This window comes from Lutimaribacter saemankumensis, from assembly GCF_900100005.1.
Taxonomy (GTDB): Bacteria; Pseudomonadota; Alphaproteobacteria; order Rhodobacterales; family Rhodobacteraceae; genus Lutimaribacter; species Lutimaribacter saemankumensis.
The window spans coordinates 268,688-325,578 of sequence record NZ_FNEB01000003.1 but is presented as its reverse complement, the minus strand read 5'-3'; the positions used below and the strand labels follow the sequence as shown (position 1 = coordinate 325,578).

Sequence of the window (56,891 nt, the reverse complement as noted above, 5' to 3'; positions counted from 1 at the left end):
GGGCGGTGTTCGGCCTCGAGCTGGTCGATCCACGCCCCGAGGTTTTCGGAGGCGATAGCCGCGTTCGACAGATATACGACCTGCGGATGCGGTTTGTCCCCGGCGATGCGGTGGGGGCGCGTGTCCTTGCGGGCGCGGACGATTTCGACGCCCAGCGCCCCCGGCCCGCGGTCGAGCTTTTCGATGCGGATGAACACGCGAACGGCCTGAGGCTCCAGAAGGATGCGCTCGGCCACTTTCTCGGCCAGCGTTTCCAGCAGGTTCAACCGCTCGGAGGCCAGTTCGTGCGCGATGGCTTCGGTCACCTTGTCGTAGGACAGGATGGTGTCCACGTCGTCATCGAGGATGTTCTCGGGCGGCGTGACTTCGACCACCACGTTGAAGCAGATGCGCTGGGTGGTGCCGCGCTCGGCCTGGAAGGCGCCGATTTCGACCTCGACGATGTGATCGCGCAGGGAAATCCGGTCGAGCGGACCGTCGCCCGCCGTTGCGGCAGCGCGTTCCGCGGGGTGGGCGAAGGCCCATTTGATTTCGTTCGTCATGGCGCGCAAAGCCCCCGGCCCTGTTGCAATCGCGGGCACCCTATCGCCGAAGCCACAAGCTGGCCAGCCACCGGCGGCACCCGGCGGCCTGTTTGCGTCATGAGTTCAATTCTGCACGACTTCACGCGGATGGCGATAGAACAGATGCACGCCGATCTTGGCGGTGCGCGCGAATTTGCGCGCCCAGCGCGGGCTGACGGCCGTCGTGTGGTAATGGGTTGCCCCTTGCGTCAATTCGCGGGGCGCCCCGCTGACCATCAGCTTGGCGACCTTGCCAACCTGTTCAAAGGCGCGCGGTTCGCTGATCACTTCCTTGTGGCCATCGCAGGTATAGGTGAACTGGCAGGCATATTTGCGGCCCGTACCCTGATGGACCACCCCGCAGATCGTGTCGGGATAGTTCGGGCTGTCCACCCGGTTCAGGATGACCTCGGCCACGGCGAACTGGCCCTTCACGCTTTCGCCGCGCGCCTCGAAATACAGTGCCTCGGCAAGGCAACGCCATTCGGACCCGCCCTTTGCCTTGGGCAGGCTCTCCAGCCAGTCGCGGCTGTAGCTGATGCCACCGGATGCCTGCGGACGGCTGAGCAGCGCGTCGATACGGTCAGAAGGCAGCCGCGCCAGCGCCTGCTTTTCCATACGAATAACCTGATCGAGCGACGGCTCTGCCCCGGCGGCACCCGCGCTCAGGATGATCAATGCGCTCAGAATGACCCGCAACATGACTTCCCCCTCTCGCACAACATGGCGAAAACCCGGCTTTTATGACAATTTTTTGCCACAGGTCCAGCCCGCAAGGGCCAAACCCGCCTTGCGCCAGACGCATGGCTGCGGCGAAAAACACATATCTAGCGGAAATTGGCCTTTCGGCTACCCGATCTTGTCGCGAACGGCAAGCTGGGCCGCGGCAAGCCGCGCTACCGGAACGCGAAACGGCGAGCAGGATACGTAGTCGAAGCCCGCCGCACGGCAGAAAGCGATTGATTCGGGGCTGCCGCCATGCTCGCCGCAGATCGACAGAACAAGGTCGGGACGCGCGCCGCGACCGCGTTCTGCCGCGATTTTGAGCAACTCGCCGACACCGTCCTGATCGAGGGTATGAAACGGGTCTTCGGGAAAGACATTCTGCTTGACATAGGCAGACATGAACCGCCCCGCATCGTCGCGGCTCAGCCCGTAAGTCATCTGCGTCAGGTCGTTCGTGCCAAAGGAAAGAAACGCGCTGTGCGGAGCGATCTCGGCTGCGCGCAGCGCCGCACGCGGCGTTTCGACCATCACGCCCAGACGGTAGGCAAAGTTCTTGCCGGTTTCGGTGCGCACGGCGGCGGCCACCGCATCGACACGCGTCTTGACCAGCTCGACCTCGCGCTTGGCAGAAACCAGCGGGATCATGATTTCGGGAACGACCGGCGCGCCTTCGCGGCTGGCCTCGATCGTCGCTTCAAAGATGGCGCGGGCCTGCATGTCGTAGATTTCAGGCACGGTGATGCCCAGCCGGACCCCCCGCATCCCCAGCATGGGGTTGTATTCTGCCAGGGCCTCGACCCGCCGGGTCACGTCGGACAGCGGCAGGTCCAGCGCCTCGGCCAGTTCGCGGTGGCCCGCGCGGTCGGAGGGCAGGAATTCATGCAGAGGCGGGTCGAACAGGCGGATGCAGACCGGTTGGCCCTGCATGATGCGGAACAGTTCGATGAAATCGGCGCGCTGCATCGGCAAGAGCCGGTCAAGCGCGGCGGCGCGGTCGGGCGAGGTGTCGGCAAAGATCATCTCGCGCATGACGGTCAGGCGGTCGGCCTCGAAGAACATGTGTTCGGTCCGGCACAAACCGATGCCCTGCGCCTTGAAGTTCCGTGCGGTCTGCGCATCGGTCGGCGTGTCGGCATTGGCGCGCACGCCGATGTCGCGCACATCGTCGGCCCAGCCCATGAGCGTGATCAGCGCGTCGTCTTCGGCGGCTTCGATCATCGCGGGTTCGCCGGCCAGAACCTGGCCGTTGGTGCCATCCACGGTGATGATGTCGCCCTGGTGCAATTCGCGGCCATCCGGGGCCACGAGTTTGCGGCTGCGGGTGTGAAACACGAGTTCGCTGGCCCCGACCACGCAAGGCAGCCCCATGCCCCGGCCGATCACCGCGGCATGGCTGGTCATTCCGCCCCGTTCGGTCAGGACCGCCACGGCGGCGTGCATCCCGCGAATATCCTCGGGGCTGGTTTCGCGCCGCACCAATACGCAAGGCTCGCCCCGCGCGGCGCTGGCCTGGGCCTCGGCCGCGGAAAACACGATCCGCCCCGCCGCCGCGCCGGGGCTGGCCGCGATACCGCGCGCCAGCACATCGCGTTTTGCACCGGGGTCGACCTGACGGTGCAGCAATTCGTTCAGCGCGCGCGGTTCGACCCGCAAGATCGCCTCTTCGCGGGGAATGATGCCGTCTTCGGCCAATTGCACGGCGATGCGCACACCCGCGCGAGCGCTGCGTGCGACGCGCACACCATCAAGGATATGCACGACACCGTTTTCGATGGTGAATTCGGCCTGCATCTCTTCGCGCAGGCGCGACCGCATCAGCGCGGTCATGCGCTTGAGTTCGGCAAAGGCGTCGGGCGCCAGGTCTTGGAGGCTGGGCCCGCGCGGATCGCTGGCCAGGAACGCCGCCTCGTTGCGGCGGTCCAGTGCGTCGCGGCCCTGGCTCTGACGCAGGTAGCGGCCGATGATCTGCGGTTCGCCCGTCTGGCTGTTGACCAGCTGGATCACGCCCGAGCCGCTTTCGCCCTCGCCCTGCCCCAGCCCCAGCGCCATCTCCTGCACCACAAGGCCCAGCCCGGCATCCGCCGGGGCCCCTTTGGCCTGACGCAAAAGCCGAGCGGTCGTCCCCTCCCAGGCCCGCGCCATCGAGCGCAGCACCTCGGCCAGTTGCACCGCGGGATCCTGCGGAAACGCCTCTTCGGTTTCTTCCTCATAGGCGCGCAGCACTTCGGACAGGCCATCCTGGCCTTCCAGGTCCACATGTTCGAACGCATCCGGGTCCAGCCGCGCGACGTGGATCGCATAGGCCTGCACGAACCGCATATAAAGCGCGGCGGCCGCATCCTTGCCGATCCGGTCCGACATCTCGACGAATTGCGCGTCGTTCATGCCGATATTCAGGATCGCCCCCGGCCCGCCCCAATCGGGATCTTCCGACGAGGGGCGCACGCACAGCAGCGGCGCCGGACCGAACGGCTCAAGCAGCGCGGCCATATCCGGCAACTCGCCCTGCGCGATGCGATGCACGGCATCAAAGGACAGCGCAACCGTGACCGGCACCGGCATGTCCAGACGGACAAGACGCTGCAGGCATTTCGCCCGCCCCCCATGGGTCGCGGCACTCATCGGTGCGCTGGGGGTGATCAGGGTGATGTGAGGGTCGCTATGCTGCACTGCGGCGTCCTTTTGAGATGCGCGCAGAATACGCCCAGATCGCGTTAACGCAAGGGCGCTGTTTTGCCCCGGACGTCCCGTTTTTTCCTCGGGCCGGGAATAACCATGGCGGAGTCTTGGGCCAAAAGGACGGGGCAGCGCCTGTCGCGCGGGGATGCGCCCGCGCCCGTCCCCGCCTTGTCAGCCCTCGATCCGGGTCAGGTCGGCCACCTGCAGGCAGATACCGCGGATTCGCGCCAGCAGGTTCAACCGGTTGCGGCGCACCACCGCATTATCCGCATTGACCTGCACGGCATCGAAGAACGCGTCGATCGGCGCGCGCATGTCCGCCATTGCGCCCATCGCTTCGGCGTAGTTCTCGCCCTGCATCGCAGGTCCGATACGCGCCTCGGCCGCATCCAGCGCGGCGAACAGCGCCTTTTCCTCGTCGGTTTCGGCGTATTTCACGTCCGCACCGAAGGAATATTCGACCCCGTCCTTTTCCTCGGCCTGGGTCAGGATGTTGTTGGCGCGCTTGAAGCCCTGCAGCAGGTTTTCGCCATCATCGGTCTGCAGGAAGGCGCCCAGCGCCTCGGCGCGGGCGACGACAAGCGTCAGGTCGTCCCCGCCATCCATCGCAAGGCAGGCGTCAATGACGTCATGGCGCAGCCCCTGGTCGCGCAGATGCACCTTCAGGCGGTCATGGAAGAACGCCAAGAGATCGGTCGACAGGTCGGGCACCAGGTGGCCGACCGTGCGGAGCAGCGATCCATCCCCGATGTCGGGTGCGTCCTTGGCCTCGTTCAGCTTGTCCATCACTGCGCGGAAGGCCGCACCGAACACGCCATGATCGGCGATCTCGTCCAGCACTTCCTCTAGCGTGTCGATCTCGTCCGGGCTGGCCTTGGCGCGGTTCAGCGCGATCTTGTGGCGCACAAGCTGGCCATCGACGAAACGGTCGAGATGCAGCCGCAGCCCGTTGTTCAGAACGATGCGGATGATCCCCAGTGCAGCACGGCGCAGCGCGTAAGGGTCTTTCGAACCGGTGGGCTTTTCGTCGATCGCCCAGAAGCCGGTCAGGGTGTCCAGCTTGTCTGCCAGCGCCACGGCGACCGAAACCGGCGCGGCGGGCACCTCGTCGGACGGGCCCAGCGGCGAGTAATGGTCTTCGCAGGCGGCGGCCACTTCGGTGGGCAGGCCCGCGGCTTCGGCATAGTAGCGGCCCATCAGGCCCTGAAGCTCGGGGAATTCATAGACCATCTCTGAGCTGAGATCGGCCTTCGCCACCCGTGCGGCCTGCGCGGCCATGTCGGCATCCGCCCCGACCATGGGCGCGATTTCGCGCGCCAGCGCCGCGATCCGGTTGATCCGGTCGCGCTGCGAGCCGAGCTGATGCTGGAAGGTGACGTTGGACAAACGGTCGGTCCAGGCTTCGAGCCCCTGTTCCTTCGCGATGCGCAGGTCGTTTTCCCAAAAGAACTTGGCATCCGACAGCCGCGCCGCCAGCACCTTCTGGTTGCCGGCAAGGATCGTGGCGCCATGATCGGCGGTTTCGCGGTTGGCGACGGTGATGAATTTCTCGATCCGGCCGGTCTTGGGGTTCTTTACCGAAAAGAACTTTTGATGTTCCTTCATCGAGGTCTGCAAAACCTCGGGCGGCAGGCCCAGGAACGCATCGCCGATCTCGCCCATAAGAACCACCGGCCACTCCACAAGCCCCGCCACCTCGGCAAGCAAGCCGCGATCCTCGACCACCTGAAGGCCCTGGGCGAAGGCCAGGTTGGTGGCCTCCTGCCAGATGTGATCGGCGCGTTCGGCGGCGTCCAGGATCACGCGGTCGCGTTTCAGCCTGGTCTGGTAGTCGTCGAAACCGGTCACCGCAAAGCGGCCCGAGCCCATGAAACGGTGCCCTTCGGTCGTGTTGCCGGCGGCGATGCCGTCCACATCCATCGGCACGACATGCGCCTCGCCCGCGTCATCGGTCAGGATGCACAGGATGGAATGGAGCGGACGCACCCAGCGCAGGCTGCCGCTGCCCCAGCGCATCGACTTGGGCCAGGGAAAATCGCGGATCACCGCCTCGAGCACCTCGGCCACGATCGCAGCCGCCGGGCGGCCGGGCCGCGTGATCGTCGCGAAATAGACCTGCCCCTTTTTCTCATCCCGGATTTCCAGCTGGTCACGGGCCACGCCGGCGCCGCGCAGAAAGCCCTCGATGGCCTTTTCTGGCGCATCGACGCGCGGACCCTTGCGTTCCTCGCGGGTGGTCGGGCTTTCGGCCAGCAGGCCATCGACGGCCAGCGCCAGGCGGCGCGGCGTCGAAAAGGCCGCGGCCCCGGCATAGGTCAGACCGGCCTCGACAAGGCCGTCGGTCATGCGCTTTTTCAGATCCTCGGCCGCGCGCGCCTGCATGCGGGCGGGGATTTCCTCGGAGAAGAGTTCGATCAGAAGGTTGGGCATCTCAATTGCTCTCCGGCGGTTCGGGGCAGTCTTCGGGGGCGGGCTGTCCGTCAAAGACGACCTCGCCGCAATGATTGATCTGGTGCCAGACATAGCCGCGGCCGTCTGGCATGACGGCGACGATCCGGTCGACACCGTAAGTTACGTTCTCGGTGCCCATGAAGGCCAGCGCGCTGCCGTCCGACAACGCCGCGCCGATTTCGTCGGCATCGAAGCAGTCGAACCAGCCCGGCGCCTCAAGCGGAACGGGATTTTCATAGGGCTGATAGGTTTCGGTCAGCATCGCCTGGCTCATTGTCGTGGTAAAGCAGGCACGATAGCGGATCGGGCTGCTGTCGGCGTCGATGGCTTCGAAATCCTCGTACAGGATCGGTTCGGGCTGGCCAGTAGCCATCAGCGTCATCTGCACGTCATCGGTGCCCGTCGCGGTGACGGGTTCGTAAAAGGCGTAGATCTGCAGGTAATAGATGCCGATGCCGGCCGCCAGAGAGCAGATCACGATCAGCGCCGCCAGAAACTTGCCCATCAGCCCGCGTATCCCCCCGCTTCGGTGCGCACGAAGGCGTCGGCGCACATCTTGGCCAGCGTGCGCACGCGGCCGATATAGCTTTGCCTTTCGGTGACCGAGATCACCCCGCGCGCATCGAGCAGGTTGAAGATGTGGCTGGCCTTGATGCACTGGTCATAGGCCGGGTGCGCCATCACGATGCGCTGGCCGGTCTTGGGATCGGTATCGTCGCGCGACAGGATCGCCTGGCATTCGGCCTCGGCCTCTTCGAAATGGCGCAGCAGCACCTCGGTATTGGCGACGTCGAAATTCCAGCGGCTGTATTCCTGCTCGGTCTGGCGGAACACGTCCCCGTATTTCAGCGCAATCGGCGCGTCGGGATCGTTGAAGGGCATGTCCATAACGTGGTCGATGCCCAGCACGTACATCGCAAGACGCTCCAAGCCATAGGTCAGTTCGCCCGACACGGGGTGGCAATCATGGCCGCCGACCTGCTGGAAATAGGTGAACTGGCTGACTTCCATGCCGTCGCACCACACCTCCCAGCCTAGGCCCCAGGCGCCCAGGGTGGGCGATTCCCAGTCGTCTTCGACGAAACGAATGTCGTGCAGGTCCATGTCGATGCCGATCGCCTCGAGGCTGCCGAGATACAGCTCCTGCAGGTCGGGCGGGCTGGGTTTGATCAGCACCTGGTACTGGTAATAGTGCTGCAGGCGGTTGGGGTTTTCGCCATAGCGGCCATCGGTCGGGCGGCGCGAGGGCTGGACATAGGCCGCGGCCCACGCCTTGGTGCCCAGTGCCCGCAGGGTCGTGGCGGGGTGAAAGGTGCCCGCGCCCACCTCCATGTCATAGGGTTGCAGCACCGCGCAGCCCTTTGCGGCCCAGTAGTTTTGCAGCCGCAGGATGATTTCCTGGAAACTGCGGGGTTTCGACTGTTGCTGTGCCATTCTCGCCATCGCCTGATTGCCGGGTGAAATCGCGCGCTCTGCTTACGTGGCGGGCGCGGCGGGGTCAATTGCGTGCCCGTGCATTATTTGGGGGTGCGTCGCGCGCCTGATTTGATAGAAGATTCCGGATACAGGCGGAACTTGAGTTATTGGGTTGGACAGACGGCAGATGATGCAAAGAATTCTCGCAACGGTTTTATTCGTGTTGATCGCCCTGCGCGCGGCAGTGGCTCAGGAAGATGTGGTATGGGTGCAAATCGAAGCGCAGCCCACTTTGGCCGAGGCCGAGGCGCGCGCCCGCGCCTATGCAGCCGACCTGCCCGACGTGAACGGGTTTTCGCTGGGCGGGGGCTGGTACGCGATCGCGCTTGGCCCCTATGCGCGCAACGATGCGGAACAGGTCTTGCAGGTCTATCGCGCCGAAGGGTCGATTCCGCGTGACAGCTTCATCGCCTTTAGCCGGAACTTCGGCCAGCAATTCTGGCCCGTCGGCGCCAATGCGATGAACCAGCCCGCGACCAACGCACCGCAAAGTGACACGGCGACCGCCGCGTCTGAGCCCGAGCCAACGCCCTTGCCCGAAGTTCAGCCGGCGGACGAAACCCCGCGCGAGGCCCGCGCCAGCGAGGCACAGCTGAGCCGTGAAGACCGCGAAGCATTGCAGATCGCATTGAAATGGGCGGGCTTTTACGATGCGGCGATCGACGGCGCGTTCGGCCGTGGCACGCGCAATTCCATGGCCGCCTGGCAGGCCGCCAACGGGTTCGAGACAACCGGCGTTCTCACCACGCTGCAGCGGGCCGAGCTTTTGCGCCAGTATAACGCCGTTCTGGACGGTCTTGGCCTGCGGGTCGTGCGCGACGACGTTGCCGGGATCGAGATCGCGATGCCGACCGAGATCGTAGAGTTCGAGAAATACGAATACCCCTTCGCGCATTACACCGCGTCCGGCGATCTGCCTGCCACCGTGCTGCTGATCAGCCAGAAAGGCGGGCAGGACACGCTGTTCGGTCTCTATGACATCATGCAGACGCTCGAGATCGTGCCGCCCGAAGGCCCGCGCAACCGCGAAAACGACAGCTTTTTCCTGATCGGACAGGGGCCCGATTTCGTCAGCCACACCGAGGCCCGCCTGGAAGACGGCGACATCAAGGGCTTTACCCTGATATGGCCCGCGGGCGACGAGGAACGCCGGACCCGCCTGCTGGGCGAGATGCAGAAAAGCTTTGCCCGGATCGACGGCACCCTGAACCCCGCCCAGATCAGCGAGGAGCAGAGCATCGACCTTGTGTCGGGGCTGGAAATACGCAAGCCGAAGCTGTCGCGCTCGGGCTTTTACATCGACCGGCAGGGCACGGTCGTTACGACATCCGAGGCGGTGCAGGGCTGCGCGCGTATCACGCTCGAAGACGGAACCGAGGCCGATATCCTTCTGGACGATCCCGCCCTGGGTATTGCGGTGCTGCTGCCGCGCAGCGGACTGGCGCCACTGGGCATCGCGACCTTCCAGCGGTCAACGCCGCGCCTGCAATCGGACGTGGCCGTTGCCGGGTATTCCTATGGCGGGATGCTGGGTGCGCCCACGGTGACGTTCGGCACGCTGGCCGATCTGAACGGGCTGCAGGGCGAGGAGACGCTCAAACGTCTGGCCTTGTCCACCCTGCCCGGAGATGCCGGCGGCCCGGTCGTCGACGCGGGCGGTGCCGTTCTGGGCATGCTGCTGCCGCGCAGCGACGATACCGCGGGGCGCAACCTGCCGGAGGACGTGAACTTCGCCCGGCACGGCAGCGCGATCCTGGCCGAACTGGAAAAACTGGGCATCCAGGCACAAACCACCGACGCGGTGAACCAGGTCGACCCCGAAACGCTGACCACCGAGGCAGGCAATTTCACCACGCTGGTGAATTGCTGGGACTGACCCGCCCGAACGTCACTTGAAACGACAGCGGCCGCCCGGATCGGGCGGCCGTTTCGGTTTTGGGGGGAACGCTCAGATCCAGTCGAGATTGATCTTGGTGACCGGGTATTTCGCACCCACATCCTCGCGCAGCCTGGCAAAACGCGGGCGCAGATCCTTGAACTTCTTTTCGTGGGTTTCGACCACGGTCAGCTTGATGTTCTCGAACATATCGGCGGCGAACATCTTTTCCATCAACTCAAGTTCCGCACCCTCGATATCCATCTTGAGAAACGCGATCTTGCCGTGTTTCTTCAGCAGCGCCTTCACGAATTTCGGAAAATCGATCAGTTCGACATCCACGGTATCGCCCTCGGCGGTCGAACGCCCGCCTTCGAGGATCGTGGACTTTACCGAGTTTCTTGCCGGGTCGTCGTCGAACCCTTCGGCGCGCTGCAGCTTGACGGTGCCCTTTTTCGTGCCGACCGCGACATTGTGCAGGGTGACGTTGTCATACTTTCCCACACGCTCAGACAATTGCCCGAACGCGTAAGGATCGGGTTCGAAGGCGTGCACGATTGCGCCTGTTCTGGCCAGCGGTTCGCAGACGGCACCCACATTCGCCCCGCAATCCAGCACGACGTCGCCGGGTTCGAGCATGGATACGATGCCCAGCATCATCCCTTCCGAGCGCGCGTTCTTCAGCTTGCGCTGCTCTTTCCAGCGCGCGCGGCGGCGCTGTTTCTTGTCCTGCTCTTCGGCCATGTCTGCCCTTTCCCGAAACCGCTTTTGCTTTTTTCGCGCACGCTAGCGCGCAGCCCCGGTCACGTCCAGATGGCAGGGGCGGCCGGGCACACAACTGATGCGCTGCGGACTCAGAAAGGGGAAAACGGCCTGGTACGGGCGGCCGGACTCGAACCGGCATGGGCTTTCGCCCCAGGGATTTTAAGTCCCATGTGTCTACCATTCCACCACGCCCGCTCGGGCCAGGCCGGACCTGACTGTTAGCGCGGGCGCGCGCGCTCAACAAGAGGATGCAAGGACGTCAGAGCTTTTCGCCCGGACGCGGGATCAGCAGGCCACGTTCCGGCAGCCAAGGGTTCAGCTGCAGCGCACGGCGCAGCACCTCCTGCCCTTCGTCCATGCGGTCGAGCCCCATCAGCGTCAGTGCCTTGCCCGCAAGCGCGGGGATATGCGCAGGGTTCAGCTCGAGCACGATATCGAGCTGTTCCAGCGCGGCCTCGTAATCCTGACGGATGAAATGGATGAATGCGCGCTGGTTGTAGCCTTCGGCATAGTCGGGGCAGTATTCCACCAGCCTGTCGAAATCCCTGAGCGCTCCGAGAAAATCATAGGACGCGCGCTTGCGCAGGCCGGCATCCAGCACCTCTTGGGCGGCTTCGTCGGGGGCATCCGCCCAAAGTTCCCACATCCGGTCGGTGATCGGGCGCGCAGCTTGTGCCGTCGGAGCGGCGCGCACTTCGTCCACGAGCCGCGCCAGCGCGGCGGAATGATCCGGCGGCGGCGGGCAGGTTTCGGCCCATGCGGGGGACGCGAGCATCAGAAGGCAGGCAAGTTGTCTCATATCATAAATTGTGGTCCGGCGACGCAGCCGGTCAAGCCCGCGCTTGACCTGCGCGCCAAAACCTCCAATCGTTCGGCCCATGTTTCCCATCCGCGATCACAACCCGTCGAACCGAACGCCCTTCGTCACCTATGCGTTGATGGCGATCAACATCGCGATATTCCTGAGCTATTTCCCGGTGATGACGGACGGTCGGCAACTGGCGGCGTTTTTCGGCACATGGGCGATGATCCCCGCCGAGGTCACGAACGGGCAAGGCTGGCACACGGTCGTGACCTCGATGTTCCTGCATGGCGGATGGATGCACTTGATCGGCAACATGCTATTTCTGTGGATATTCGGCGACAACATGGAAGACGAGATGGGCCACCTGGGCTTTCTTGCCTTCTATCTTGCCAGCGGCATCGGCGCGGCGCTGGCGCATGTGGCGGCCTCGCCCTATTCACCGGTGCCCACCGTGGGCGCGTCGGGTGCGATCGCGGGCGTCATGGGGGGCTACCTGTTGCTGTTTCCAAGGGCGCGGGTCGACGTTCTGGTGATCATCGTCTTTTTCATCCGCATCTTCCCGATTCCGGCCTGGGTCATGCTGGGTCTGTGGTTCGGGCTGCAGCTTTTCAACGGCGTGGGCGCCGACCTGAATGGCGGCGGCGTGGCCTATTGGGCGCATGCGGGCGGGTTCGTGATCGGGCTGGTGCTGACCCTGCCATTGTTTCTGCGCCTTGGCGGCACCGCCTTCTGGCGGCGGAACGACGGGCTTCCGCCCCACCCCGAGGCGAAATACAAGCTCCGGCAAAGCAACGTTCCAACAGTCAGGCGGCGGAGATGAAACTTACCTGCCATTGCGGCGCGGTCGAACTGCGCTTTGAACCCGGCCACCCGCTGAACGAGGCAAGCCGCTGCGATTGCAGCTTTTGCCGGCGGCGCGGTGCGGCGGCTGTGATGGTGCCTCTGGCCCAGCTCGAGATCGTGCGGGGCGAGGACATGCTGACGCTGTATGAATGGGGCACCTGGACGGCCAAGCATTACTTCTGCTCGGTCTGCGGCATCTACACCCATCACCGTCGCAGGTCCGATCCGACGCAATACGCGGTGAACCTGGGCGCGATCGAAGGCGTCAATCCACGCGACTACGAGCCGATCCGCTGGACCGACGGCGTGAACCACATCAGCGACCGCTGATGGTCACGCGTCGCGGATCACCTTGGCGAAACTGGTGAAAATGGCGCCATTGGCTGCGATCAGGTTGCCGTCCAGCGGGTTCTGCCCTTCGCGGACACCTTCGACAAGGCCACCTGCCTCGGTCACCAGAAGCGACCCGGCGGCAACGTCCCAGATGTTCAGTTCGCGCTCCCAGTAGCCGTCATAACGGCCCGCCGCCACATAGGCGAGGTCCAGCGCGGCCGAACCAAAGCGCCGCACGCCCGCGCATTCCGGCATCAGGCGTGCAAGATCCTGCAGCGTGGCCGGCAGCGTGCGCTTCGCGGCAAAGGGCACCCCGGTGGCGAATACGCTTTCGACCATCCGGTGACGGCCCGACACGCGCAGGCGCTTCATGTCGTTCAGCCATGCGCCCTGCCCTTTTTCGGCAAAGAACATCTCGTCCTTGGCGGCGTCATAGATGACTCCCGCCACGATCTGGCCCTTGTGTTCCAGCGCGATCGAGATCGCCCAATGCGGCAGACCGTGCAGGAAATTGGTGGTCCCGTCCAGCGGATCGACGATCCAGCGGCGGGTGGGATCGGTGCCTTCGACTTCGCCGCCCTCTTCGGCCAACCAGCCATAGTTGGGGCGTGCGGCCAGCAGTTCCTCTTTCAGGATGGCTTCGGCGGCGATGTCGGCCTTGGTGACGAAATCGCCCGCGCCCTTCATCGAAACCTGCAGGTTCTCGACCTCGCGGAAATCCTTGACCAGCGACCGGCCCGCCTTGCGTGCGGCCTTGATCATGACGTTGAGATTTGCGCTGCCCTGCATGGTTCGGCTCCTGTCTTTCAGACCGCGCCTATACGCGTCACGCGCGCGGATGCCAAGACGCGATTTGGCAACCGGGTTTGGCGATCCGGCAAGGCTGTGCTGTCATACGCGCATTGGTTGAGTTATTTTTTCTGGAGAATGTCTTGCGGTCACATTCCGTTGGCCGGATGCGCCGGTCCGTTATCAATGTGCTGGAATACACCTACGGTCCCGTGATCGTCAGCGCGCTGTTTTGTTATTTCCTCGCCGCCAGCGACCCCGCTCAGGAAGTGATCCTGGGCCATCTTGCGGATTTTCAGATCTACCAGGCACCCGAAGCGGCAAACCAGGCGGGCCTTTTCACCCAGGACGAACATCGCAGCGGCCGGCTCCAGATGGCGGTTGTCCTGCTGATCGCGCTGCCGTTCTTCACCGTGTGGTCGGCGCGGCAGGCCTTGCGGCTGTGCGACATGGACAATGAACCGGCCGCGCCCTTCATCATCGCGCTGATCCCCCTGATGTTCATCATCGCCTATCCGACGGCCCTGATCGGTGCGCTGCGCAGCCCCGAGGCGCCCGCGCTTGACCAGAACACGCTGGCCTGGCTCTTTGCGGCGCTGGTTTTCGTTCTGATGCAGTTTCTTGCCGCTGTCGCGCGCATGGGCAATGCACAGCTCTACACCCAGGCGCTGGATTGGCTGGACACGATCATTTCCAAAGACACGATGCCCGCACTGTGGATGGTGCTGCGGGGCTATGTGATCCATGGGCTGGCGGCCCTGTTCATGGTGATCGTGATCTGGAAAGGGTTCTTTTCGCCGGGCACCACCGGGCAGATCGGCGCCCTGGGCATGGCCGCCGGTTTTGCCGCGGCTGCGGCGCTGCTGTTGGCCGCGCTGACCGTGCTGTCGCACCGCGTCGCGGGGAACTTTCCCCTGGTTCTTGTTCTGCTGGGGCTGTCCGGTGCGCTTGTCAGCCCGGTCGTGGCCGTAGCGGTTGTCGTCGGACTGATACTGCTTATCCTTCTGACGCGCGCAAGTGCGCGGTCGCGCACGCCGCTTTTCCTTTTGACTGGCATCGCGCTGGTCTATTCGGGCAGCCACCTTGTGGACGGGGCCTGCCAGACATGGTCCGGGTGCAACCATGTGCAGGGCGTGCCCCCAGCCGAGAAACCGATCTATTCCGCCCAGCGCGCGTTCCAGGACTGGCCGCGGGCAGCCAGTGCTCCCGTGCGGATCGCCGCGGCCCAGGGTGGCGGGCTTTATGCCGCCTATCACACCGCTTACTATCTCGCGGCGCGTACAGATACCGACCCGGATTTCACCCGGACACTGTTCGCGATTTCCGGTGTTTCAGGCGGATCGGTGGGCGGTGGCGTGTATTGGGCGATCCGGCAAAGCGGCGTTTGCGACCGGGCGGATGCCGCCCCGGACTGCCACCGGGCGGCGGTGGATGCGATCCTGCGCCGCGATTTCCTGACCCCGGCGCTGGCGGGGCTGCTGTTCCGCGACAATCTCGACAACGTGGTCCCTTATTCGGCCGCGTTCGAGGAACCGATCGACCGCGGCGCCGTTCTGGAGGCTGCGCTTGCCGATGCTCTCGGAGACTGGACCGAGGCGCAGGGCCTGGGCCGGCCGGCCTATTTCGACCGCGCCCTGACAGCCAGCTGGTCGCCCGACAAAGGCGCGCCGCTTCTCGTGTTCAACGCAACGCGCGTCGACAACGGGCACCACTACATCCTGTCCCCGCTGCGCCAGATCCGGGGCGGCGTTCCGGGGCTGCTCGAACTTTGGGGCGGCCGCGACCTGACCGTAGGCAACGCGATGGTGATCTCGGCGCGGTTTCCGGTGGTGACGCCGCCCGCACGGGTGCGGGTGCGCACACCGGGGCAACCGGACCGGCCGCAGGTGATCCAACTGGCCGATGGCGGGTATTTCGACAATTCCGGGCTCGAATCGGTGACCGAGCTGCTCCATGCGCTGAAGAACGACATGAATGGCACCCGGGTCGAGGTCATCCAGTTCACCGCGGATGAAACCGCCGCCCCGCCTCAGGTCAAAGGCACGTTCGGCGCGCCGCTATCGGCCTTTACGGCTGCCTGGCGCGCGCGGCGCGACCTGACGGCCACGCGCGTGATGCAGTTCTTTCCCGCGCAGGACGCGCCGCCTTCGCCGGACGCTCCGATCCCGATGAACGTGGTCATGTGCGTGGCCCGCACCATCCCCCACGAGGTCAATTTCACCGTAAGCTGGTATCTCGCCCAAAAGACGTTCGACGCGATCAAGCTGCAGATCGAAGAGGGCCACGGCGCGATCCCCATGGACCGGAAGAACGTGAGCTTCGATACGGTCCTGCAACGCACCGGCGGCGTGCCGGACTGTTCCACCAAGAATGGCCTGACCCCGCCCGGCGTGCAGGTCGCGGCTCAGTGACGATCATGCCGCCTGCATGCGGTGCGCCTCTTCGCCGGCCAGCCTGATCAGGTCGCGCACATAGGGCTTTTCAAGGTCGACGCTGCGTGTCGCGGCATAGAGGCGGCGGGTGATGCCCTGTTCGGTCAGCGGCCGGGTGACGTAGTCGCTGGAATACTTCACCTCGCGCACCACCCAGTCGGGCAATACGCTGACGCCCCGGTTCGATGCGACCAGCAACAGGATCACGGCCGTCAGTTCCGCCTGCCGGATCGCGGCCGGTTCGACCTTGGCCGGCGTCAGAAGCTGGCTGAACACATCCAGCCGCGAGCGCTCCACCGGATAGGTGATGAGCGTTTCGCCGCGAAAATCCTCGGCGTCGATCCATTTCTTTTGCGCCAGCGGGTGATGGGACGAGGCGACAAAGACGGGCTGGTAGTCGAACAGCGGGGTAAAGGTGATGCCCGGCAGATCCTCGGGGTCCGAGGACACGACGAGATCGACCTCTTCCTTCATCAGCGCGGGCAGCGCGTCGAAGGCAAGGCCAGGGCGGATATCAACATCCACATCGCCCCAGGACTTGCGGAACTGTTCCAGCACCGGGAACAGCCATTCGAAACAGGCGTGGCATTCGATGGCGATATGCATGCGCCCGGCATGGCCTTCGCGCAGGCCGGAAAACTCGGCCTGCAGCGCCTCGATCTCGGGCAGGATCCTTTCGGCCGCACGCAGCAGGCGCAGGCCCGCCGCAGACAGCTTGAGCGGTTTTGACCGGCGCACGAACAGTTCGACCCCGGCCTGGTCCTCGATCCCCTTGATCTGGTGGGACAGCGCCGATTGCGTGATGTTCAACTGTTCGGCGGCGCGGGCCAGCCCGCCTGCCTCGTGGATCGCCTTGATTGTGCGAAGATGACGGAATTCGATATGCACCTATCATCAGCCTCATGTTGATGTTCGATATTATGAAGTTGTCTCACAATGCTGCACCTGCGACAAGGATCGAAACGAAAAGGATGCCACTGATGCGCACGCCCGACATTTCCTTCGAATTCTTCCCGCCCCAGACGCTCGAGGCGTCGTTCCGCCTGTGGGACACGGTCAACGTGCTGGCGCCGCTCGCGCCGCGTTTCGTGTCGGTGACCTACGGCGCCGGCGGCACGACCCGCGACCTGACCCGCGACGCCGTTGCGACGCTGCACAAGACCAGCGGGCTGAACGTGGCCGCCCACCTGACCTGCGTAAACGCGTCGAAGGCCGAAACGCTGGAAATCGCCAACGGCTTTGCCGAGGCCGGCGTGCGCGAAATCGTGGCGCTGCGTGGCGATCCGCCCAAGGGTTCGGACGGGTTCCGCCCCCACGCCGAAGGTTTTGCCAACTCGGTCGAGCTGATCCAGGCGCTGGCCGACACCGGAAAATTCAACATCCGCGTGGGCGCCTATCCCGAGAAACACCCGGAATCGCCCGACGCGCAGGCGGATGTGGAGTGGCTCAAGCGCAAGCTGGACGCCGGAGCGGACGAGGCGCTGACCCAGTTCTTTTTTGAATCGGAAACCTTTTTCCGCTTCCGCGACGCCTGCCAGAAGGCCGGGATCGACGGCGACCGGATCACACCGGGCATCCTGCCGATCGAGAACTGGAAGGGCGCGCGCAAATTCGCCCTCAGCTGCGGCACTTCGGTCCCCGCCTGGCTGGACGATGCGTTCGACAAGGCGATCCGCGACGACCGGTCCGATCTGCTTGCCACCGCGCTTTGCACCGAAATGTGCAGCGAGCTGATCGAAGGCGGCGTCAAACGGCTGCATTTCTACACGCTGAACCGCCCCGAACTGACACGCGATGTCTGTCATGCGCTGGGGGTCACGCCGCGCGTGCAGCTGGAAAACGTGGCGTAACGCTTGCCCCCGTTTCGCGCCGGGATAGGCTCGGCGCGAATAACGGGGACACGCCATGACAGACCGCCGCTACGCGAAAACGCCCGCCGACCTTCCCACGATGGAAGAAACCGCCAGCCGTTCCGGGCTGGAGACCATGCAGATGGTGCTGGACGGCCGCCTGCCCGGCCCGCCGATCGGACAGGCGCTGAACTACTGGATCACCGAGGTCGAGGAAGGCCGCGTCGTCTTCGAAGGCGTGCCGGAGTTTCAATTCACCAACCCGATGGGCACGGTGCATGGCGGCTGGTACGGCACGCTGCTGGATAGCTGCATGGCCTGCGCGGTGATGACGCGCGTGCCGCGCGGATCGGTCTATACCACGCTGGAATACAAGGTGAATATCCTGCGCCCGATCCGCCTTGGAACCGCCGTGCGCGCGACGGGCTGGTGTCAGCATGCGGGCCGGTCCACGGGCATCGCCAATGGCGAAATCCGCGGGGTCGAGGACGACAAGCTTTATGCCACCGGATCGACCACCTGCATCATCATGAAGATGGGCTGACCGCGCCGCAGCGTCAGGTGCCCACCGGATCGACAAGCGGGGTCTGAACGATGCACCCGGGCTGCCCGACCGTTTCGTGGAACCGCTCGGACGTGTCCACGCAGGGCACCCGGCGGCGGCGCAGCAGGAACAGCTTGCCCACGCCCCGCCATGTGCCTTGCGAGGGCGCCCCGACGTCGCAGGGAAATTCGTCGCGCCAGTCGATCGGCAGCGGCATGCCGCAGGCCTCGGCCCGTTCCAGCATCCAGACCAGCGGGATATTCGCCAGTGGCCGCGCCTCTTCGAAGCCGGTCAGCTGCCCGCCCACATCGCCATGGGTGCCGCGGAACCAGACCTGTTCGACGCGCCCGTCCCTTTCGCCCGTGCAATCCCACATGACCGGGGCGAATACCTGCCGGGTTTCATCCAGCGCCAGCGCGTGAAACCCGTTTTTCACGGACGGCACGAGGTGGTGATTGTGAAAGGCGTGGTTCTGTTCGGACCATTGCCAAACCAACGGCAGGCGAAGCCCAAGCGCCTTGACCGTGTCCCAGACGCCCAGCATCTCGATCTCGACCTTCGGGTGGCAATAGGCGCGGGTGAAATCGCGGGCGACGTCGCTGCCGGGCATCGACTGGTAATGGCGATAGGCGGTCTGCACGTTGCGCTCGGTCGCGCATTCCGGCCGCAAAAGGCCCACACCGTCGATCACGCCCGCCAGGCTGCGCACGGCATAGGCCCCGCGCGAATATCCCAGCAGGAAAATCCGGTCGCCCGGCCGGTAGCGGCTGGCGAGATAGCCATAGGCCCGGCGGATCTGGCGGTTGATGCCGCGCCCCATCATCACGTCCGGCGTGCTGCGCCAGTCGAGCCATTGAACACCGGGTTCATAATAGACGCTGACGGGGGCGCCGATGCGGCTCAACACACGGCAGGCCAGCCCGGCATTGCTTTCATAGCCGGGCTCCAGCGAACTCATCGTGCCATCGAGGATAATGACATGGATCAGCCCGCCCTCGCGCTTTATCGGCGCCGAGCGCCGGGCCTCCTGGCCCGGCCAGATCCAGGAAAGGATCCGTTTATGCAGCTGTCTCCATGGCATCGTTCAGCATTTTCCAGACCCGGTGCGGGGTGAAAGGCATGTCCGCGCGGCGCACACCGCGCGTCCAGAGCGCATCGAAAACCGCGTTCGCGGTGGCCGCCATCGCGCCAACGGTGCCAGCCTCACCGCAGCCCTTCATCCCCATGATGTTGGCAGTGGACGGAACCGGCTCGGTCTCGAACGCGATCATGGGCAGATCATCCGCCCGCGGCATCGCATAGTCCATGAACGTTGCCGTGAGCAGTTGCCCGTCGGCATCGTAGACCACGCTTTCGGTCAATGCCTGGCCCACGCCCTGCGCGACACCGCCATGGACCTGACCTTCGGCCAGCATCGGGTTGATCAGGTTCCCGAAATCGTCGACCACCGAATAGCGGTCCAGCGTCACCACGCCGGTATCGGGGTCGATCTCGACCTCGGCGACATGGGCACCATTGGGAAAGCTGCGCGCCTCCAGCGTGGCGCGCGCCTGGTGCACCAGCAGGTCGTCGCGCCCGTCGGCACGGGCCATTTCCGCGGCCTCCAGCATGGTCGGTGTCAGGTTCGACCCCGGCGCACGGAAGGTTTCGTCGTCAAAGCTCACATCCGCCTCCTTCACGCCCATCTTGTCAGCCAGATAAGGCGTGAATGCGGCAATCATCTTGTCGACGGTCGCAAGCGTGGCGTTGTTCTGCACCGTGACGGACCGCGATCCACCGGTGCCGCCGCCCTTTTCGATGCGGTCGCTGTCGCCCTGGATCACGGTGATCTTTTCAAAGGGGATGCCGGTCTGGTCGCTCAGGAACTTGGCATAGACGGTTTCATGCCCCTGCCCGTTCGATTGCGTGCCGACATAGATGAACACGGTGCCGTCCTCGTTGAATTCCACCTTCGCGCCTTCGGAAGGATCGCCGAGAATACTTTCGATATAGTAACACAGCCCCATACCACGCAGCTTGCCCCGCGCCTCGGACGCCTTGCAGCGCGCGGCGAACCCACCCAGGTCCGCGGTGCGGGCGGCGTGATCCAGCACCCGGTGGAAATCGCCCACGTCATAGGTTTCGCCCACCGTGGTCGCATAAGGGAACTGATCGGCCTTGATAAAGCTGCGACGCCGCAGATCCCAGCCATCGATGCCCAGCTCGCGCGCGGCCATGTCCATCGCACGTTCCAGCAGGTAAATCGCTTCGGGGCGGCCCGCGCCGCGATAGGCATCGACCTGCGTGGTGTTGGTGTAATACCCCTCGACATGCAGATACGCGTCCTGCACGTCATAGACACCGGTCAGCACGCGGCTGAAAAGCTGGGTCTGGATCGGCTGGCCGAACTGGCTGTTATAGGCGCCCAGATTGCATTTCGTATCAACGCGATAGGCGACGAGTTTCAGGTTTTCGTCGAACCCCAGCGCGACCTCGTGCACAAGATCGCGGCCGGCATTGTCGCTCAGCATGGCCTCGGTGCGCTCGGACATCCAGCGCACCGGACGGCCCAGTTTCATCGCCGCATGCGCGCACAGGAAATATTCGGGATAGGTCATCGCCTTCATGCCGAACCCGCCCCCCACATCGGGGTTGGTGACACGGACATTGGCCTCGTCCAGCTTCAGGATCTTGGCCAGCTGGCCCTTGGGCCCCCAGACGCCCTGCCCGTTGACCGACAGGTGTAGACGGGTGCCGTCCCATTCGGCAAAGCAGCCGCGCGGCTCCATCGAGTTGACGATCACGCGGTTGTCCTTGACTTCCATGCGCACGACATGCGCCGCGCCCTCCAGCGCCGACTGGCAGGCGCCCTCGTCGCCAAGGCCCCAGTCGAAGGCGCGGTTGTCGGGCGCCGCGTCATGCAGCGCCGTGCCGCCCGCCGTCAGGTCCAGCTTGGCCGGCAGGTCGTCGATATCCAGAACGATCATCTCGGCCGCGTCGCGCGCCTCGGCCAGGCTGTCGGCAAAGATCATCGCCACCGGCTCGCCCACGAAACGCACCTTGCCTTCGGCCAGCAGGGGCCGGCGCGGGGCCGCGCCCTTGGTGCCGTCGCGATTGTCGACCACCGTGGCGACCATGCCCTCGGTCACGCCGGCCTCGGCCAGATCGGCCGCCGTCAGCACCAGATGAACGCCCGGCGCCTCGCGCGCGTCGGACACGTCCAGTTCGGTGATCGTGCCATGGGCAACCGACGACCGCAGGACAAAGCCGTAAAGCGCCCCCTCGGGTGCGATGTCGTCCACATACTGCCCGTGCCCGGTCAGAAAACGCACATCCTCGACCCGCTTGACCGGCTGGCTTTTCCCGAATTTCTCCATCGTTTCGTCCCCTTGCGCTTCCCGTTTGATGCGACACTAGCCTATGGCGCCACGCTGTCCAGTGGCGCTTGATGCAAATCAAGGCGCAGCCCTGCACAAGGATGCTTTAATGAACACGGTCAATCAAATTCAGGTCCATCGAAAGGACGCGAGGATGTTCAAGAAAACCGAACTGCATGCCGATCTGGTCAACGCCATGGCCGACAAGGCGGGCGTGGATATCGGCCAGGAAATCCTGTCGGGGCATCTGGGCGCCTCGGCGCTGCGCGGCGCGGTGATGCTGTGCACCCATTGCAGCCATGTGGGCGAATGCCAGGGCCACCTGCGCGATGGCCCGCAGGGCGTGGTGCCCGATTACTGCCTGAACAAGCAGATGTTCGAAACGCTCAAGGGCTGACCGGCTCAGGCCAGCGTCACGACCTGTGACGGCCCGTATCCGTTGAACCGCGTGGCCAGCGCCAGCGAGTACGCGCCCATGCCCGAAAACAGCACGAAATCGCCCTCGGCCATGTCGGCGGGTAAGGACAGGGGATCGGGCAAACGGTCGATGCTGTCGCAGGTTGGGCCATAGATCACCTGTGGACATGACGCGCCCCGGCGCGGGGTGCCGTCCGGTGCAAAGACCTGCACCCTGTCCCCCGGCGCGATATCGCGCCATTCGGCCAACGCCCCGTAAATGCCGTCGTTCAGAAACACCGCCTGCGCGCCCCGCCGCGCCTTGACGCGGGCCGCCAGCATGTAGGCTTCGGCCACCATGGCTCGGCCCGGCTCGCATACCAGCGCGGGCGCGTCCCCGCCAAAGACAAGCGTGGTTTCGGTGCGGATGCGCGCGAATATCGCCTCGAGGTCGGGCGCCGGACCGCCACGATGCGCGGCGAACCCGCCGCCGACATTCAACCTTTCCAGCCGCGCACCGGCGCGCGCGGCGATATCGGCACAGGCGCGGATATAGGCCGCCCACGCCCCCGGATTGGCGCATTGCGTGCCGGGATGAAAGGTCATCGCCGGGCGCGCACCCATTTCAGACACCCTGCGCAGCAACGCGACCGCAAGATCGGGCGCGGCGCCGAATTTCTCGCCGAAATCATAGGCGGCACCGGCCACCGGCAGCGCCAGCCGCACACTGATTTCCACATCTCCCAGGCCGCGCAGCTTTTCCAGCTCGTCCAGACTGTCCACCGACCACGAGGCAACGCCATGCTCGCGCGCCGCCTGCACCTCGGCCCCGCTGCGCACTGGATTGTTGTAATGCAGAACCGCCTTCGGACAGACCGCGCGCACCGCCGCCATTTCAACGGGCGAGGCCACATCGAACGCCCTGACCCCTGCCCCCACAAGGTTCTGCAGCACCTCTTCGCGCGGATTGGCCTTGACCGCATAGGTCACGAGCCCCGGAAAGCCGTTGAAAAATCGCGCCGCCGTATCGCGCAGCCGTTGCGGGGCAAAGAACATCACCGGTTCATCCGGCATCTGCCGCGCCAGCCACGTTACAGGGTCGGCAAAGGGAAAGGTTGACTGCATCATGGGCCTCACTGCTGGTTTTCTTTTCAGCTTGCCGGGCTGCGCTGTCAGAATCGTCCGTCTTTTTGATGGAAGTGACTCATCTTTTCGTCATAATGCCAGTCAATGACACAAATCGACGAAACCGACCGCGCGATCCTGACCCTGCTGGCCGAAAACGCCCGCATGCCGGTGACTGCGCTTGCCAAGCGGCTGGGGCTTGCGCGCACCACGGTGCAGGCACGGCTTGACCGGATGGAAGGCGCTGGCGTCATCCGAGGCTACCGCGTGCAACTGGGCCAGGCCGCACCGACGCGCCTGCGCGCCACGGCGCTCTTGCAGATCGAGCCGCGTTCCGGCCCTGCGGTGCTGGCGCGGCTGAAATCGCTGCCCCAGGTCGAATGCGTCCACACCACAAGCGGCCGGTTCGACCTGATCGTGCAGATCAGCGCGGAAAGCACGGAAATCCTTGATGAAACGCTGGATCGCATCGGCGAGGCCAAGGGCGTGCGCTCGTCGGAATCGCTGATCCATCTCAGCACGAAACTGGACCGTGCGCTTTAGGGCAGATTATCCGGCCAGCAGGGCGCGGGCGGCGGCGCGGGCCTCGTCGGTGATGGTGTCGCCCGAAACCATGCGCGCGATTTCATCCACGCGGTCGGCCTCGGCCAGGGGCACGACGGTCGACAGGGTCTGTTCGCCGCTGACGCGTTTTTCCACGCGCCAGTGATGGGCGGCCAGCGCCGCCACCTGCGGCGAATGCGTCACCACCAGAACCTGACCGCCTTGCGCAAGCGACGCCAGTCTGCGCCCCACCGCATCGGCGGTGGCGCCGCCGACACCCCGGTCGATTTCGTCGAAGATCATAGTCATGCCGCGATCCTCGCCCGTCAGGCAGACCTTGAGCGCCAGCATGAAGCGGCTCAGCTCGCCGCCCGACGCGATCTTGCCCAGCGGCCCGGCAGGGGCGCCGGGATTGGTGGCCACGGTAAAGGCCACCATGTCGCGGCCTTCGGGGCCGGGATCGGCGGGCGTGACCTGGGTCGAGAAAACCGCCCGCTCCATCTTGAGCGGGGCAAGCTCGGTCGTGACGGCACGGTCCAGCCGAATTGCGGCCTCGCTCCGTGCATCGCTCAGCGCGGTCGCGGCGGCGTCATAGGTCTTTTCGGCACCCGCCACCTGCCGCGCCAGCTGCGCAAGATCGGCATCGCCCTGATCGAGTGCCGTCAGCCGCGTGCGCAGGCCATCGGCGAATTCCGCCAGGTCATCGGGCAGAACGCCATGCTTGCGCGCCAGCCCGCGGATCGCGAACAGGCGTTCTTCGACCTCTTCCAACTCGTGCGGATTGAAATCCAGCTGCTCCAGCGCGGTCTCCAGCCCGGCGACGGCATCTGACACCTCACCCAGCGCACGGCCCACCGCATCCAGGGGTGCATCCAGCGTTCCCTCGGCCTGCCCCGCCACGCCTTCCATCCAGCGCAGCGCGTCGCCCATCGCGCCCTCGGCCCCGTCCAGCCCCAGCGCGGCATGGGCGCGGGCGATATCCTCGCGGATCTTCGCGGCGGCCTGCATCAGGCGGCGGCGGCGGTCCAGTTCCTCTTCTTCGCCGGGTTCCGGGGCCAGCTTGTCCAACTCGCCCACGGCGTGGCGCAGGAACTCTTCTTCGGCGCGCACCTCGTCCAGCGCGGCCCGCGCGGCGGTTTCGGCCTTGCGCGCCTCGCGCAGGTCGCGCCATGTGCGCCGCGTTTCGGCGACCAGCCCACCCAGACCGCCATATTCGTCCAGCAACGCCCGGTGCCCCTTGGGATCGAGCAGCCCGCGGTCGTCATGCTGCCCGTGCAGCTCTACCAGCGTTTCCGACAGGCGCCGCAGCACCTCGCCCGAACAGCGCCGGTCATTGACCCAGGCGGTCTTGCGCCCGTCGGCGGTGTTCACCCGGCGCAGGATCAGGCTGTCGTCCTCGGGGATACCCGCATCCTGCAGTATGGCGCGCGCGGGATGGCCCTCGGCCAGGTCGAACTCTGCCACCACCTCGCCCTGCTCGGCGCCCTGGCGCACCAGTTCGGCCCGGCCCCGCCAGCCCAGAACGAAGCCAAGCGAATCCAGCAGGATCGACTTGCCCGCCCCGGTTTCACCCGTCAGCACGTTCAGGCCAGGGCGAAAGGCCAGCTCAAGCCTGTCGATGATCAGAATGTCGCGAATTTCAAGCGCGCGCAGCATGGTTCAGATGTTGCCCGGGCACCGGCCCGGCACCCCCTAAAGCCACTTGCCCTGGATCGTCTGGCGGTAGATCTGCGCCAGCCAGCTATCCCCTGCCGCCTTCAATTCCAGCCCGCGGCCCGTCAGCAGCTTGTAGCTGTCTTCGTACCATTCGGTTGAGCGGAAGTTGTGGCCAAGGATCGCACCGGCGGTCTGCGCCTCGTTGGTCAGGCCCAGCGACAGATAGGCCTCGACCAGGCGGTGCAGCGCCTCGGGTGTGTGGCTTGTGGTCTGAAAATCCTCGACGACGACACGGAACCGGTTGATCGCCGCGGTATAGTGATCGCGGCGCAGGTAATAGCGGCCGATCTCCATCTCCTTGGCAGCCAGATGATCGAAGGCCAATTCGAACTTCAGCACAGAGGACCGCGCGTATTCGCTTTCGGGATAGCGTTCGATCACCGTGCGCAGCGATTGCAGCGCCTGGAAGGTCAGCCCCTGGTCCCGCCCGACCTCGTCGATCTGGTCATAATAGCTCAGCGCCAGAAGGTATTGCGCATAGGCCGCGTCTTCGTCGGTCGGATAGAAATCGATATAGCGCTGCGCCGCCGAACGGCTGTTCTCGTAATCCTGGTCGCGGTGATAGGCATAGGCCTGCATGATCAGCGACCGCTTGGCCCAGTCGGAATAAGGGTAGAGCCGTTCGACTTCCGAGAAATAGAATGCGCCACGATCCGGGCGACCACGTTCGACTTCGAACTCGCCGCGCTCGAATATCTGTTGCGCGGTATAGGTCTCCATCGGAACCTGGCCCGTCGCCACGCGGTTGGCACCACTGCATCCCGCCAGCACGGCCAAGGCCAGAACACCCCCCAGAAGCCGTCGCGCCGATTTGCCGCCTGTCATGCTCGATCTCTTCCTTCAACGGACCTTGCGGGCCGGTCACATCCCGCCCTTGCGATTGGTCCTAGCACAGAAAATTTCGGTGCAAAACGCCTTTGGCACAAATTCTGGAAACACGTGACCGACGGGTCAGGCAACGTGGCGCAGCTCGCCCAGGTGCACACCCGCACCTGGCAGGCGTGCGGCCATGGCCGCGTCACAGGTGACCATACGCCAGGCATCGGGGCGCGCGAACAGCGCGCGCAGCAGATCGTTGGTCAATGCGTGGCCGGCGCGATGCCCGGTATAGGCCGCGAAAATAGGCGCACCCGCCAGTGCCAGATCGCCCAGCGCATCCAGCATCTTGTGGCGCACGGCCTCGTCCTCGTGGCGCAGGCCACCGGGGCTCAGAACTTCGTCGCCGTCCACGACCACGGCGTTTTCCAGCGTGCCGCCAAGGGCCAGGCCATTCGCGCGCATCGCATCGACATCGGCCTTGCGGCAGAATGTCCGGCTGTCGCAAAGCTCGCGCACGAAGCTGCCATTGGCCATGTTCAGTGTCTTGTGCTGAACGCCGATGGCCTGATCTTCGAAATCGATATGGAAATCTATCGTCAGCGCGGCCGCAGGCTCCAGCCGGGCCCAGGCATCGCCACGGCGCACCTCGATCGGGGCCAGAACCTCGATCGCCTGCACGGGCTTGCCCTGCTTGCGCAGACCATTGTTCAGGATGCTGAGAACGAATTGCGACGCGCTGCCGTCGAGGATGGGAACCTCGGGGCCGTCGATGTCGATCAGCGCGTTGTGCACGCCGCAGCCCATCAGCGCCGCCATGATATGTTCGACCGTCGATACCGAAACGCCATCGGTGTTTTCCAGGCGCGTGCACAGCGGGGACTGGTTCACGCCGTCCCAACGGGCGGGGATCAACGCGTCGTCCGCGTCGATGTCGGTGCGGCGAAACACGATGCCATGATCCACCGGTGCCGGACGCACGATCATGCGCGCGGGCTGGCCCGTATGAAGGCCGACGCCGTTAAAGGCCACAGGATTGATCAGTGTTGTCTGCACGTAGTCCTCAATTCCGCAAAGGTATCCCCTGCCTTCACTGCGCGTTTACTATTCCGAAGGCAGTGCCAGGCTCAACTCACTCTTTGTAACGTTCTGAAACATGGGCGCCGAGGATCGGCAGCCTTTCGCCGCAGATGCGAAGCCGACCCTATAAACCACTGTCAGGAAAAGAAAAAGACCGCCACAAGGGCGGTCTTTTCCGACGAAATCGTGACGCTACGTCAGTTTGCCTGACGGCGCAGGAAGGCCGGAATTTCGATCCGTTCCTGGTCGGGATCGGCGTCCTCCTGCACTTGCTGAGCGCGCACCGGCGGCTGCTGGCGCGGCTGAGCGGCGGCCTGCTGGGCGCCCTCGCCATGCCCGGTCATCCGGTTGATGAGAGAGTTGATGCCGAAACGCGGGCGCTCGGACTCGGTCGCGTGACGCGGTTCGGCAGCCGGGGCTGCGGCCCGGGCCTCGCCGCCTTCCGGGCGGCGGCCGACAGCGGCACGCAGACGGGCCATCGCCTCGGGCGACGGGGTGCCGGGGGCCGGCGCGCGGGGCGCGACATAGGCCTCGACCTCATCCTCGTACTCGTCTTCGATACGCGGCTGGAACTCGGCAGCCTGCGGGCGGTATGCCGGGGGCGGCAGATCGTCGGCAGCGGCCGGACCTTCGTCGAAGATGTCTTCCATCTGCTCTTCGGCGGCAGCGCGCTGCGCATCGAGGTTTTCGAACAGGCCGGGCTCTTCAGCGGCTTCGGTGCGGGCTGCCATCACGGGCTCCGGCGCAGCCGGGGCCGCCGCTTCGGGGGCCTTTTCCTCGGTGCTGACGGTCGCGGTCAGCGGGGCTGCCATCGACCGGCGCGGAACCGGGATGTCGTGATGCACGTCGGTGGCGTCGATGCCGGTCGCCACGACCGACACGCGCATCGTGCCTTCCATGTCCGTATCCAGCGTCGAGCCGACGATGATATTGGCGTCCGGGTCCACCTCTTCGCGGATGCGGTTGGCGGCTTCGTCCAGTTCGAACAAGGTCAGATCGTGCCCGCCGGTGATGTTGATCAGAACGCCCTTGGCGCCTTTCAGGCTGATCTCGTCCAGCAGCGGGTTGGCGATCGCCTTTTCGGCGGCCTGCACGGCGCGATCTTCGCCCTCGGCCTCGCCGGTGCCCATCATCGCCTTGCCCATCTCGTCCATCACGGCGCGGACATCCGCGAAGTCGAGGTTGATAAGGCCCGGACGCACCATCAGGTCGGTCACGCCCTTCACACCCTGGTACAGCACGTCGTCGGCCATCGAGAACGCCTCGGTAAAGGTCGTCTTTTCGTTGGCCAGGCGGAACAGGTTCTGGTTCGGAATGATGATCAGCGTATCGACGACCTTCTGCAGGGCCTCGACGCCCTCTTCGGCCTGACGCATGCGCTTGCCGCCCTCGAACTGGAACGGCTTGGTGACCACGCCCACGGTCAGCACGCCCAGTTCACGCGCGGCCTGCGCGATGATCGGGGCCGCCCCGGTGCCGGTGCCGCCGCCCATCCCGGCGGTGATGAAGCACATGTGCGAGCCGGCAAGGTGGTCGACGATCTGCTCGATGCTTTCCTCTGCCGCGGCAGCGCCGATCGTGGCCTTGGCACCCGCGCCCAGGCCCTCGGTGACCTTCACGCCCATCTGGATGCGATTGTCGGCGTGCGATTGCTGCAGCGCCTGCGCATCGGTGTTCGCCACCACGAAATCACAGCCGGTCAGCTGCTTTTCGATCATGTTGTTGACTGCGTTGCCACCGGCCCCGCCCACACCGAAAACGGTGATGCGGGGCTTCAGATCGTCATGTCCGGGCACCGAAAGGTTCAATGTCATGGTCTGTCCGCCTGTGCTTATCGCCCGCCTGACCGGGCATTTTCTCAAATTTTCTGGGTCAGTCTTAACGTTTGGTCATGGCATCGTCACCAAAAAAACGCAGAAAACCCACAAAATATGGCCGGTTTTGGGGGCTCACGCGCGGGATTTTGCCGATTTGCCCAGATATTGCGGTATCGATCGGGCGCAACCCTATTGTGTCCGGCCCGGCAGCCGCGACACTTGGAGGAGATTCGCCCGCAAGGGGCCGGACCCGGCGGGGGCGGTGCGCCCCTACCAGTTATCCTTGAACCACTTGACCGCGCGGCGCAGGCTGCGGGCCGGGTAGCGGTCGACCGGCAGGTCGAAATCCCACCACTCGTCCTGCGGATGCGCCGCGAACAGGCACAGGCCCACCGCGCTGGCGAATGCCGGCCCGGTCGCGGCCTGAGGCAGGCCATGGACGCGCAGCGGGCGGCCAAGGCGGACCTGCTGGCCCAATATGCGGCTGGCCAACCCGTCCAGGCCGGGGATCTGGCTTGCGCCCCCCGTCAGCACGATCTGCTGGCTCGGCAGGTGCTCGAACCCCGCGGCATCGAGCCGCGCGCGCACCTCTTCCAGGATTTCCTCGACGCGCGGGCGCATTATGCCGATCAGTTCGGCCCGGCTGACCGACCGCCGGTCATGTTCCCAATCGCCGGTTTCGCCGCCGGTTTCGATCATCTCGCTGTCGTCGCGGCCCGTGGCGACCACGCCGCCATAGAATGTCTTGATACGCTCGGCGACGTTCGCAGGCACCGACAGCCCCATCGAGATGTCGCCCGTCACATGATCGCCGCCCATGCGCACGGTGTCGGCATAGATCATGTGTTTCTTCATGAAGATCGACACGCCCGTCGTGCCGCCGCCCAGATCGATACAGGCGGCGCCCAACTCCTGCTCGTCCTCGACCAGCGCCGATATGCCCGACACGTAGGCCGAGCTGGCGATGCCCGCCAGCTCCAGATCGCAGCGCTTGACGCAATGTGCGAGGTTCTGGATCGCGGCGTCCTCGACCGTCAGCATGTGCATGTCGCAGGCCAGCCGCTGGCCCATCTGCCCGCGCGGATCGCCCAGGCCCGAGCGGTGATCCAGCGCGAAATTCACCGGCTGGGCATGCAGCACCTCGCGGCCCGGCCCGAAATCGGGCACGTCGCAGGATGACAGCACACGGCTCACGTCCTGTTCGGTCACCACATGTCCCTGAAGGTCCATCTCGCCCGCCACGCCATAACTGCGCGGCTCGGCCCCCGAAAAACACGCGATCACGTGATCGACGCGGATATTGGCCATCTTCTGCGCCGCCTGAAGCGCGGTGCGGATCGCGCGTTCGGTTTCCTGCATCGCGTGGATTTCGCCGAACCGCACGCCGCGCGACCGTGTGGTCGCCGCCCCGATCACCCGGAACCCGGCCTGCCCCGCCATCGGGCCGATGCCCTCGGCGTCCAGCCGGTCTGCGCCGTCGAACCTCAGCACGAGACAGGCGATCTTGGAGCTGCCCACATCCAGGATCGCAACGACCCTGCGCTGCATCGCCGCCTTGCGCATGTTGCGCATCGCTCTTTGCGTTTCGTAGAGTTCGATCATTTCTTGTTATTCTCCCAAACTCGTCTTCTGCACCCGCCACCACTGCTCTACGGCGCTGGCATTCATTCTCAGTGTCGGACGCCCGGCCAGCCGCATGTCGACGGCAGCCAGGTCGCGTTCCAGCATCTCCTGCGCGTCATCCAGCGCGATCACCCGCTCCAGCGCCTGAACCGGCTGGCTTTCGGGCAGCAGGATGCGCTGCCCGCGATCCAGCACCATGTCCCAGCGCCGTTCGCCCATCCGCACAAGGCCACGCACACGCGGGGCCATAGGCCCGGCCGCGCGGATTATCCGCAATGCCTCGGCGACGTGGTCGGGCGCGCCATCACCCGCGATCACCGGAAGATCGGGATGATCGGCGCGCGACAGCGCCGGACGCACGGCCATGCCGGTCTCGTCCACCAACTCCAGCCCGTCGGCAGTGCGCCACAGCACCACGGGCACGCGTTCGGTCACGTCGATCTGCAACACGCCGCCGGTGCGGATGCGTACGCTGGCATCCTTGACGGCGGGCAGTTCGCGCACGGTGTCATGCAGCGCCACCAGGTCGAGGTCGAACGAGCTGACCGGAAAATCCAGCGGCAGGATTTCGCGGATGTCCTCGTCCACGCTGGCGCTGGCGCCGTCGATCGCCATCACGTTGACCATGAATTCGGGACGCGTCTCGATCTGGTTGCGGATATCGGCGATCGCCAGGTTCAGCGCATCGCGCCGCCCCTCGTCGGCCATGTAGGCCGTGCCGACCGCGAAACTCAGCGCCATCGGCACACCTGCGCGCAGAAACAGCCGGAACCCCGGCGTCAGCATCAGCCGCTGCATCCGGTAGGACCACCGCGACGGCGCGGGATCGGGGGGCGCTTCCCTCGGTTTACGGCGGATCAGCGATCGCATGAGGCATCCTCCACCATCCAGGCACAGAACTGGCCAAAGCTCATCCCCGCCACCTGCGCCTGCTCGGGGCTGAGCGACGTGGCGGTCATTCCCGGCTGGGTGTTGGTTTCCAGCAGGATCAAACCGTCCAGCCCGCGCGCCTCGTCCCAGCGGAAATCGGTGCGGCTGACGCCCCGGCAGCCCAGCGCGCGATGCGCCCGCAGCGCGTAATCCATGCAGGCGTCGAAAATCTCGGACGGGATGTCGGCGGGCACCTCGTGGCGCGATCCGCCCTCGGCATACTTGGCGTGATAATCGTACCAGCCCTCGGTGATGATATCCGTCACGGTCAGTGCGCGATCGCCCATCACGGTCGTCGTCAGCTCGCGGCCCGGCGCGTAGGTTTCCACCATCACAACATCGGGCATCGTGTCATCCAGCTGCGGCGGGGTATTGGCCTGCGCATCGACGATATAGATGCCCACGGACGACCCTTCGTTATTGGGCTTCACCACGTAAGGCGGCGCCATCACGTGACGGGCGCGCACCTCGTCACGGGCGGCCAGCACGCTTTCGACGACAGGCAGCCCGGCCGCGCGGAACGCGGCCTTGGTCTTTTGCTTGTCCATCGCCAGCGCCGAGGCCAGCACACCGGAATGCGTGTAGGGAATGCGCATCCATTCCAGGATGCCCTGCACGCAGCCATCCTCGCCCCAGCGGCCATGCAGCGCGTTGAATGCGACATCGGGGGAAAGCTCGGACAGACGCGCCGGCAGGTCGCGGCCTGCATCGACCTCGACCACCTCGTATCCCTCGCCCCTCAACGCGGCGGCGCATGCGCGCCCGGAAGACAGCGACACCTCGCGCTCGGCCGAGGGGCCACCCATCAACACCGCCACTTTGGGGCTTGTCCTGCTCGACTTCGCCACCGTCCGTGCCTCTGATACATGGGCCGTTTTGTCGGCCCTTTTTGACTTGTCGTTATTCTTAGCCTGCCGGGGTCGTTTCGCCGACCCGCATGATTTCCCACTCTAGCGTGATCCCACTGGAATCGTAAACCCTTTTCCGCACATCCTCGCCCAGACCTTCGAGGTCTGCAGCGGTCGCGTCACCGGTGTTGATCAGGAAGTTGGAATGCTTCTCGCTCATCTGCGCACCGCCCCGCCGCGCGCCCCGCATCCCGGCATCGTCGATCACCTTCCACGCCTTCAGCTCGTGGGTGTCGTCGGCACGACCGGTGCTGGAAAACCCGGCAGGATTGCGAAAGGTGCTGCCGGCGCTGCGGTCCTTCGTGGGCTGGGTCGCGTCGCGTTTGGCCAGTTGATCGGCCATGCGGGCCTCAAGCATCGCGGGATCGCCCGAAGCCCCCTCGAACGTGGCGTCGACCAGCACCCAGCCTTCGGGCAGGTCGGTCTGGCGATAGCGGAAATTCAGGTCATCGGAGGTCAGCGTCACCAACTCGCCCGCCCGCGTGACCGCGCGCGCGCTGATGAACACGTCCGCCGTGTAGCTGCCATAGCAGCCCGCGTTCATGCGCACCGCCCCGCCGATGCTGCCGGGGATCGTGCGCAGAAATGTCAGGTCCACCCCTGCCGCCGCCGCGCGCTTGGCCACATGCGCATCCAGCGCGGCCACACCCGCCGTCACGCGGTTGCCGTCGATCGCAATCCCGTTGAATCCGCGCCCCAGCCGGATCACCACCGCGCGGATGCCTCCGTCGCGCACGATCAGGTTGCTGCCAACGCCCATCGGAAAGACCGGCACCGCGGGGTCGAGCGCCGCCAGGAAATCCTGAAGGTCGGCCAGGTCGGCAGGCTGGAACAGCCAGTCGGCCGGGCCGCCGACGCGCAGCCAGGTCAGGTCGTTCAGCGGCCTATGGGGCGTCAGCCGCCCGCGGGGTGTGGGCATTTCGGTCATGTCAGCGGGTTAAGCCGCGACCGCGCAAAGCGCAAGGGGGGCACGGTCGGCCACGCCGCCGTTATCCCGCCGCCCCGAACTTTCGCCGAACCCAGCGCGCAAGGTAGATCACCGGCCAGCGCAGCACGCTCATGCCGGCGGCGAGGAACAGCAAGGCGATCCAGGGCCCCTGCGCCCAGGCCAGCCATCCCAGCAGCGGCACACCCAACGCGATCAGCACATAGGCCCGCGTCCAGTGGTGGTCGCGCGAAGGGATCATCGCCAGCACGTTGGCCGTGACCAGCCACAGGCAGGCCAGGATCAGCGGCGCGCTCATTTCGGCAACTCCGGCCGCTCGCCGCGCGCCCGGCGGTAGAGATAGCGCAGCGGGTTGCGCATCATCGACACGAAGGCGGCAAGCCCCAGCACCGCCAGCCACCAGCCATGCAGCGCGCCCATCCAGACGATCAGCACGGGCGCCGCCAGCAGCAGGATCACGCCGGGCACATATTGATGCCGCATCGGCAGCATCGCGGTGACGGTCGCTGCGAACACCCACAGGATCGACAGTATGACAGGTATGCTCATGTTTCGGGCCCCTCTTTCATGTCAGACAAACCACCCCACAAGCGAGGCCGCGAAAAGCGCCACGCACAGGATCAGCCCCGCCCATGGCACGTAGGACGGCACGTCGAACGGCGTTGCCGGCGCCTTGCGCTTGAGCGCGATCAGCGACGCATTGACGATTGCGAAAACGACCAGCAGCGCCTGGGTGGTGATCTCGGCCAATGTCGCCACCGGCAGGGTCAGCGCGGCGGCGATCGTCACGCCCCCCACCGCCACCGTGCCAAGAACGGGCGTGCCGAAACGCGGATGCGAATGGCGGAAGATCGCGAACCCGGGCGAGCGCTTGCCCAACCCGTAAAGCACCCGGCTCGCCATCACGATCTGCGCCAGGATGCCGTTCAGCGCGGCGGCCACGGCGATAACGCTCAGGAAAACCGCGCTCTGGCCCGTGCCGGCCTCCCAGACCAGGGCCAGCGGACGTTCCGACATGCCCAGAACCTCACGCGGGACGGCGCGGACCGCCGCCAGCGACACCAGCGCATAAAGCAGCGCCGTGATCGCCAGCGCCAGCAGGATGCCGCGCGGCATCGTGCGCTCGGGCCGGCGGGTCTCTTCGGCCATGTTCACCATGTCGTCGAAACCGATGAAGGCGAAGAAGGCGAATATCGTGGCGCCCGCGATCCCCGCCCATTCCGGCGGCGGCAGCGGGATCGACCATTCCGCCACCGGCGGCGCGGAAAAGCCCGCCCAGATCACCAGCAGCAGGCCGATCACCTCGACGATGGTCAGGATCGCGGCGAAGGCCAGGCTTTCCAGCACGCCCACCAGCGCGATCAGCGTCAGGATCACGCCAAGCCCCACAACCGCCACGACAAAGGGGATATCCACGAACGAGGTCAGGTAACCGACGCCCCCGCGCAACACCGCCGAGCCCGCAACCGTGCCCGCAATGACGTTGATCCATCCCACGAAGACCGCCAGACCGTGCCGGTTCAACCCCATCTCGATGTAAGAGCTGTCGCCCGCCGCCTCGGGGATGCGCGCCGACAGCTCGGAAAAGCTCAGCGCCGTAGGCACCGACACCAGCGCCGCCAGCAGAAAGGCCAGCGGCGCCCACATGCCGGCCACGCCTGCGGCGGCCCCGGTCAGCACGTAAATGCCCGCGCCCACCATGATGCCCACGCCGTAAGCTGTCAGCAGCCCCAGGCCGATCCTGCGTTTGAGGGTGTCTGCCATCGCGCCGCCCCGATGCCCTTCGCTATAGGAATGTCCGCAGGATAAGCCCGCGCAACGGCCCCGCCAAGGCCAGCCCGCCGCCCAGCGCCGCAAGCGCGGTGCCCGCACTGGCCGGGTCATGCTGGTAATGGATCAGCAGCAGCGCCGCCGCCGCACCCGCAAAGGCCAGGACCAGCCGCCGGATCACGCGGGTGACGGCGACCAGCGCCATCAGCACCACGATTGCGACCACCGCCCAGCCCAGCGTCATGGCGTTACCCCGCCTTGTCCATCAGCCGCGCGGGCAGTCCGTTGGCCCAGGCGCTGATCGTGCCCGCGCCCAGGCAGACGACCATGTCGCCGGGCCGCGACTGTTCCCGCACGAGGCGCTCCAGGTCGTCCTCGTCGCGGATCGCGCGGGCGTGGCGGTGGCCATGCCGGATCAGCCCGGCCACCAGGTCGTCGCGCGTGGCGCCCTCGATCGGGTCTTCGCCGGCGGCAAAGACCTCGGCGATGGCCACCACGTCGGCATCGTTGAAACACGCGCAGAAATCGTCGAACAGGTTCGACAGCCGGCTGTAGCGGTGCGGCTGGTGCACCGCAATCACGCGGCCCTCGCAGGCCTGGCGCGCGGCTTTCAGAACGGCTGCGATCTCGACCGGGTGATGACCGTAATCGTCGATGATGGTCACGCCGTTCACCTCGCCCACGCGTGTGAAACGGCGGTTCACGCCGCCGAACTGCGCCAGCGCGTCGCGGATTTCGCCCAGCTTCATGCCCAGGTGCCGCGCAACGGCCACGGCAGCCAGCGCGTTGCTGACGTTATGGTCGCCCGGCATCGGCAGGGTGCAGCCCTCGATCGCCGCGCCCTCGGCCTGAAGCAGGATGTCGAAATGCGCCACACCCGCCTTGTAGGTCAGGTTCGCGGCCCGGATATCGGCCTGCGCGTTGAAACCATAGGTCACGACCCGGCGGTCGGTCACCCGGCCCACCAGCGCCTGCACTTCGGGATGGTCGGTGCAGCACACCGCCAGCCCGTAAAAGGGGATGTTCGACACGAACTGGTAGAACCCGTCGCGCAGCGTGTCGAAATCGCCCCAATGCTCCATGTGCTCGGGGTCGATATTGGTCACGATGGCAATGGTGGCGGGCAGGCGGTTGAAGGTGCCGTCGGATTCGTCGGCCTCGACCACCATCCACTCGCCCTGCCCCATCCGCGCGTTCGAGCCATAGGCATGGATGATGCCCCCGTTGATCACCGTGGGGTCGATGCCCCCCTTGACCAGCAATTCCGCGACCAGCGTGGTGGTGGTCGTCTTGCCGTGGGTGCCGGCGACCGCGATGTTCGATTTCAGGCGCATCAGCTCGGCCAGCATCTCGGCGCGGCGCACAACCGGCAGGCCACGGGCCCGCGCGCCGTCCAGTTCCGGGTTGCCCGGCTTGATCGCGGACGAGATCACGACGACCTCGGCGCCCTCCAGGTTCCCGGCCTTCTGCCCGATGAAGACGCGCGCGCCCAATCCTTCAAGCCGCTCGGTGATCTTCGACGCCTTCAGGTCGCTGCCCTGCACGTCATAGCCATGGTTCAGCAACACCTCGGCGATGCCCGACATGCCGATACCGCCGATGCCGACGAAATGGATCGGGCCCACATCGGTGGGAAGTTTCGTGGCTGCTGCGTTCATCGTCCGTTGGTCCTCGTTTCGCACCGCGCACCCGCGCGGTTTTGTCTTTGGTCCGGGCTTTTGCCCGGCTTGTGCCGTAGGGCGGGTTTCAACCCGCCGCCCCTGCTGCAGGCCGCCCCTGCGCCAGATCCTCGACCAGCGCCACAAGCGCCTCGGTCGCGTCCGGCCGTCCGACCGACAGCGCGGCCCGCGACATCTGCGCGGCGCCGTCGGGGTTGCCCAGAACCAGTGCGATCTGCTCGGCCATCGCCTCGACCGTCAGCATGCGTTCGGGGATCACGATCGCGCCGCCCGCCTCTTTCAGCCCGCGGGCATTGGCGGTCTGGTGGTCTGCGGTTGCGGCGGCATAGGGGATCAGGATCGCCGGGCGTCCGATCACGCTGATATCGGCCACGCTCGATGCGCCCGAGCGGCTGATCACAAGCTGCGCCTCGCTCATGCGGCGGGGAATGTCATGAAAGAACGGCTGCACGTCGGCCTGGATGCCGTGTTCGGCATAATAAGCGGCGACACGCTCGCCATCCTCGTCGCGGGCCTGGTGGCTCACGCGGATGTGCTGCATCACCTCCATCGGCAGCGCCGCGATCGCGGGCGGCACGATGTCGCTCAGGATGCGCGCGCCCTGACTGCCGCCCATCACGAGGATCGACATCGGGTAATCGCCCGGCGCGATGTATCCCGCGCCCGCGCGCTCCAGCACCGCGCCGCGCACGGGGTTGCCGGTGTGATGCCCCTCGATCCCGTCCGGCAGCGCGGTCGGCCATGTGCCGCAGGCCACCGCGTCGACACGGCGGGCGAACACCTGGTTCACCCGGCCCAGAACGCCGTTCTGTTCGTGGATCATCCGCGGGCGGCGCAGGATCGTGGCCGCCGCAAGCGCCGGGATCGACGGGTAGCCGCCAAAGCCCACGACCACGTCCGGCCTGTCGCGCATCATGCCCAGCACCGCGCCCAGCACGCCGCCCGCGATGCGGAACGGCACCGCCAGCCGCGCAAGGATACCGCCCCGCGCGAAGGTGGCGCTGCTGATCTGCTGGATTTCGACCGAATGGGGAAAGCCGCCCGTATAGCGCGCGCCGCGCGCGTCGGTCGACAGCTTCACCCGCCAGCCCTTGCGCAGCATCACCTCGGCCAGCGCCTGCGCGGGGAACATGTGCCCGCCCGTGCCGCCGGCCGCAATCACCAGTAAGGGTTGGCGTTCCGTCATCGCCCTACTCCGTCAACAGCCCTGCCGCGCCGCATATCGCCCCGCGCGCCGCATCGCAATCCCGGCGGGCCGCGATATCGGCGGGGTTTCGCACAACCGCGCCCCGGCCTCAGCGGCTCCGACCGCCGCGCAGGATGTCGCCGATCTCGCCCTGCGGACGGGTGCGGGTAAAGGCCAACAGCATCCCCACCGCGATGCCCCCCGCGATCAGGGACGAGCCGCCATAGCTCACGAATGGCAGCGTCATGCCCTTGGCCGGCAACAGCCGCACCGCGACACCCATGTTGATCATCGCCTGCACGCCGAACATCGCCGCAAGGCCGGTGCCTGCCAGCCGGATGAACGGATCGCGTTCATGCATCAGCCGCAAAAGCGAGCGCACGACGACGCTGGTGTAAAGCGCGATGATCACCAGAACCAGGATCAGCCCGTATTCCTCGGCCGCGACCGCGATGATGAAATCGGTATGCGCATCGGGCAGCGACCACTTCACCTGCCCCTCACCCACGCCGACACCGAAAAAACCGCCCTCGCGGATGGCGTTGGTGGCATAGCCCAGCTGCGTCGTGGGATCGACATCGGGCGTCAGGAACCCGTCGATCCGGCGCGCGAAATGTTCCGAATTGTTGTAGGCCAGCGTGCCCACCATCACCACGCCCGCCGCCATGGCGACCAGCAGCAGCATCGGCGCGCCCGCGACGAACCACATCACGCCCCAGCCGAACAGCACCAGGCTCGCCTGTCCGAAATCGGGCTGCATCGCCAGCATCGCCACGATCACCATCGTCATGCCGAACGACCAAAGCCGCCCCGGCGGGCCGTTGATCTCCTGCGCGGCGGCCATCATCCAGGCGGCCACCACGACGAAACCGGGTTTCAGGAATTCCGACGGCTGCAAAGACGCAAATCCCAGCGAATACCACCGCACCGCGCCTTTGCCGAAATCGGTGCCGAAAAACGGCAGCAGCGCCAGTGCGACAAAGGCCGCAACGAAGCCCAGAACCGCCAGCCGCCGCACCAGCGTGGGCGACATCATCGAGGTGACAAGCATCGCCATCAGGGCCAGCCCGCCGAAAAACGCCTGGCGCTGCACGTAGTGGAACGCCTCGAACCCGTTCTTGGCCGCCAGCGGCGGCGAGGCCGCAAGCCCCAGCAAGATCCCGATCCCGAACAGGATCAGAATGCAGGACATCGTCCACTTGTCCACGGTCCGCCACCACTTGGGGAGAACCGGTTCGCCGTCCCGCACGGGGACCGCGCCATAGACCATTTCCGTCATGGGTGCACCGCTCGCTGCCTCATGTTCGCCCCTTTGCGGGGTCTGATGGTCGCACGATAGCCGGATTTGCCCCCGCTGGCCAGTGCTTTGAATGCCCGATTGCGCCCTGTTGCGCGTCGGGAACGGAACAGACGCCGCGCCTGGCGCCGCACACCATGCCGCCGACAGGCAACGGCAAGGGACGACGGGCGGATGGGATACGCGGCAGGTGCGGCGCTGGTGGCGGTGGCCGCGCTCTTGTGGTCGATGATGGGCCTGGCGATCCGCAACATCGAGGTCGCCGGAACCTGGGCAATCCTGTTCTGGCGGTCGGCCGCGATGGTGCCTGTGCTTTTGACATTCGTGGCCCTGCGCGGCCGGCGCCCCCTGGGTGCCGCGCTGCGCGACACCGGGCGGGCCGGGCTGATCGGCGGCGCGGGCCTCGTGCTGGCCTTTGCCGGGGCGATCTTCGCGATTCAGTCGACCACGGTCGCCAACGCGGTGTTCCTGTTCTCCGCCGCCCCCTTCCTGGCCGCGGGGCTGGGCTGGGCGCTGCTGGGTGAACGGGTGCGCGCGACCACATGGGCCGCGATGTGCGTGGCGCTGTTCGGCCTTCTGGTGATGGTGCGCGAAGGGCTGGCGCTTGGGGCGCTGGCCGGCAACCTCGCGGCGCTGGGATCGGCGCTCGGCTTTGCGATCTTCACCCTGGCGCTGCGCTGGGGCCGGCTGGGCAACATGATGCCCGCCGTCGCCATCGGCGGCGCGCTGTCGATGGCGGTGGCGCTGATCATGCTGGCGGTCACCGGACAGCCGCTTTGGGTGCCCCTGCCCGACATACTGGTGTCGATGCTGATGGGCGCGGGCCTCCTGGCGGTCGGCATGGCGCTTTACACCATCGGCAGCCAGGTCGTGCCGGCCGCCGACCTCACGCTGATCAGCATGATCGAAGTGATGCTCGCCCCGGTCTGGGTCTGGCTGTTTCTCGGCGAAGAGGCCAGTTCCGCCACGCTCTGGGGCGGCGTGATCATCCTGTGCGCGGTCACGCTGAACGCGCTTGGGGGGATGCGGCGCAAACCCGCCTTGCCGCCAATCGCCTGACCCCTTGCCAAACGCCCGCCATTGGGGCACCTGCCCCCCATGCAGGTAAACACGCTCATTCTTGGTGCCGGGGCCGCGGGCCTGATGTGCGCCGCCCATGCCGGGCCGGGCGCGCTGGTGATCGACCACGCCCGCGCGCCGGGCGAAAAAATCCGCATCTCGGGCGGCGGGCGGTGCAATTTCACCAACCTGCATTGCGACCCGTCCGCATTCCTGGGCGCGAACCCGCATTTCCCGAAATCGGCCCTGGCGCGGTATACCCAGTGGGATTTCATCGACCTGGTCGACCGCCACCGCATCGCCTGGCACGAGAAAACGCTGGGCCAGCTTTTCTGCGACGACAGCGCGCGGCAGATCGTGCGGATGCTGATGGACGAGGCCACGGGCGCAGGCGCGGACCTGTGGCTGGAAACCTCGCTTGCCGACCTGTCCCATGACGGCAGCCGGTTCACCGCCACGCTCGACCGGCAGGGAAAGCGTCAGCGCATCGAGGCGCGCAACCTCGTCGTCGCCACCGGCGGCAAGTCGATCCCGAAAATGGGTGCCACGGGGATGGCCTATGACATCGCGCGCCAGTTCGGCCACGCGGTCACCGAAACGCGTCCCGCGCTGGTGCCCTTCACATTTTCGGACACGCCGTTCAAACCGCTGGCCGGCACCGCGGTGCCGGTGCGCGCCACAGCCGGCGCGGGCAGTTTCGACGAGGCCGCGCTGTTCACCCATCGCGGGCTGTCCGGCCCCGCCATCCTGCAGATCAGTTCCTACTGGCACGAAGGCGACGAGATCGTTCTGAACCTCGATCCCGGCGGGCAGCTTTTCGATACCTTGCGCACCGAGCGGCAATCGCAGGGGCGGCGCAACCTGACCACCGTGCTGGGCCAGCACCTGCCCGCCCGGCTGGTCGACTTCCTTGCCCCGACGCTGGGCCTGTCGGGAAATCTTGCCGATCAGTCCGACGCCCGCCTGGCCGAGATCGTGGGCGCGCTTGGCGACTGGCACCTCAAGCCAACCGCGACCGAAGGCTACCGCACCGCCGAGGTCACGCTGGGCGGCGTGGCGACCGACAGGCTCGACAGCCGCAGCATGATGTCACGCGATATGCCGGGGCTCTATTTCATCGGAGAGGCGGTGGACGTGACCGGCTGGCTGGGCGGCTACAATTTCCAGTGGGCGTGGTCCTCGGGCGTGGCCGCGGGGCGGGCCATCGCCGCGGGTTAACGACCGCGCGGTATCGCGCCGATACCGCGCGGTTTTTGCCCATGGCCCCCGATTTCGGGGCCGAACACCGCGTCGGGTGCATTTTTCCATTCAGGTTTCGTTAACGAATACGCGGCCAGACCCCTGAATCGTGTCGATTCCCGTAACCTTTCGTCAGGAACTGCGCGGTTCCCGGGCCGGATCGCGCGGTTAACGCGGCGCGCGCGCCCTATTGGCCCAGTTCGGCCCGGACACAGGCGATGAAATCCTCGCCCCGTTTTTCGAAATTGTCATACTGGTCGAAACTCGCCGCCGCAGGCGCCAGCAGCACCACCTCGCCGGGTTGCGCATCGGCAATTGCAGCCTTCACAGCGCGGGCCATCGTGGTGCAGATCTCGGCCTCGACACCGGGCAGTTGCATGGCGAAAGACGCCGCCTCGCGCCCGATGACATAGGCCTTGGCGACATGTGGCAGACCCGGCGCCAGCGCAGCCAGCCCGCCCTCTTTCTCAAGCCCCCCGCAGATCCAGCGGATACGGTCGAAGGCCAGCAGCGCCTTGAGCGCGGAATCCACGTTCGTCGCCTTGGAATCGTTGACGAATTGCACGCCGTTCACCTCGGCGATCAGCTGGCTGCGATGCGGCAGCCCGCCATAGGAATGCAGCCCCTGCTCGATCACCTTGGGCGCCACGCCCATGCAGCGCAGAACCGCGTAGGCGGCGCAGGCGTTCTGGTGGTTGTGCGCCCCGGGCAACCCCTTGATCCCGCGCAGGTCGATCGAGGCGACCTGCCGCCCCTTGCGCCATTCCGCCAAAAAACCCTTGCGGGCGAAGACCTGCCAGCCAGGCCCCGACAGCTTGCGCGCGGCACTGACGCGGATCACCCGGTCATCGCCCGGCCCCTCGGACAGCTGGTTGGCAAGGTACTGGCCCTCGATCTCGTCCACACCCACGATCGCCCGGTCCGGCCCACCCTCGGCGAACAGGCGGCGCTTGGCGGCAAAGTATCCGCCCATGCCGCCGTGCCGATCCAGGTGATCGGGCGAAAGGTTTGTAAACACGGCAAAATCCGGGGTCAGCGCGCGGGCCAGATCGGTCTGGTAGCTGGACAGTTCCAGCACCACGGCGCCGCCATCCCCGGGCATGTCGATATCCAGAACGCCGCGCCCGATATTGCCCGCAAGCTCGCTGTCGCGGCCCGCCTCCTGCAGCAGGTGATGGATCAGCGCGGCGGTGGTCGATTTGCCGTTCGACCCGGTCACCGCGATCACCCGCGGCGGGCTGTCGAACCGGTCGAACCCCGCAGCGGCGAAGGACCGGAAAAACAGGCCGATATCGTTGTCCACGGGAACCCCCGCCTCCCACGCGGCGGCGATCACGGGGTTTGGTTCGGGGTAGAGATGCGGAATGCCGGGGCTTACGATGAGGCTTGCCACATCGTCGAAGGCGCCCGCGCGCGACAGGTCGCGGATGGCGTAGCCCTGCGCCTCGGCAGAGGCGCGCGCGGCGGGGTTGTCGTCCCAGCAGACGGCCGTCGCGCCACCCGCCTGCAGCGCACGCGCCGCCGACAGGCCCGACCGCCCAAGCCCCAGAACCGCAACCGTTTGCCCTTCGACCCCCTGCACCGGTATCATCACGCGCCCCCATGTTTTGCGTTGCCGGAATCGCTAGCCTATCGCGGCGCGCAAGGCCAGAGGCGCCGGGCAAAAGGGCGGATCAGTCCCGCCGCTCGTCCGCGCCGGGAACAAGGCCATAGCGCGCGGCCACCCGCCAGACATGGGCGGGCACCATGTTCTTGATCCGGGCGGGATGCGCACGGCGCAGATGCAGGATGGTTTCGATCGCCTTCATCTCGACCCGCGCCCGCGCGAATTCCAGCCCGCGCGGGCCGGTGCGCGGCTGCAGCCACGCCACGATCGGGCGCACCCAATCGGGCATGCGCCGCAGCGGCAAGCCGCCCGCCGCGCGTTCGGTATTGGCCAGAAACCCTTGGACCGCCGCATCCCGCCTGCCCTTGTCGGTCAATGGCCGCGTGGCCACACGATCCCCCAGCGCCTTCAGCATTTCGGCGCCGCGCGCATTGCGCACGATCAGCCATTGATCGCCGTCGCCGGCCATATACCCCACGGTGATGTCTGCCAGCCGGTTGGTGTAATCCACGCAGGTCTTGCAGGTCATCGGAAAGAAATCCGCCGGCAGGTCGGAAATCGGCAGTTTCAGGAACGGGATGAACCGCGGCTTGCGCCCATCGTCAAAGCGCAGCTCGACCCGGTAATCGGCGCGGAATTCCAGGTAGCTGACGGTCTCGGGGTGCTCGTCCAGCAGTGCCAGGAAATCGTGGAACCGCGCGGTCGTCGTGTTGTCGGAACAGGGCGTGCCGATGACGTAAAGCCGTTCGAGCCCCAGTTCGGCCTCGATGGCGCGCAATGCGTAGACCTGGCAGGGGATGCCCACCACGGCCAGCCGCCGGTAGCCGGCCGCGCGGGCGGGCTCCAGCAGCGCCAGCAAGGGGCCGAACCCCATGCGCATGCCGCGGCAATCGGCCATCGCCTCGGGGTCGGTCACGATCACCGGGCGCGGGGCCCACCGGTCGGCCGGATCGGGCGCCGTGGCCAGCACCGCATCGACCGCGCCGCTGCGCAAAAGCTCTGCCGCCAGCGCGGTGGTCAGCCCGGTCCATTGCGCGCCCGGCGCGGGCGGGGCCAGACGGGCCCGCAGCATGGTTTGGGTGACGCCAAAGAACGCCTCGTCCCCTTCGCCGCCACCGGCACGGCCATGCACGCGCGACTCCAGCCCTTCGTAATCGGGTTGGATGAACTGGCAGGCCCGGCCGCAGGCCTTGCCATCGCCCATGCGCGACACGCCGCAATCGGTACAAAGCCCGGTGCGCGGCGCACCGGAGAGCGGCGGGGCGGTCAGGCCCTTGGGTGTGTCGAACATCGGCGGCCTCTGGCATCGACTGGAGATATGTCAACTATAGTTGACACTCTACCTTTTGACCAGAGAACAGTTCCGGGATCTTCCTCTTGCCGGGACTACCCTGCAGGGCGGCCCCGGGTCCGGCCCGAGATGCCTTTTGCGCGCGGAACGCGCGCAGCCAATGGTTACCGGACCTTGAGGGTGGCAAGGCCGATCATCGCCAGGATCAGCGCGATGATCCAGAACCGGATCACGATCTGCGGTTCGGACCAGCCCTTTTTCTCGTAGTGGTGATGGATCGGGGCCATCAGGAACACCCGCTTGCCGGTGCGCTTGAAATAGGCGACCTGGATGATCACGCTCAGCGCCTCGACCACGAACAGCCCGCCGACGATGGCCAGCACGATCTCGTGCTTGGTGGCCACGGCGATCGCGCCCAGCGCGCCGCCAAGGGCCAGGCTGCCTGTATCGCCCATGAACACGGCCGCGGGCGGGGCGTTGTACCACAGAAACCCAAGCCCCCCGCCGATCAGACCCGCAACGAAGACCAGGATTTCCCCGGTCCCCGGCACGTAATGCACATCGAGGTAGTCGGTAAAGTCGACGCGCCCCACCGCATAGGCGATGATCCCGAACGTGCCCGCCGCGATCATCACCGGCATGATCGCCAGACCGTCCAGGCCATCGGTCAGGTTCACCGCATTGGCCGCGCCGACGATCACGATCATCGCGAAAGGCACGAAGAAAAAGCCCAGATACAGCAGCGTTTCCTTGAACACCGGAAAGGCAAGGTAGTTCGACAGCGGATCGGGGTGATACATCGCCGCCCACCAGCCCGCGATGGCCGCGATCAGAAAGCCCAGCCCCAGCCGGACCTTGCCCGACACGCCCTTTGTGTTCTGCTTGCTGACCTTGGCGTAATCGTCGGCAAAGCCGATCAGCCCATAGCTCATGGTCACGAACAGCACCATCCACACGAAGGGATTGTCGAGCCGCGCCCAGAGCAGCGTCGAGGTCAACAGCGCCCCCACGATCAGCAGACCGCCCATTGTCGGGGTGCCGGCCTTGGCGAAATGCCCCTCGGGGCCGTCATCTCGGATCGGCTGGCCCTTGCCCTGACGCTTGCGCAGCACGTTGATCAGCGGCCGGCCGAACAGGAAACCGAACAACAGCGCAGTCAGGAACGCGCCGCCCGAGCGGAAGGTGATATAACGAAAGAGGTTGAAGAAATCGCCCCCGTCCGACAGCTCGGTCAACCAATACAGCATACAGCCAGCCCCTTCATTCCGATGACCGCGGGCTTTGGCCCAGTTTGCGCAGCGCGTCAACAACAAGCGACACGCGGCTGCCCTTGGAGCCCTTGACCAGCACCACGTCGCCCGCATCGATCAGGTGCGGCGCGCGGGTGACCATCTTTTCGGCGTCGTCCACCCATTCGCCGCGCAGGCGCTCGGGCAGCGCGGCATGAAGGTGGTGCATCCGGGGGCCCACGCAATGCACGCGGTCGAGCTGGGCCATCCAGGGCAGCGCGGCCAGTTCCGCATGCATCGCGATTTCGTCGGGGCCCAGTTCCAGCATGTCGCCCAGGATCGCGATGCGCCGTCCGCGCGCCACCCGGCCCTTGCCGTCATCGGTGCGCGCCGCGGCCAGCACCTCGAGAGCGGCGGCGATCGAGGTCGGGTTGGCGTTGAAGGCGTCGTCGATCAGCTCGAACGTCTGGTCGTCCTCGACCGGATCGAGCGAGATGCGTTCGCGCGCGCCGCGCCCGGCGGGCGGCGCCCAGTGGCCGATATCGGTGGCCGCCAGCCCGGCATCCAGCCCCAGCGCATCGACCACGGCGATCACGCCCATGCCATTGACGGCGAAATGACGGCCCGCGGCCATGACCTTGAACAACACCGGCATGTCGCCTGCCTGCCCCTGCACCACGGTCGTCGTATCGACCAGCGTGATCTTTTCGGCGCGGTGATCGTTCTGCGGCCCCTCGCCGAACAGCGATACGCGCGCGCCATGTGCGCGGGCGCGGTCCTGCAGGATGTGGCTGGTTTCGATATCGCCGTTCAGCACCGCCACGCCGCCAGGTTCCAGCCCGTCGGCGATGCTGGCCTTTTCGTGCGCGATGCCATCGAGGCTTTCAAAGGCTTCCAGATGCGCCGCCGCCACGGTGGTGATCATCACCACATGCGGCCGCGCGAGTTTCGACAGCGGGGCGATTTCGCCGGGGTGGTTCATGCCGATCTCGATCACCGCGAATTCGGTGTCGGCGGGCATCCGTGCCAGCGTCAGCGGCACACCCCAGTGATTGTTGTAGGACGCTTCGGCCGCATGGGTGCGGCCCTGCCCCGACAGCACGGTGCGCAGCATTTCCTTGGTCGAGGTCTTGCCGACCGACCCGGTGATGCCGATCACCCGTGCATCCGAGCGCGCGCGCGCAGCGCGGCCCAGGTCTTCGAGCGCGGCCAGAACGTCGGGCACGATCAGCAGCGGCGCATCGGCGGCGACACCCTCGGGCACACGCGACACCAGCGCAGCGGCGGCCCCTTTTTCCAGCGCCTGGGCCACGAAATCATGCCCGTCCCGCGCCGCCTTGAGCGCGACGAACAGATTGCCGGGCCGGATCGTGCGGGTGTCGATCGAAACACCGCTTGCCTGCCAGTCGGCCGTGGCTTTGCCTCCGGTTGCCGTGGCAGCCTCGGTCGCGGTCCAGAGCGGTGTCGCGGTCATGGCATCCTCCCGTCGAGCGCGGCCACGGCGACGCTGGCCTGTTCGGCATCGTTGAAGGGATAGACCGTGTCACCCACGACCTGACCGGTTTCGTGCCCCTTGCCGCAGACCAGCAACGCATCGCCGGGCTGCAGGGCGTCGACGCCGCGAAGGATCGCCTCGGCGCGGTCGCCCACTTCGACGGCGTAGTCGGCCCCGCCCGCGGAAATCACCCCCTCCATTACCGCGGCACGGATGGCGGCGGGGTCTTCGCTGCGGGGGTTGTCGTCGGTGACGATCACGAGATCGGCGTTTTCGGCGGCGGCGCGCCCCATCAGCGGGCGCTTGGTGGTGTCGCGGTCGCCGCCTGCGCCGACAATGGCGATCAGCCGGCCCATCACATGCGGGCGCAGCGCCCGGATCGCGGTCGAAACCGCGTCGGGCGTGTGGGCGTAGTCGACAAACACAGCCGCCCCGTTGCCGCGCGTGGCGGCAAGCTGCATCCGCCCCGGCACCGTTTCCAGTTGCGGCAGCACGTTGAACACGGCCTCGGGTTCGGCCCCCGCCGCGATCACCAGACCGGCGGCGATGGCCACGTTTTCCGCCTGGAAGCCGCCAATCAGCGGCAGGCGCAGCAGATGCACATCGCCCTGCCAGGCAAAGCGGAGCTGCTGGCCCGTGGCGTCGAACCGCTGGGCCTGCAATTCCAGATCCATGCCCGGCTGGCGGCCGACGCGGATGACCTGCTGGCCGCGATCCTCGGAGATGCGGGCCATGTCGGGGCCGCGCGGGTCGTCCATGTTGATCACGGCGGTGCCGTCCTCGGGCAGCACGCGGTCGAACAACTCGGCCTTGGCGGCGAAATAGGCATCGAGCGTGGCGTGATAGTCCAGATGGTCCTGGCTGAAATTCGTGAAGCCCGCCGCGCGCAGGTGCACGCCGTCAAGCCGCCGCTGATCGAGCCCGTGGCTCGACGCCTCCATCGCGGCATGGGTGATGCCGGCGGCGGCGCATTGCGCCAGCGTACGGTGCAACGTGATCGGGTCGGGCGTGGTATGCGCCAGCGGTGCGGCATAGGCGCCTTCGACGCCAGTCGTGCCGAGGTTGACGGCCTCGTATCCCAGCGCGATCCAGATCTGGCGGGTGAAGGTGGCGACGGATGTCTTGCCGTTGGTGCCGGTGACGGCGACCATCGTGGAAGGCTGCGCGCCGAACCAAAGCGCGGCGGTATAGGCCAACGCCTGGCGCGGGTCTTCGGCGACGATCAGGGCGGCATCGTGTTCGTCGATTTCGCGCGCGGCGATACGGGCGCCCTCGGCATCGGTCAGCACGGCGACCGCCCCCATCCGCAACGCGTACTGGATGAATTCGCCCCCATGCACGCGGCTGCCGGGCATGGCGGCGAAAAGGTAGCCCTCTTTGACTTCGCGGCTGTCCACGGCAAGGCCGGTGATCGCCACGTCGCGTCCGCCGGCGGCGGTCAGTCCCAGCTCTGCCAGTGTCTTTGTCTGCCCGCCCATAGGTGCCCTGCCCGATCTACTGCGATGAAGATGTGAGCGTTATATCAGCGAGCGTGCCGGGTTCAATCTCGGGGCGCAGACCCAGAAGGGGCGCGATGCGGCGGATCATTTCGGCGGCCACGGGCACCGCCGTCCAGCCGGCGGTGCGGCGCGGTTCGTCGCCGCTGGTTTCGACCGGTTCGTCCAGCGTGACGATCAGCACGTATTTCGGGTCATGCGCGGGGAACATCGACGCGAAGGTCGCGATCACCTTGTCGTCGTAGTACCCGCCCCCGCGTTCCTTGGGCTTGTCGGCTGTCCCGGTCTTTCCGGCCACGGCATAGCCCGGAACCTCGCCAAAGCTGGCGGTGCCCTCGGTCACGACCTTGCGCAGCATCTCGCGGCTGGTGGCGGCGACCTGCTTCGACATCACGCGCGGACCGTATTGCGGCCCCTCCTGCTTGAGCAGCGTGGGCGCGACATAGGTGCCGCCATTGGCAATCGCGGCATAGCCCGCGGCCAGGTGCAGCGGCGTGGCCGACAGGCCGTGACCATAGGAAATCGTCATCGTGCTGAGCTCGGACCAGTTCGGCGGCAACAGCGGCCGCCCACCCGACGCTTCGACCATCTCGAGCGGGATCGGCTCGAAAAAGCCGAGGTTGCGCAGAAATTCCTGCTGCCGCTCGACCCCGATCATCTGCGCGATCCGCGCGGTGCCGATATTCGACGATTTGACGATCACCTTGGTGGTGGTCAGTTCCGGCCCGTAATTGTGGAAGTCGCGGATACGGTGCTTGCCCCAGCGCAGCGGGCCCTTGGTGTCGATCATGGTCGACGCATTGACCAGGCCCAGCTCCATCGCCTGGGCGACGGTGAATATCTTGAAGGTCGATCCCAGTTCATAGACGCCCTGCACCGCGCGGTTGAACAGCGGGCTGTCGCTGGGGTTGCCTTCGGTCGGCGGACGGGGTCGGTCGTTCGGGTCGAAATCGGGCAGGCTGACAAGGCTGATCACCTCGCCGGTATGCACGTCCATCAGCACCGCCGCCGCGCCCTTGGCGTTCATCAGGCGCATACCGCCGTAAAGAACCTGCTCGGCCGCCGCCTGCACCGAAAGATCCAGCGACAGTTCGAGCGGCTGCCCGCCGCGCGCGGGATCGCGCAGCAGCGCATCGAAGTTCTTTTCGATGCCCGCAACGCCGATCACTTCGGCCGCGTGCACGCCTTCGCGGCCAAAACTGGCGCCGCCAAGGACATGCGCGGCCAGCTTGCCATTGGGGTAGAGGCGCATTTCGCGTGGGCCGAACAGCAGGCCCGGCTCGCCGATGTCATGCACGGCCTGCTTTTGTTCGGGGCTGAGTTTCTTCTTTATCCACAGGAACTTGCGCTTGCCCGTGAAGTCCTCGACAAGGTCGGTTTCGTCGAGATCGGGAAAGATGCCGGCCAGGGCCCGCGCCGCGCGCTCGGGGTCGACCATCTGCGGCGGCTGGGCGTAAAGCGAATAGGTATCGAGGTTGGTTGCCAGCACACGGCCCTTGCGGTCGACGATATCGGCGCGCTGCGCGATGATCGTGGCGCCGGCGGCGCTGGCGCGGGGTTCTGACGGCTCGGTCGAGGCGAGATGCCCCATCCGCGCCCCCACGACCGAGAAGGCGCAGAAGAACGCAAGGCCCAGAACCAGCAGCCGCCCTTCGGCGCGGCGGCGGGCGCGGTCGCGCATTTCCTCGTGCCGGAGGCGGATATTCTCGCGTTCGATGGCGTCGGGGTTTTCGCCTTTCTGACGCGCGTCGAGGATGCGCGCCAGCGGGCGCAGCGGTGTACGGATCATTCCCCGGCCTCCGTCGCGTTCATGGCCGAGGACACCTCGACCGGGTTGATGACGGGCAAAAGCCCCTCGTCCTGCGGATAGGGCACCTGGTCCACACGGCCGAACTGTTCGGGCATGAAGGGCAGAAGGCCCAGATTGTCGAAATTCAGCGTCGCCAGTTCCCGCAGGCGGTCGGGACGGTTGAGATAGGCCCATTCCGCGCGCAGCACGGCAAGGCGGGCGCGGGCCTCGGCGATGTCGCTCTGCAACGCTTCGCTTTTGGCGAGCGCCTCCTGCGTCTTGTAATTCTCGTGATAGGCCCAGAAGGCCAGGCCGATCACGGCGCAGGCGGTCAGGATTGTCAGGATCGAACGCATGATCAGTGCTCTCCCTTCAATTGCGGCAGACCCAGCGCCTTTCGGTCACCGGGTTTTGGGGCGGCGTCGGTGCGGATGCCCACGCGCAGTTTGGCGCTGCGGGCGCGGGGGTTTTCGTCAAGCTCCTGCGCGTCGGGGCCGATGGCCTTTTTCGTAGGCAGGGTGAATTGGGGCGCGGCCTCTTCGATTTGGGGCGCATAGCGGTTCGCACGGCCGCCCCCGCCGGACCGGTCGGTGAAAAAGCGTTTCACGATCCGGTCCTCGATCGAATGAAAGGTGACGACGGCAAGCTTGCCGCCGGGCCGGAGCGCGCGTTCGGCGGCCTCGAGTCCCGCGACAAGTTCGCCGTATTCGTCGTTCACTGCCACGCGCAGTGCCTGGAAGGTGCGCGTCGCCGGATGGCTCTGGCCCGGTTTCTGGCGCGGCAGGCAGCCTTCGACGATTTCGGCCAGTTGCAGCGTGCGGGTGATCGGCGCCCCGGCGCGGGCGCGCAGGATCGCGCGGGCGATGCGGCGGCTGGCGCGTTCTTCGCCATAGTGGAACAGGATGTCGGCCAGTTCGGCCTCGCCCGCCTCGTTCACGATATCGGCGGCGCTGCGGCCCTGCTGGCTCATGCGCATGTCGAGAGGGCCGTCCTTCATGAAGGAAAACCCGCGCTCGGCGAGGTCGAGCTGCATCGACGACACCCCGATATCCAGAACCACGCCGTCCAGATCCTGCGCGTATTCGTCGAGCCGGGAAAACACGCCTTCGACCATTTCGATACGGTCGCCATACTGGTCGGCCCAGCCCGCCGCCATCTCGAAGGCAAGAGGGTCGCGATCCACGGCGATCACGCGGTCGGCCCCGGCATCCAGCAGCGCGCGGGTATAACCGCCCGCGCCGAATGTGCCGTCGAGCCAGGTGCCCGTGACGGGCGCAATCGCCTGCAGCAATGGCCGCAATAGAACGGGGATGTGCGGGGCGGGATCGGCGGGTGCGGCAGCAGCAGACATCGGCCTACTCCGCCCTGTTCCCGTCAAGAAAGACCAGCGGGTCCGTATCCTCGGGCAGGTCGTCCAGCCAGGCCTCGGTCTTGGCCAGTTCCTCCGCCTCGTATGTTTCGGGCTTCCAGATCTGGAACGTGTCACCCGACGCGATAAAGAACGCCTCGCCGTCGATCCCGATCTTCTGGCGCAGCTTCGACGACAGCACGATCCGGCCGGTCTCATCTACCCTGGCGGGTTCCGACAAGCCGCTGAACAGCCGCTCGAGCATCCGCCGCTCCATCGAGCCACGGGGAAGCGCGGCGATCTTTTCATCGACCTCTTCGATCGCTTCCATCGTATAGCATTCAAGGTACTTGCGGCGGTGGTCGCCGTAGACGATCACGAATTCCGGGCTGAGCCCATCTGTCCAGTTCGGATCGCCGGCCTCCAGAACACGGCGAAAAGAGGCCGGAATCGACACCCGCCCCTTGCTGTCCACCTTGTGGTGGCTCTCGCCTCTGAACCTGCGAACCACTGTCCCGTGATCCTCTCACTTGCCCCCGGTTGTTGCAGCAACTGGCCCCTTGGAAACGAAACGGCGGATTGAGCTGCTGCCACTGCCCAATCCGCCGCCCTCGTCCCGACTTGCGGGGTGTCCGACTGCGCGCGCCACCTGGGGGGATGTCTGCTCGCTCACGCGCCGGATCTCTTCGTTTCGATGAAGGGGGGGGTGCCTGTATGAAACCTGACTTGGGTCTTTGTTCGGGGTCTTGCTGCCCCTCTTTGTTCCCGTCCTCATCGTGTGAATAAGGGATGACATGGGAATTCATGGAAATCAACAGGAATTTGCCCACCAGACGCACATCATCTTGTTCGGGCGCCCCCTGAAAAACAACATATAGTCGCGATTTCGGGCAAATGGACACCGCATATGGGATAAATATGAATGGGCGGCACTATATCTAGCAGTCTTGGGCGCGTTAAAAACTTTCCCCTGATTTCCCATGAATTATGCAAGAGAGGGCAAAGCACGCGCCTATTCGCACGGGGAAAGGCCGATTTCCACCTTGTTTATGCGAGAATCACGGCTGCGTGATTCGTCTGCAACGGTTGTGAAGCAGGGGCTGCCCATGATTTCCCATGGCACATCCCATGATTTCCCGTGGCAGGCCCATACCGCCCCTGCGACCGGGCAAAAACAAACCCGCCGCGCGGTGGCGCGGCGGGTCTGTGCATTGTTCGCGAAAGGATCGGTCAGGCGATGCCACCCTCGATCAGGCCGCGGGCAAGCCGTGCGTAGGCGTCGGCGACCTCACCTTCGCCCGCGGCGACGGGCGTACCGCCATCGCCTGCCAGACGGGTATCAAGGTCGATCGGCAGTTGCGCCAGCAGCGGCACGTCCATTTTCTCGGCCTCGGCCCTCACACCGCCATGCCCGAAGATATGCGCCTCGTGCCCGCAATTGGGACAGATGAATACCGACATGTTCTCGATCAGGCCCAGGATCGGGGTCTTGAGCGTGTTGAACATGTCGATCGCCTTGCGCGCATCCAGCAGCGCCACGTCCTGCGGCGTCGACACCACGATGGCACCGTCCAGCGCCGCGCGCTGGCACAGCGTCAACTGAACGTCCCCCGTACCAGGCGGCAGATCGACGATCAGGATATCCAGGTCACCCCATTCGACCTGCCCCAACATCTGCTGCAACGCCCCCATGAGCATCGGGCCACGCCAAACCACCGCCTTGTCCGGGTCGAGCATCAGCCCGATCGACATCATAGTGACTCCATGGGCGGTCAGCGGGATGATCGTCTTGCCATCGGGGCTGGCGGGGCGTTTGGAAACGCCCATCATGCGCGGCTGGCTCGGGCCGTATATATCGGCGTCGAGCAAGCCGACCCGCCTACCCTGCTTCGCCAGCGCCACGGCCAGGTTCGACGAAACGGTGGATTTGCCGACCCCGCCCTTTCCCGAGGCGATCGCAACGATACGCTTGACCCCGGCCGGCTTCATCGGGCCGGCCTGCGGCTTGGGATGTCCGCCGATCTTTAGGCTGGGCGCCGCCCGCTGCGGCTGTTGTGCCGGGCCATGCGCAGTAAGCGCGACCGAAACGGACCCGACACCAGGCAAGCGCCCGACCATCTGTTCAGCAGCGGCCCGCACCGGTTCCATCGCGCGGGCGGCATCGGGGCTGGGCGCCTCGATCACGAATCGCACGGCATCGCCATCGACCGTCAGCGCCCGCACCATGTCGCGCGAAACCAGATCACCGCCATCCGGCAGGCGCAGATCCGCCAGGGCCCGTTCCACCGCCTCTTTTGTCACTGCCATCGGTCATGCCTCCTTTTTCACGTCATAGGTGGCAGATTTGGGCGGCATGACAACCCCCGCCGCGCCACCGGTTTTCAACATGCCCGATAATGCACCATTCCGGCCCGAAAAAAGGGCAGTATTGCTTATGCATTTTCTGCATAGCAGCATTGCGCAGGAAGTTATTGTGCACCCGCAGCATTTTCCTAAGTATGGGTCACAAGCAAGGCGCATCGGCGCCGGATCGAGACAGAACGCAAGGACCACGAAGATGGCTTTCGCAAGTGACATTCAGAACTCTGCCCGCACCCTGGTGCGCCCGGGCTTTTTCGCAGACCTGCAAGAGCGTTTCGCGCGCTACCGCCTGTATCGCCAGACGGTGAACGAACTGAGCGCGCTGAGCGGCCGCGACCTGGCCGACCTGGGCATCTGCCGCGCGCAGATCCGTGCCCGCGCCTACGAAGTCGCCTACGGCGATCAGGCATAAAGAATACATGGTTCAGATGATCCTCTCCTCCTCCCTGGGTCATCTGTGAACTGGCGGCGGCGTCTTCCTCCTCCCTGACGTCGCCGCACCTTAACACCGGCCCGAGCGGGCCAAGCGATACGAAACCTCCTCTCCTCCTCCCTGGGGGTTTCGTTGAAAGGCCGGCGGCACCCTCTCCTCCTCCCTGGGTGCCGCCGAGCGTCATACCGGTCCGATCGGGCCAAACGAATACGGGCGTGTTCCTCCTCCTCCCTGAACGCGCACGTTGACCAAGCGGCGGCACCCCTCCTCCTCCCTAGGGTGCCGCCGTTTCTTTTTCCGGCAATGTTCAGAATTCAGGCCGTTCGCTCAGAACGGGATGTCGTCGGCGCCCATCACGAATTTCGCCACGACCTTTTTGACCCCGGCCTTTTCAAAGGCGATTTCCAGCTTGTCGCCTTCGATCGCCTCGATCCGGCCATAGCCGAATTTTTGATGGAACACGCGCTCGCCCACCGTGTGCGCGCTGACGGCCTGCGCGTCGATCACGGCATGGCGGGTTTCCGAGGGTTGGCTGACAGGCCGGTGATCGCGCCGGGCCTGCAGGCGTTTCCAGCCGGGCGAGTTGTAGACATTGGCCTCGGCCACGCGATTCTCGATGGTCGAGGTGCCGCCCATGCCGGCCGCGCCATAGCCACCGCCATAAAGGCCCGGCGGTGTCAGCACCTCGACATGGGCCTCGGGCAATTCGTCGATGAAGCGGCTGGGCATCTGGCTTTGCCACTGGCCGAACACCCGGCGGTTCCCGGCAAACGAGATCGTGCACAGCTCTTCGGCGCGCGTGATCCCGACATAGGCCAGGCGGCGTTCTTCCTCGACCCCCTTGAGGCCGCTTTCATCCATGCTGCGCTGTGACGGGAAAAGCCCGTCCTCCCATCCCGGCAGGAAGACGGCGGGAAATTCCAGACCCTTGGCCGCGTGCAGCGTCATGATCGACACTTTCTGCCCGCCATCGTCGGATTCGTTGTCCATCACCAGGCTGACATGTTCCAGGAAGCCTTGCAGGTTCTCGAACTCCTCGAGGTGGTTGACCAATTCCTTTAGGTTTTCCAGCCGCCCCGGCGCCTCGGGCGTCTTGTCGTTCTGCCACATCTCGGTATAGCCGGATTCGTCCAGGATGATCCCTGCCAGCTCGGTGTGATCGACATCCTTGTCGCCCGCCATCCGGCCCCAGCGCGCGATGTTGTCGACAAGGAACGAAAGTTGCGCCGCGCCCTTGCCGGTCAGGCGCTTTTCCTCGACGGCGATGCGGGCCCCTTCGACAAGGTTGACGCCGTATTCGCGCGCGGTGCGCTGGATCGTCTGCTGTGCCTTGTCGCCAAGGCCGCGCTTGGGCGTGTTGACGATACGTTCAAAGGCCAGGTCGTCATCGGGGCTGACGACGGTGCGGAAATAGGCCATCGCATCGCGAATCTCCATCCGCTCGTAGAACCGCGGCCCGCCGATCACGCGATAGGGCAGCCCGATGGTCAGAAACCGGTCCTCGAAGGCGCGCATCTGGTGGCTGGCGCGCACCAGGATTGCGATTTCGTCCAGCCCGAACGGCCGCATGCTGCGGGTGCCGCCCTGCATCGCCTCGATCTCTTCGCCGATCCAGCGGGCCTCTTCCTCGCCGTCCCAATGACCGATCAGCCGGACCTTTTCGCCCTCCTGCGCCTCGGTCCAGAGCTCCTTGCCCAGCCGGCCCTCGTTGCCGCGGATGACACCCGAAGCGGCGGCCAGGATATGCGGGGTCGAGCGGTAGTTCTGTTCCAGCCGCACCACCTGAGCGCCGGGAAAATCCTTTTCGAAGCGCAGGATGTTGCCCACCTCGGCGCCACGCCAGCCATAGATCGACTGATCGTCGTCGCCGACGCAGCAGATATTCTTGTGCCCACCCGCCAGCAGGCGCAGCCACATGTACTGCGCCACGTTGGTGTCCTGGTATTCGTCCACCAGGATGTAGCGGAACCAGCGGCGGTATTGCTCCAGCACGTCGTCATGGGTCTGGAATATGGTGACCACATGCACCAGCAGGTCGCCGAAATCGACGGCGTTCAGTTCCTTCAGCCGGGTCTGATACTGGGCATAGAGCTCGACCCCGCGGTTGTTGTAGGCGCCCGCCTCACCCGCGGGCACCTTGTCGGGGGTCCAGCAGCGGTTCTTCCACTGGTCGATGATCCCCAGCAGCATCCGCGCCGGCCAGCGCTTGTCGTCGATATTCGCCG

General features: G+C 65.8%; 50 protein-coding genes and 1 tRNA gene (2 of these 51 running past the window's edge). 11 read left to right on the top strand and 40 right to left on the bottom strand.

Annotated features, from left to right (window positions below):
• The 6 genes from BLT50_RS08820 to BLT50_RS08795 form a co-directional block, all read right to left on the bottom strand.
• Positions 1–542, bottom strand: partial view of a dihydroneopterin aldolase gene (locus BLT50_RS08820; RefSeq protein WP_090028287.1) — the 5' portion only. Its footprint begins 379 nt before the window's first position; only the first 542 of its 921 coding nucleotides appear in the window; its start codon is at positions 540–542; its stop codon lies beyond the left edge, outside the window.
• A 105-nt stretch (positions 543–647) separates the two neighbouring features.
• On the bottom strand, positions 648–1,265 hold the full coding sequence (locus BLT50_RS08815) for a cell wall hydrolase (protein ID WP_090028286.1): 618 nt from the start codon (positions 1,263–1,265) through the stop codon (positions 648–650).
• A gap of 147 nt (positions 1,266–1,412) precedes the next feature.
• Positions 1,413–3,911 (bottom strand): putative PEP-binding protein, encoded by a 2,499-nt coding sequence (locus tag BLT50_RS08810; protein WP_175491435.1) that lies wholly within the window; start codon positions 3,909–3,911, stop codon positions 1,413–1,415.
• 228 nt (positions 3,912–4,139) lie between these two features.
• The gene (gene glyS, locus BLT50_RS08805) at positions 4,140–6,398 is read right to left on the bottom strand and encodes a glycine--tRNA ligase subunit beta (RefSeq protein WP_090028284.1); all 2,259 of its coding nucleotides are present in this window, start codon (positions 6,396–6,398) and stop codon (positions 4,140–4,142) included.
• A gap of 1 nt (position 6,399) precedes the next feature.
• Positions 6,400–6,924 (bottom strand): DUF6446 family protein, encoded by a 525-nt coding sequence (locus tag BLT50_RS08800; protein ID WP_090028283.1) that lies wholly within the window; start codon positions 6,922–6,924, stop codon positions 6,400–6,402.
• On the bottom strand, positions 6,924–7,853 hold the full coding sequence (locus BLT50_RS08795; protein ID WP_090028282.1) for a glycine--tRNA ligase subunit alpha: 930 nt from the start codon (positions 7,851–7,853) through the stop codon (positions 6,924–6,926). Before BLT50_RS08795 ends, BLT50_RS08800 begins: the two co-directional genes overlap by 1 nt.
• A 172-nt stretch (positions 7,854–8,025) precedes the next feature.
• Between BLT50_RS08795 and BLT50_RS08790 the strand changes: the two genes are divergently transcribed.
• Entirely contained in the window at positions 8,026–9,771 is a 1,746-nt protein-coding gene (locus BLT50_RS08790; RefSeq protein WP_090028350.1) for a serine protease, read from the top strand.
• Between the two features lie 72 nt (positions 9,772–9,843).
• Here the strand turns inward: BLT50_RS08790 and BLT50_RS08785 are convergent, their stop codons facing one another.
• The 3 genes from BLT50_RS08785 to BLT50_RS08775 form a co-directional block, all read right to left on the bottom strand.
• Positions 9,844–10,515 carry an FkbM family methyltransferase gene (locus tag BLT50_RS08785; RefSeq protein ID WP_090028281.1) on the bottom strand — a complete coding sequence of 224 codons (672 nt, stop codon included), beginning with the start codon at positions 10,513–10,515 and terminating at the stop codon, positions 9,844–9,846.
• A 130-nt stretch (positions 10,516–10,645) separates the two neighbouring features.
• A tRNA-Leu gene (locus BLT50_RS08780) sits at positions 10,646–10,731 on the bottom strand.
• Positions 10,732–10,795: 64 nt separating this feature from the next.
• On the bottom strand, positions 10,796–11,335 hold the full coding sequence (locus BLT50_RS08775; RefSeq protein WP_090028349.1) for a tetratricopeptide repeat protein: 540 nt from the start codon (positions 11,333–11,335) through the stop codon (positions 10,796–10,798).
• 79 nt (positions 11,336–11,414) lie between these two features.
• Between BLT50_RS08775 and BLT50_RS08770 the strand changes: the two genes are divergently transcribed.
• Entirely contained in the window at positions 11,415–12,161 is a 747-nt protein-coding gene (locus BLT50_RS08770; RefSeq protein ID WP_090028280.1) for a rhomboid family intramembrane serine protease, read from the top strand.
• Positions 12,158–12,514: a GFA family protein gene (locus BLT50_RS08765; RefSeq protein ID WP_090028279.1), complete on the top strand. Its 357-nt coding sequence runs from the start codon at positions 12,158–12,160 to the stop codon at positions 12,512–12,514. Before BLT50_RS08770 ends, BLT50_RS08765 begins: the two co-directional genes overlap by 4 nt.
• 3 nt (positions 12,515–12,517) lie before the next feature.
• Here BLT50_RS08765 and BLT50_RS08760 read toward each other — a convergent pair whose 3' ends face one another.
• Positions 12,518–13,306, bottom strand: a complete 789-nt coding sequence (locus BLT50_RS08760) for an inositol monophosphatase family protein (protein WP_090028278.1) — start codon at positions 13,304–13,306, stop codon at positions 12,518–12,520.
• A 167-nt stretch (positions 13,307–13,473) separates the two neighbouring features.
• Here BLT50_RS08760 and BLT50_RS08755 point away from each other — a divergent pair, with 167 nt between their 5' ends.
• Positions 13,474–15,717, top strand: a complete 2,244-nt coding sequence (locus BLT50_RS08755) for a hypothetical protein (RefSeq protein ID WP_090028277.1) — start codon at positions 13,474–13,476, stop codon at positions 15,715–15,717.
• 3 nt (positions 15,718–15,720) lie between these two features.
• On the opposite strand, the gene BLT50_RS08750 is transcribed toward BLT50_RS08755, so the two are convergent.
• A complete protein-coding gene (locus tag BLT50_RS08750) occupies positions 15,721–16,626 on the bottom strand; it encodes a LysR family transcriptional regulator (RefSeq protein ID WP_090028276.1) in 906 nt (301 codons plus the stop codon).
• Positions 16,627–16,718: 92 nt separating this feature from the next.
• On the opposite strand from BLT50_RS08750, the gene metF reads away from it, so the two are divergent.
• Positions 16,719–17,588 (top strand): methylenetetrahydrofolate reductase [NAD(P)H], encoded by an 870-nt coding sequence (gene metF / locus BLT50_RS08745; RefSeq protein WP_090028348.1) that lies wholly within the window; start codon positions 16,719–16,721, stop codon positions 17,586–17,588.
• A 55-nt stretch (positions 17,589–17,643) separates the two neighbouring features.
• On the top strand, positions 17,644–18,132 hold the full coding sequence (locus BLT50_RS08740; RefSeq protein ID WP_090028275.1) for a PaaI family thioesterase: 489 nt from the start codon (positions 17,644–17,646) through the stop codon (positions 18,130–18,132).
• A 13-nt stretch (positions 18,133–18,145) separates the two neighbouring features.
• Here the strand turns inward: BLT50_RS08740 and BLT50_RS08735 are convergent, their stop codons facing one another.
• Entirely contained in the window at positions 18,146–19,213 is a 1,068-nt protein-coding gene (locus BLT50_RS08735; protein WP_090028274.1) for a DUF2235 domain-containing protein, read from the bottom strand.
• On the bottom strand, positions 19,191–21,488 hold the full coding sequence (locus BLT50_RS08730; RefSeq protein WP_090028273.1) for a xanthine dehydrogenase family protein molybdopterin-binding subunit: 2,298 nt from the start codon (positions 21,486–21,488) through the stop codon (positions 19,191–19,193). The genes BLT50_RS08735 and BLT50_RS08730 overlap by 23 nt, the downstream gene beginning before the upstream one ends.
• A gap of 154 nt (positions 21,489–21,642) precedes the next feature.
• Between BLT50_RS08730 and BLT50_RS08725 the strand changes: the two genes are divergently transcribed.
• Positions 21,643–21,885, top strand: a complete 243-nt coding sequence (locus BLT50_RS08725; protein ID WP_090028272.1) for a DUF6455 family protein — start codon at positions 21,643–21,645, stop codon at positions 21,883–21,885.
• 5 nt (positions 21,886–21,890) lie between these two features.
• On the opposite strand, the gene BLT50_RS08720 is transcribed toward BLT50_RS08725, so the two are convergent.
• On the bottom strand, positions 21,891–23,009 hold the full coding sequence (locus BLT50_RS08720) for a type III PLP-dependent enzyme (RefSeq protein WP_090028347.1): 1,119 nt from the start codon (positions 23,007–23,009) through the stop codon (positions 21,891–21,893).
• A 105-nt stretch (positions 23,010–23,114) separates the two neighbouring features.
• Here BLT50_RS08720 and BLT50_RS08715 point away from each other — a divergent pair, with 105 nt between their 5' ends.
• Entirely contained in the window at positions 23,115–23,552 is a 438-nt protein-coding gene (locus BLT50_RS08715; RefSeq protein WP_090028271.1) for an Lrp/AsnC family transcriptional regulator, read from the top strand.
• Positions 23,553–23,558: 6 nt separating this feature from the next.
• Here the strand turns inward: BLT50_RS08715 and recN are convergent, their stop codons facing one another.
• The 15 genes from recN to ftsW all read right to left on the bottom strand — a co-directional run bounded on the left by recN (position 23,559) and on the right by ftsW (position 39,302).
• On the bottom strand, positions 23,559–25,208 hold the full coding sequence (recN, locus tag BLT50_RS08710; RefSeq protein WP_090028270.1) for a DNA repair protein RecN: 1,650 nt from the start codon (positions 25,206–25,208) through the stop codon (positions 23,559–23,561).
• Positions 25,209–25,244: 36 nt separating this feature from the next.
• A complete protein-coding gene (locus BLT50_RS08705) occupies positions 25,245–26,093 on the bottom strand; it encodes an outer membrane protein assembly factor BamD (protein WP_090028269.1) in 849 nt (282 codons plus the stop codon).
• Positions 26,094–26,219: 126 nt separating this feature from the next.
• Positions 26,220–27,140 carry a UDP-3-O-acyl-N-acetylglucosamine deacetylase gene (gene lpxC, locus BLT50_RS08700; RefSeq protein ID WP_090028268.1) on the bottom strand — a complete coding sequence of 307 codons (921 nt, stop codon included), beginning with the start codon at positions 27,138–27,140 and terminating at the stop codon, positions 26,220–26,222.
• 221 nt (positions 27,141–27,361) lie between these two features.
• Positions 27,362–28,978: a cell division protein FtsZ gene (ftsZ, locus tag BLT50_RS08695; RefSeq protein ID WP_090028267.1), complete on the bottom strand. Its 1,617-nt coding sequence runs from the start codon at positions 28,976–28,978 to the stop codon at positions 27,362–27,364.
• 273 nt (positions 28,979–29,251) lie between these two features.
• The gene (gene ftsA, locus BLT50_RS08690) at positions 29,252–30,583 is read right to left on the bottom strand and encodes a cell division protein FtsA (RefSeq protein ID WP_090028266.1); all 1,332 of its coding nucleotides are present in this window, start codon (positions 30,581–30,583) and stop codon (positions 29,252–29,254) included.
• Between the two features lie 6 nt (positions 30,584–30,589).
• A complete protein-coding gene (locus BLT50_RS08685; RefSeq protein WP_090028265.1) occupies positions 30,590–31,474 on the bottom strand; it encodes a cell division protein FtsQ/DivIB in 885 nt (294 codons plus the stop codon).
• Complete coding sequence (locus BLT50_RS08680; protein WP_245723334.1) at positions 31,462–32,340, bottom strand: D-alanine--D-alanine ligase; 879 nt, start codon at positions 32,338–32,340, stop codon at positions 31,462–31,464. Before BLT50_RS08680 ends, BLT50_RS08685 begins: the two co-directional genes overlap by 13 nt.
• 100 nt (positions 32,341–32,440) lie before the next feature.
• Positions 32,441–33,370 (bottom strand): UDP-N-acetylmuramate dehydrogenase, encoded by a 930-nt coding sequence (gene murB, locus BLT50_RS08675; protein ID WP_090028263.1) that lies wholly within the window; start codon positions 33,368–33,370, stop codon positions 32,441–32,443.
• 61 nt (positions 33,371–33,431) lie between these two features.
• The gene (locus BLT50_RS08670) at positions 33,432–33,686 is read right to left on the bottom strand and encodes a DUF2484 family protein (protein ID WP_090028262.1); all 255 of its coding nucleotides are present in this window, start codon (positions 33,684–33,686) and stop codon (positions 33,432–33,434) included.
• The gene (locus BLT50_RS08665; RefSeq protein WP_090028261.1) at positions 33,683–33,937 is read right to left on the bottom strand and encodes a DUF2484 family protein; all 255 of its coding nucleotides are present in this window, start codon (positions 33,935–33,937) and stop codon (positions 33,683–33,685) included. The genes BLT50_RS08670 and BLT50_RS08665 overlap by 4 nt, the downstream gene beginning before the upstream one ends.
• Before the next feature lie 21 nt (positions 33,938–33,958).
• The gene (locus BLT50_RS08660; RefSeq protein ID WP_090028260.1) at positions 33,959–35,152 is read right to left on the bottom strand and encodes an APC family permease; all 1,194 of its coding nucleotides are present in this window, start codon (positions 35,150–35,152) and stop codon (positions 33,959–33,961) included.
• A 22-nt stretch (positions 35,153–35,174) separates the two neighbouring features.
• Positions 35,175–35,402 carry a hypothetical protein gene (locus BLT50_RS08655; protein WP_090028259.1) on the bottom strand — a complete coding sequence of 76 codons (228 nt, stop codon included), beginning with the start codon at positions 35,400–35,402 and terminating at the stop codon, positions 35,175–35,177.
• 4 nt (positions 35,403–35,406) lie between these two features.
• Positions 35,407–36,816, bottom strand: coding sequence for a UDP-N-acetylmuramate--L-alanine ligase (gene murC, locus BLT50_RS08650; protein ID WP_090028258.1), 1,410 nt, complete (start codon positions 36,814–36,816; stop codon positions 35,407–35,409).
• A gap of 88 nt (positions 36,817–36,904) precedes the next feature.
• Positions 36,905–38,023, bottom strand: coding sequence for a UDP-N-acetylglucosamine--N-acetylmuramyl-(pentapeptide) pyrophosphoryl-undecaprenol N-acetylglucosamine transferase (locus BLT50_RS08645; protein WP_090028257.1), 1,119 nt, complete (start codon positions 38,021–38,023; stop codon positions 36,905–36,907).
• 109 nt (positions 38,024–38,132) lie between these two features.
• Positions 38,133–39,302 (bottom strand): putative lipid II flippase FtsW, encoded by a 1,170-nt coding sequence (ftsW, locus tag BLT50_RS08640; RefSeq protein WP_090028256.1) that lies wholly within the window; start codon positions 39,300–39,302, stop codon positions 38,133–38,135.
• A gap of 192 nt (positions 39,303–39,494) precedes the next feature.
• On the opposite strand from ftsW, the gene BLT50_RS08635 reads away from it, so the two are divergent.
• Together BLT50_RS08635 and BLT50_RS08630 are read left to right on the top strand one after the other, a co-directional pair.
• Positions 39,495–40,379 carry a DMT family transporter gene (locus BLT50_RS08635; RefSeq protein WP_090028255.1) on the top strand — a complete coding sequence of 295 codons (885 nt, stop codon included), beginning with the start codon at positions 39,495–39,497 and terminating at the stop codon, positions 40,377–40,379.
• 39 nt (positions 40,380–40,418) lie between these two features.
• A complete protein-coding gene (locus BLT50_RS08630) occupies positions 40,419–41,597 on the top strand; it encodes a BaiN/RdsA family NAD(P)/FAD-dependent oxidoreductase (protein ID WP_090028254.1) in 1,179 nt (392 codons plus the stop codon).
• A gap of 208 nt (positions 41,598–41,805) precedes the next feature.
• Here BLT50_RS08630 and murD read toward each other — a convergent pair whose 3' ends face one another.
• The 10 genes from murD to BLT50_RS08580 form a co-directional block, all read right to left on the bottom strand.
• On the bottom strand, positions 41,806–43,209 hold the full coding sequence (murD, locus tag BLT50_RS08625; RefSeq protein ID WP_090028253.1) for a UDP-N-acetylmuramoyl-L-alanine--D-glutamate ligase: 1,404 nt from the start codon (positions 43,207–43,209) through the stop codon (positions 41,806–41,808).
• 82 nt (positions 43,210–43,291) lie between these two features.
• Positions 43,292–44,515, bottom strand: coding sequence for a Coenzyme F420 hydrogenase/dehydrogenase, beta subunit C-terminal domain (locus BLT50_RS08620; protein ID WP_090028252.1), 1,224 nt, complete (start codon positions 44,513–44,515; stop codon positions 43,292–43,294).
• Between the two features lie 164 nt (positions 44,516–44,679).
• A complete protein-coding gene (mraY, locus tag BLT50_RS08615; RefSeq protein WP_090028251.1) occupies positions 44,680–45,762 on the bottom strand; it encodes a phospho-N-acetylmuramoyl-pentapeptide-transferase in 1,083 nt (360 codons plus the stop codon).
• A gap of 13 nt (positions 45,763–45,775) precedes the next feature.
• Positions 45,776–47,218: a UDP-N-acetylmuramoyl-tripeptide--D-alanyl-D-alanine ligase gene (locus BLT50_RS08610; RefSeq protein ID WP_090028250.1), complete on the bottom strand. Its 1,443-nt coding sequence runs from the start codon at positions 47,216–47,218 to the stop codon at positions 45,776–45,778.
• The gene (locus BLT50_RS08605; protein WP_090028249.1) at positions 47,215–48,717 is read right to left on the bottom strand and encodes a UDP-N-acetylmuramoyl-L-alanyl-D-glutamate--2,6-diaminopimelate ligase; all 1,503 of its coding nucleotides are present in this window, start codon (positions 48,715–48,717) and stop codon (positions 47,215–47,217) included. Before BLT50_RS08605 ends, BLT50_RS08610 begins: the two co-directional genes overlap by 4 nt.
• 16 nt (positions 48,718–48,733) lie before the next feature.
• The gene (locus BLT50_RS08600; RefSeq protein WP_090028248.1) at positions 48,734–50,524 is read right to left on the bottom strand and encodes a peptidoglycan D,D-transpeptidase FtsI family protein; all 1,791 of its coding nucleotides are present in this window, start codon (positions 50,522–50,524) and stop codon (positions 48,734–48,736) included.
• Positions 50,521–50,880, bottom strand: a complete 360-nt coding sequence (ftsL, locus tag BLT50_RS08595; RefSeq protein ID WP_175491432.1) for a cell division protein FtsL — start codon at positions 50,878–50,880, stop codon at positions 50,521–50,523. The genes BLT50_RS08600 and ftsL overlap by 4 nt, the downstream gene beginning before the upstream one ends.
• 2 nt (positions 50,881–50,882) lie before the next feature.
• Entirely contained in the window at positions 50,883–51,875 is a 993-nt protein-coding gene (rsmH, locus tag BLT50_RS08590) for a 16S rRNA (cytosine(1402)-N(4))-methyltransferase RsmH (RefSeq protein ID WP_090028246.1), read from the bottom strand.
• 4 nt (positions 51,876–51,879) lie between these two features.
• Positions 51,880–52,383: a division/cell wall cluster transcriptional repressor MraZ gene (mraZ, locus tag BLT50_RS08585; protein WP_090028245.1), complete on the bottom strand. Its 504-nt coding sequence runs from the start codon at positions 52,381–52,383 to the stop codon at positions 51,880–51,882.
• Positions 52,384–53,102: 719 nt separating this feature from the next.
• Positions 53,103–54,179 (bottom strand): Mrp/NBP35 family ATP-binding protein, encoded by a 1,077-nt coding sequence (locus BLT50_RS08580; protein ID WP_090028244.1) that lies wholly within the window; start codon positions 54,177–54,179, stop codon positions 53,103–53,105.
• 250 nt (positions 54,180–54,429) lie between these two features.
• Between BLT50_RS08580 and BLT50_RS08575 the strand changes: the two genes are divergently transcribed.
• Complete coding sequence (locus tag BLT50_RS08575; RefSeq protein WP_090028243.1) at positions 54,430–54,645, top strand: DUF1127 domain-containing protein; 216 nt, start codon at positions 54,430–54,432, stop codon at positions 54,643–54,645.
• Positions 54,646–54,993: 348 nt separating this feature from the next.
• Here BLT50_RS08575 and BLT50_RS08570 read toward each other — a convergent pair whose 3' ends face one another.
• Positions 54,994–56,891: the 3' portion of an ATP-dependent helicase gene (locus BLT50_RS08570; protein ID WP_090028242.1), read on the bottom strand. Its footprint extends 451 nt past the window's final position; 1,898 of the gene's 2,349 nt are visible here — the last part of the coding sequence; its start codon lies off the right edge, out of view; it ends in the stop codon at positions 54,994–54,996.

Excerpts from the sequence above, each read along its gene's own strand:
- recN (WP_090028270.1), bottom strand. The coding sequence starts at position 25,208 with ATGCTGCGCGCGCTTGAAATTCGCGACATTCTGATCATCGACAGGCTT.
- murD (WP_090028253.1), bottom strand. The coding sequence starts at position 43,209 with ATGATACCGGTGCAGGGGGTCGAAGGGCAAACGGTTGCGGTTCTGGGG.
- BLT50_RS08605 (WP_090028249.1), bottom strand. The coding sequence starts at position 48,717 with ATGGGCGGGCAGACAAAGACACTGGCAGAGCTGGGACTGACCGCCGCC.
- BLT50_RS08685 (WP_090028265.1), bottom strand. The coding sequence starts at position 31,474 with ATGCGATCGCTGATCCGCCGTAAACCGAGGGAAGCGCCCCCCGATCCC.
- BLT50_RS08735 (WP_090028274.1), bottom strand. The coding sequence starts at position 19,213 with ATGCCATGGAGACAGCTGCATAAACGGATCCTTTCCTGGATCTGGCCG.
- metF (WP_090028348.1), top strand. The coding sequence starts at position 16,719 with ATGCGCACGCCCGACATTTCCTTCGAATTCTTCCCGCCCCAGACGCTC.
- BLT50_RS08775 (WP_090028349.1), bottom strand. The coding sequence starts at position 11,335 with ATGAGACAACTTGCCTGCCTTCTGATGCTCGCGTCCCCCGCATGGGCC.
- BLT50_RS08635 (WP_090028255.1), top strand. The coding sequence starts at position 39,495 with ATGGGATACGCGGCAGGTGCGGCGCTGGTGGCGGTGGCCGCGCTCTTG.
- BLT50_RS08755 (WP_090028277.1), top strand. The coding sequence starts at position 13,474 with ATGCGCCGGTCCGTTATCAATGTGCTGGAATACACCTACGGTCCCGTG.
- BLT50_RS08730 (WP_090028273.1), bottom strand. The coding sequence starts at position 21,488 with ATGGAGAAATTCGGGAAAAGCCAGCCGGTCAAGCGGGTCGAGGATGTG.
- BLT50_RS08770 (WP_090028280.1), top strand. The coding sequence starts at position 11,415 with ATGTTTCCCATCCGCGATCACAACCCGTCGAACCGAACGCCCTTCGTC.
- BLT50_RS08815 (WP_090028286.1), bottom strand. The coding sequence starts at position 1,265 with ATGTTGCGGGTCATTCTGAGCGCATTGATCATCCTGAGCGCGGGTGCC.
- BLT50_RS08665 (WP_090028261.1), bottom strand. The coding sequence starts at position 33,937 with ATGAGCATACCTGTCATACTGTCGATCCTGTGGGTGTTCGCAGCGACC.
- BLT50_RS08760 (WP_090028278.1), bottom strand. The coding sequence starts at position 13,306 with ATGCAGGGCAGCGCAAATCTCAACGTCATGATCAAGGCCGCACGCAAG.
- BLT50_RS08680 (WP_245723334.1), bottom strand. The coding sequence starts at position 32,340 with ATGGGTGGCCCCTCGGCCGAGCGCGAGGTGTCGCTGTCTTCCGGGCGC.
- BLT50_RS08580 (WP_090028244.1), bottom strand. The coding sequence starts at position 54,179 with ATGGCAGTGACAAAAGAGGCGGTGGAACGGGCCCTGGCGGATCTGCGC.
- ftsZ (WP_090028267.1), bottom strand. The coding sequence starts at position 28,978 with ATGACATTGAACCTTTCGGTGCCCGGACATGACGATCTGAAGCCCCGC.
- ftsA (WP_090028266.1), bottom strand. The coding sequence starts at position 30,583 with ATGATCGAACTCTACGAAACGCAAAGAGCGATGCGCAACATGCGCAAG.
- murB (WP_090028263.1), bottom strand. The coding sequence starts at position 33,370 with ATGACCGAAATGCCCACACCCCGCGGGCGGCTGACGCCCCATAGGCCG.
- BLT50_RS08790 (WP_090028350.1), top strand. The coding sequence starts at position 8,026 with ATGCAAAGAATTCTCGCAACGGTTTTATTCGTGTTGATCGCCCTGCGC.
- BLT50_RS08660 (WP_090028260.1), bottom strand. The coding sequence starts at position 35,152 with ATGGCAGACACCCTCAAACGCAGGATCGGCCTGGGGCTGCTGACAGCT.
- BLT50_RS08655 (WP_090028259.1), bottom strand. The coding sequence starts at position 35,402 with ATGACGCTGGGCTGGGCGGTGGTCGCAATCGTGGTGCTGATGGCGCTG.
- murC (WP_090028258.1), bottom strand. The coding sequence starts at position 36,816 with ATGAACGCAGCAGCCACGAAACTTCCCACCGATGTGGGCCCGATCCAT.
- BLT50_RS08670 (WP_090028262.1), bottom strand. The coding sequence starts at position 33,686 with ATGAGCGCGCCGCTGATCCTGGCCTGCCTGTGGCTGGTCACGGCCAAC.
- BLT50_RS08620 (WP_090028252.1), bottom strand. The coding sequence starts at position 44,515 with ATGTTCGACACACCCAAGGGCCTGACCGCCCCGCCGCTCTCCGGTGCG.
- BLT50_RS08765 (WP_090028279.1), top strand. The coding sequence starts at position 12,158 with ATGAAACTTACCTGCCATTGCGGCGCGGTCGAACTGCGCTTTGAACCC.
- BLT50_RS08725 (WP_090028272.1), top strand. The coding sequence starts at position 21,643 with ATGTTCAAGAAAACCGAACTGCATGCCGATCTGGTCAACGCCATGGCC.
- BLT50_RS08720 (WP_090028347.1), bottom strand. The coding sequence starts at position 23,009 with ATGCAGTCAACCTTTCCCTTTGCCGACCCTGTAACGTGGCTGGCGCGG.
- BLT50_RS08610 (WP_090028250.1), bottom strand. The coding sequence starts at position 47,218 with ATGACCGCGACACCGCTCTGGACCGCGACCGAGGCTGCCACGGCAACC.
- BLT50_RS08795 (WP_090028282.1), bottom strand. The coding sequence starts at position 7,853 with ATGGCACAGCAACAGTCGAAACCCCGCAGTTTCCAGGAAATCATCCTG.
- mraY (WP_090028251.1), bottom strand. The coding sequence starts at position 45,762 with ATGCTGTATTGGTTGACCGAGCTGTCGGACGGGGGCGATTTCTTCAAC.
- BLT50_RS08630 (WP_090028254.1), top strand. The coding sequence starts at position 40,419 with ATGCAGGTAAACACGCTCATTCTTGGTGCCGGGGCCGCGGGCCTGATG.
- BLT50_RS08785 (WP_090028281.1), bottom strand. The coding sequence starts at position 10,515 with ATGGCCGAAGAGCAGGACAAGAAACAGCGCCGCCGCGCGCGCTGGAAA.
- ftsL (WP_175491432.1), bottom strand. The coding sequence starts at position 50,880 with ATGCGTTCGATCCTGACAATCCTGACCGCCTGCGCCGTGATCGGCCTG.
- BLT50_RS08810 (WP_175491435.1), bottom strand. The coding sequence starts at position 3,911 with ATGAGTGCCGCGACCCATGGGGGGCGGGCGAAATGCCTGCAGCGTCTT.
- BLT50_RS08740 (WP_090028275.1), top strand. The coding sequence starts at position 17,644 with ATGACAGACCGCCGCTACGCGAAAACGCCCGCCGACCTTCCCACGATG.
- ftsW (WP_090028256.1), bottom strand. The coding sequence starts at position 39,302 with ATGACGGAAATGGTCTATGGCGCGGTCCCCGTGCGGGACGGCGAACCG.
- BLT50_RS08705 (WP_090028269.1), bottom strand. The coding sequence starts at position 26,093 with ATGACAGGCGGCAAATCGGCGCGACGGCTTCTGGGGGGTGTTCTGGCC.
- glyS (WP_090028284.1), bottom strand. The coding sequence starts at position 6,398 with ATGCCCAACCTTCTGATCGAACTCTTCTCCGAGGAAATCCCCGCCCGC.
- BLT50_RS08645 (WP_090028257.1), bottom strand. The coding sequence starts at position 38,023 with ATGACGGAACGCCAACCCTTACTGGTGATTGCGGCCGGCGGCACGGGC.
- BLT50_RS08715 (WP_090028271.1), top strand. The coding sequence starts at position 23,115 with ATGACACAAATCGACGAAACCGACCGCGCGATCCTGACCCTGCTGGCC.
- rsmH (WP_090028246.1), bottom strand. The coding sequence starts at position 51,875 with ATGTCTGCTGCTGCCGCACCCGCCGATCCCGCCCCGCACATCCCCGTT.
- BLT50_RS08575 (WP_090028243.1), top strand. The coding sequence starts at position 54,430 with ATGGCTTTCGCAAGTGACATTCAGAACTCTGCCCGCACCCTGGTGCGC.
- BLT50_RS08800 (WP_090028283.1), bottom strand. The coding sequence starts at position 6,924 with ATGGGCAAGTTTCTGGCGGCGCTGATCGTGATCTGCTCTCTGGCGGCC.
- BLT50_RS08600 (WP_090028248.1), bottom strand. The coding sequence starts at position 50,524 with ATGATCCGTACACCGCTGCGCCCGCTGGCGCGCATCCTCGACGCGCGT.